The 45,530-nt window shown below is 68.4% G+C and carries 41 protein-coding genes and 1 pseudogene; 13 read left to right on the forward strand and 29 right to left on the reverse strand.

The genetic code is table 11. From position 1 onward, the window contains the following. Positions 1-539: pseudogene (gene aceE / locus ACN6PJ_RS26435) on the reverse strand (pyruvate dehydrogenase (acetyl-transferring), homodimeric type); the annotation flags it as partial. A gap of 360 nt (positions 540-899) precedes the next feature. Between aceE and ACN6PJ_RS26440 the strand changes: the two are divergent. The 6 genes from ACN6PJ_RS26440 (at position 900) to ACN6PJ_RS26465 (ending at position 7,639) form a co-directional block, all read left to right on the forward strand. Further along, the gene (locus ACN6PJ_RS26440) at positions 900-2,654 is read left to right on the forward strand and encodes a PAS domain-containing sensor histidine kinase (RefSeq protein WP_043545732.1); all 1,755 of its coding nucleotides are present in this window, start codon (positions 900-902) and stop codon (positions 2,652-2,654) included. Continuing rightward, on the forward strand, positions 2,651-3,277 hold the full coding sequence (locus tag ACN6PJ_RS26445; RefSeq protein ID WP_062684817.1) for a response regulator transcription factor: 627 nt from the start codon (positions 2,651-2,653) through the stop codon (positions 3,275-3,277). Before ACN6PJ_RS26440 ends, ACN6PJ_RS26445 begins: the two co-directional genes overlap by 4 nt. Positions 3,278-3,332: 55 nt before the next feature. Beyond that, positions 3,333-4,181, forward strand: coding sequence for a bifunctional methylenetetrahydrofolate dehydrogenase/methenyltetrahydrofolate cyclohydrolase FolD (gene folD / locus ACN6PJ_RS26450; protein WP_062684816.1), 849 nt, complete (start codon positions 3,333-3,335; stop codon positions 4,179-4,181). A 246-nt stretch (positions 4,182-4,427) separates the two neighbouring features. After that, positions 4,428-6,494, forward strand: coding sequence for a M3 family metallopeptidase (locus ACN6PJ_RS26455; protein WP_427998749.1), 2,067 nt, complete (start codon positions 4,428-4,430; stop codon positions 6,492-6,494). Positions 6,495-6,676: 182 nt separating this feature from the next. Beyond that, a complete protein-coding gene (locus ACN6PJ_RS26460) occupies positions 6,677-7,291 on the forward strand; it encodes an SCO family protein (RefSeq protein ID WP_427998750.1) in 615 nt (204 codons plus the stop codon). Between the two features lie 96 nt (positions 7,292-7,387). Continuing rightward, positions 7,388-7,639: a GlsB/YeaQ/YmgE family stress response membrane protein gene (locus ACN6PJ_RS26465; protein WP_043545727.1), complete on the forward strand. Its 252-nt coding sequence runs from the start codon at positions 7,388-7,390 to the stop codon at positions 7,637-7,639. A gap of 139 nt (positions 7,640-7,778) precedes the next feature. Here the strand turns inward: ACN6PJ_RS26465 and adeC are convergent, their stop codons facing one another. From adeC to ACN6PJ_RS26480, 3 genes are read right to left on the reverse strand one after another with little or no spacing between them, the layout of a single operon-like run. After that, positions 7,779-9,242 (reverse strand): AdeC/AdeK/OprM family multidrug efflux complex outer membrane factor, encoded by a 1,464-nt coding sequence (gene adeC, locus ACN6PJ_RS26470; RefSeq protein WP_427998751.1) that lies wholly within the window; start codon positions 9,240-9,242, stop codon positions 7,779-7,781. Continuing rightward, complete coding sequence (locus ACN6PJ_RS26475; RefSeq protein ID WP_427998752.1) at positions 9,239-12,421, reverse strand: efflux RND transporter permease subunit; 3,183 nt, start codon at positions 12,419-12,421, stop codon at positions 9,239-9,241. Before ACN6PJ_RS26475 ends, adeC begins: the two co-directional genes overlap by 4 nt. Before the next feature lie 14 nt (positions 12,422-12,435). Continuing rightward, positions 12,436-13,635 (reverse strand): efflux RND transporter periplasmic adaptor subunit, encoded by a 1,200-nt coding sequence (locus ACN6PJ_RS26480; protein ID WP_427998753.1) that lies wholly within the window; start codon positions 13,633-13,635, stop codon positions 12,436-12,438. A 295-nt stretch (positions 13,636-13,930) separates the two neighbouring features. On the opposite strand from ACN6PJ_RS26480, the gene ACN6PJ_RS26485 reads away from it, so the two are divergent. Then, entirely contained in the window at positions 13,931-14,836 is a 906-nt protein-coding gene (locus ACN6PJ_RS26485) for a LysR family transcriptional regulator (protein ID WP_043545715.1), read from the forward strand. Positions 14,837-14,922: 86 nt separating this feature from the next. Here ACN6PJ_RS26485 and ACN6PJ_RS26490 read toward each other — a convergent pair whose 3' ends face one another. Continuing rightward, positions 14,923-15,654 carry a pseudouridine synthase gene (locus ACN6PJ_RS26490; RefSeq protein ID WP_427998754.1) on the reverse strand — a complete coding sequence of 244 codons (732 nt, stop codon included), beginning with the start codon at positions 15,652-15,654 and terminating at the stop codon, positions 14,923-14,925. A gap of 141 nt (positions 15,655-15,795) precedes the next feature. On the opposite strand from ACN6PJ_RS26490, the gene ACN6PJ_RS26495 reads away from it, so the two are divergent. The 3 genes from ACN6PJ_RS26495 to ACN6PJ_RS26505 all read left to right on the forward strand — a co-directional run bounded on the left by ACN6PJ_RS26495 (position 15,796) and on the right by ACN6PJ_RS26505 (position 17,313). Further along, positions 15,796-16,422 (forward strand): chorismate--pyruvate lyase family protein, encoded by a 627-nt coding sequence (locus tag ACN6PJ_RS26495; RefSeq protein ID WP_427998755.1) that lies wholly within the window; start codon positions 15,796-15,798, stop codon positions 16,420-16,422. Between the two features lie 76 nt (positions 16,423-16,498). Next, entirely contained in the window at positions 16,499-16,843 is a 345-nt protein-coding gene (locus ACN6PJ_RS26500) for an ArsR/SmtB family transcription factor (RefSeq protein WP_427998756.1), read from the forward strand. Next, positions 16,840-17,313, forward strand: a complete 474-nt coding sequence (locus ACN6PJ_RS26505) for an SRPBCC family protein (protein ID WP_427998757.1) — start codon at positions 16,840-16,842, stop codon at positions 17,311-17,313. The genes ACN6PJ_RS26500 and ACN6PJ_RS26505 overlap by 4 nt, the downstream gene beginning before the upstream one ends. A gap of 32 nt (positions 17,314-17,345) precedes the next feature. On the opposite strand, the gene ACN6PJ_RS26510 is transcribed toward ACN6PJ_RS26505, so the two are convergent. From ACN6PJ_RS26510 to ACN6PJ_RS26575, 14 genes are all read right to left on the reverse strand, one after another. Beyond that, positions 17,346-18,209 (reverse strand): isocitrate lyase/PEP mutase family protein, encoded by an 864-nt coding sequence (locus ACN6PJ_RS26510; RefSeq protein WP_427998758.1) that lies wholly within the window; start codon positions 18,207-18,209, stop codon positions 17,346-17,348. A 60-nt stretch (positions 18,210-18,269) separates the two neighbouring features. After that, entirely contained in the window at positions 18,270-19,667 is a 1,398-nt protein-coding gene (locus ACN6PJ_RS26515; protein WP_427998759.1) for an FAD-dependent oxidoreductase, read from the reverse strand. After that, entirely contained in the window at positions 19,664-20,272 is a 609-nt protein-coding gene (locus ACN6PJ_RS26520) for a cysteine hydrolase family protein (protein WP_427998760.1), read from the reverse strand. The genes ACN6PJ_RS26515 and ACN6PJ_RS26520 overlap by 4 nt, the downstream gene beginning before the upstream one ends. A gap of 9 nt (positions 20,273-20,281) precedes the next feature. Beyond that, positions 20,282-22,330, reverse strand: a complete 2,049-nt coding sequence (locus ACN6PJ_RS26525) for a hydantoinase/oxoprolinase family protein (RefSeq protein ID WP_427998761.1) — start codon at positions 22,328-22,330, stop codon at positions 20,282-20,284. After that, positions 22,327-23,997: a hydantoinase B/oxoprolinase family protein gene (locus ACN6PJ_RS26530; protein ID WP_427998762.1), complete on the reverse strand. Its 1,671-nt coding sequence runs from the start codon at positions 23,995-23,997 to the stop codon at positions 22,327-22,329. The genes ACN6PJ_RS26525 and ACN6PJ_RS26530 overlap by 4 nt, the downstream gene beginning before the upstream one ends. Further along, positions 23,991-24,506: a 3-isopropylmalate dehydratase gene (locus ACN6PJ_RS26535; protein ID WP_427998763.1), complete on the reverse strand. Its 516-nt coding sequence runs from the start codon at positions 24,504-24,506 to the stop codon at positions 23,991-23,993. Before ACN6PJ_RS26535 ends, ACN6PJ_RS26530 begins: the two co-directional genes overlap by 7 nt. Continuing rightward, entirely contained in the window at positions 24,503-25,771 is a 1,269-nt protein-coding gene (locus ACN6PJ_RS26540; RefSeq protein ID WP_427998764.1) for a 3-isopropylmalate dehydratase large subunit, read from the reverse strand. Before ACN6PJ_RS26540 ends, ACN6PJ_RS26535 begins: the two co-directional genes overlap by 4 nt. 2 nt (positions 25,772-25,773) lie before the next feature. Then, positions 25,774-26,484, reverse strand: coding sequence for an ABC transporter ATP-binding protein (locus tag ACN6PJ_RS26545; RefSeq protein ID WP_427998765.1), 711 nt, complete (start codon positions 26,482-26,484; stop codon positions 25,774-25,776). Next, the gene (locus ACN6PJ_RS26550) at positions 26,481-27,236 is read right to left on the reverse strand and encodes an ABC transporter ATP-binding protein (RefSeq protein ID WP_427998766.1); all 756 of its coding nucleotides are present in this window, start codon (positions 27,234-27,236) and stop codon (positions 26,481-26,483) included. Before ACN6PJ_RS26550 ends, ACN6PJ_RS26545 begins: the two co-directional genes overlap by 4 nt. Then, positions 27,229-28,200 carry a branched-chain amino acid ABC transporter permease gene (locus ACN6PJ_RS26555; RefSeq protein ID WP_427998767.1) on the reverse strand — a complete coding sequence of 324 codons (972 nt, stop codon included), beginning with the start codon at positions 28,198-28,200 and terminating at the stop codon, positions 27,229-27,231. The genes ACN6PJ_RS26550 and ACN6PJ_RS26555 overlap by 8 nt, the downstream gene beginning before the upstream one ends. Before the next feature lie 2 nt (positions 28,201-28,202). Continuing rightward, the gene (locus ACN6PJ_RS26560; RefSeq protein WP_427998768.1) at positions 28,203-29,075 is read right to left on the reverse strand and encodes a branched-chain amino acid ABC transporter permease; all 873 of its coding nucleotides are present in this window, start codon (positions 29,073-29,075) and stop codon (positions 28,203-28,205) included. 8 nt (positions 29,076-29,083) lie between these two features. Then, the gene (locus ACN6PJ_RS26565) at positions 29,084-30,289 is read right to left on the reverse strand and encodes an ABC transporter substrate-binding protein (RefSeq protein ID WP_427998769.1); all 1,206 of its coding nucleotides are present in this window, start codon (positions 30,287-30,289) and stop codon (positions 29,084-29,086) included. A gap of 18 nt (positions 30,290-30,307) precedes the next feature. Beyond that, entirely contained in the window at positions 30,308-31,105 is a 798-nt protein-coding gene (locus tag ACN6PJ_RS26570) for a GntR family transcriptional regulator (protein WP_427998770.1), read from the reverse strand. A 62-nt stretch (positions 31,106-31,167) separates the two neighbouring features. Then, positions 31,168-32,811 carry a sensor domain-containing diguanylate cyclase gene (locus ACN6PJ_RS26575; RefSeq protein ID WP_427998771.1) on the reverse strand — a complete coding sequence of 548 codons (1,644 nt, stop codon included), beginning with the start codon at positions 32,809-32,811 and terminating at the stop codon, positions 31,168-31,170. 177 nt (positions 32,812-32,988) lie between these two features. Between ACN6PJ_RS26575 and ACN6PJ_RS26580 the strand changes: the two genes are divergently transcribed. After that, positions 32,989-33,630 (forward strand): hypothetical protein, encoded by a 642-nt coding sequence (locus tag ACN6PJ_RS26580; protein ID WP_427998772.1) that lies wholly within the window; start codon positions 32,989-32,991, stop codon positions 33,628-33,630. After that, the gene (locus ACN6PJ_RS26585) at positions 33,611-34,738 is read left to right on the forward strand and encodes a hypothetical protein (RefSeq protein ID WP_427998773.1); all 1,128 of its coding nucleotides are present in this window, start codon (positions 33,611-33,613) and stop codon (positions 34,736-34,738) included. The genes ACN6PJ_RS26580 and ACN6PJ_RS26585 overlap by 20 nt, the downstream gene beginning before the upstream one ends. 5 nt (positions 34,739-34,743) lie before the next feature. Here the strand turns inward: ACN6PJ_RS26585 and ACN6PJ_RS26590 are convergent, their stop codons facing one another. The 4 genes from ACN6PJ_RS26590 to ACN6PJ_RS26605 form a co-directional block, all read right to left on the reverse strand. Then, a complete protein-coding gene (locus ACN6PJ_RS26590; RefSeq protein ID WP_427998774.1) occupies positions 34,744-36,144 on the reverse strand; it encodes a DHA2 family efflux MFS transporter permease subunit in 1,401 nt (466 codons plus the stop codon). Between the two features lie 11 nt (positions 36,145-36,155). Next, on the reverse strand, positions 36,156-36,854 hold the full coding sequence (locus tag ACN6PJ_RS26595; RefSeq protein WP_427998775.1) for an SDR family oxidoreductase: 699 nt from the start codon (positions 36,852-36,854) through the stop codon (positions 36,156-36,158). Positions 36,855-36,973: 119 nt separating this feature from the next. Continuing rightward, a complete protein-coding gene (locus ACN6PJ_RS26600; RefSeq protein ID WP_427998776.1) occupies positions 36,974-37,570 on the reverse strand; it encodes a TetR/AcrR family transcriptional regulator in 597 nt (198 codons plus the stop codon). An 82-nt stretch (positions 37,571-37,652) separates the two neighbouring features. After that, on the reverse strand, positions 37,653-38,189 hold the full coding sequence (locus tag ACN6PJ_RS26605; protein WP_427998777.1) for a YaeQ family protein: 537 nt from the start codon (positions 38,187-38,189) through the stop codon (positions 37,653-37,655). Between the two features lie 137 nt (positions 38,190-38,326). On the opposite strand from ACN6PJ_RS26605, the gene ACN6PJ_RS26610 reads away from it, so the two are divergent. Beyond that, positions 38,327-38,968: a LysE family translocator gene (locus tag ACN6PJ_RS26610; protein ID WP_427998778.1), complete on the forward strand. Its 642-nt coding sequence runs from the start codon at positions 38,327-38,329 to the stop codon at positions 38,966-38,968. Between the two features lie 22 nt (positions 38,969-38,990). On the opposite strand, the gene ACN6PJ_RS26615 is transcribed toward ACN6PJ_RS26610, so the two are convergent. The 6 genes from ACN6PJ_RS26615 to ACN6PJ_RS26640 form a co-directional block, all read right to left on the reverse strand. Then, positions 38,991-39,800 (reverse strand): alpha/beta fold hydrolase, encoded by an 810-nt coding sequence (locus ACN6PJ_RS26615; protein WP_427998779.1) that lies wholly within the window; start codon positions 39,798-39,800, stop codon positions 38,991-38,993. Beyond that, positions 39,797-39,928, reverse strand: coding sequence for a hypothetical protein (locus ACN6PJ_RS26620; RefSeq protein WP_427998780.1), 132 nt, complete (start codon positions 39,926-39,928; stop codon positions 39,797-39,799). Before ACN6PJ_RS26620 ends, ACN6PJ_RS26615 begins: the two co-directional genes overlap by 4 nt. 83 nt (positions 39,929-40,011) lie before the next feature. Then, the gene (locus tag ACN6PJ_RS26625) at positions 40,012-41,868 is read right to left on the reverse strand and encodes a dipeptide ABC transporter ATP-binding protein (RefSeq protein WP_427998781.1); all 1,857 of its coding nucleotides are present in this window, start codon (positions 41,866-41,868) and stop codon (positions 40,012-40,014) included. 14 nt (positions 41,869-41,882) lie between these two features. Then, positions 41,883-42,761, reverse strand: a complete 879-nt coding sequence (locus ACN6PJ_RS26630; protein WP_427998782.1) for an ABC transporter permease — start codon at positions 42,759-42,761, stop codon at positions 41,883-41,885. Next, the gene (locus tag ACN6PJ_RS26635; protein ID WP_427998783.1) at positions 42,758-43,702 is read right to left on the reverse strand and encodes an ABC transporter permease; all 945 of its coding nucleotides are present in this window, start codon (positions 43,700-43,702) and stop codon (positions 42,758-42,760) included. The genes ACN6PJ_RS26630 and ACN6PJ_RS26635 overlap by 4 nt, the downstream gene beginning before the upstream one ends. Positions 43,703-43,825: 123 nt before the next feature. Further along, positions 43,826-45,337, reverse strand: coding sequence for an ABC transporter substrate-binding protein (locus tag ACN6PJ_RS26640; protein ID WP_427998784.1), 1,512 nt, complete (start codon positions 45,335-45,337; stop codon positions 43,826-43,828). Between the last annotated feature and the right edge of the window lie 193 nt (positions 45,338-45,530).

Here is a 45,530-nt window from a genome sequence, read left to right on the forward strand (position 1 = left end):
ACTTCCTGGCGGAAATGGTTCAGCTGGTCTTCGGTCAGGCGGCCTTCCAGGTAGGCGCGGCCGTACATGCCGGGCGAAGTGTGGCCCTGGAAGTAGACCAGGTCGCCGCCGTGGCTTTCGTCTTCCGCGTGCCAGAAGTGGTTCTGGCCGCAGCCGATCATGGTGGCCAGCGAGGCGAACGAGGCGATGTGGCCGCCCAGGTCGCCGCCATCGGGCGGGTTGTGCTTGTTGGCCTTGACCACCATGGCCATGGCGTTCCAGCGCACGTACGAACGGATGCGGGCTTCCAGCTCCAGGTTGCCCGGATGCGCCGGCTCCAGGCCGGGGGGAATCGTGTTGACGTACGCGGTGTTCGGCGAGAACGGAATGTGGGCGCCGGAACGACGGGCTTCGTCGATCAGGCGTTCGAGCAGATAGTGGGCGCGCTGAGGTCCTTCACGATCAAGGACTGCCGCCAGGGCTTCGAGCCACTCCTGGGTTTCAAGGGTGTCTTCGTCGTTGGCAGCCTGTACGGCGCCAGCCTGGGCGAAAGAGGACATCGTGTGTCTCCTGTTTGGGTTCGTTCGTGACCACACCCGCTTATTTCATCTACTCGCGGACACTGCATGGTAGCCGGGATCATCCGGGCTACCATGCATGCATGGGTCGGGGTGTTCTAGAGACCTGCTTGGGTCGGTTCCCTATCAGCCGGCATTCTAAGAAAGAAGAGTAACCGGTCGCAAGGAAAATTTCATGTTGCGGTACGGCATTTCATAATACGGAAAATTGACCAAAAGCTGAACGTTCGATCCTCATTCTTTTCCAATACTTTTAGAGGGCCTCTCTAAATGGAGGAGCCGATTCCCGGCAATTCCCTCCCAACACGCACTAAAATGCGCGGTCTATCCGGCCCGAATTCCATGTCCAGCGCGCCCAAGTCCAATATTCCTACGCCGTTCCACGATCACGCCCGCACTCGCCGGCGGGGGGTGTACTGGGTCACGCCCGCGATGGTGCTGATCCTCTACATCTGTGTGATGGCGGTGTTCTTCTGGTTGCAGCGCATCCATGACGACAGCGTCATGTTCGTGACGATCGACCAGGAAATGCGGCAGCAGCGCCTCATCTGGGTGGTGCTGGCCCTGTCCTGCGTGATCGTCATCAGCCTGCTGATGCTCTGGCGGTACACGCGCTTTCGGTCGTCGGCCGAGGCCGCGCTGATCGCCGAGACCGGTTTCCGCCGCGCGATGGAGAACTCCATGTCCACCGGCATGCGCGTGCTGGACATGGAAGGCCGCATTGCCTACGTGAACCCGGCTTTCTGCCGGATGATCGGCTGGAACGAGGCCGACCTGATCGGCCGCAGCCCGCCCTTCCCCTATTGGGTGCCCGGCCGCCACGAACAGCACCAGCACACGCTGGACGTGCTGATGTCCGGCAAGACGCCCAGCAGCGGCCTGGAAGTCGAGGCCCAGCGCCGCGACGGTTCGCGGTTCACGGCGCGCATGTACGTGTCCCCGCTGCTGGATCCCAACGGCAACCAGATCGGCTGGATGACCTCCATGACCGACATCACCGAGCCCAAGCGCATCCGCGAGGCCCTGACCGCCGCGCACGAGCGCTTCATGACGGTGCTGGAAGGCCTGGACGACGCCATTTCGGTCACCGCCGACACCCACGACGGCCTGGAACTGCTGTTCGCCAACCGCACCTACCGCCGCGTGTTCGGCGCGCAGACGGGCGGCCACGACGAACTGCTGGCCGGCCGCCGCGGCCGCTTCACCGACGAATCCGTGGAGGTCTTCGCGCCCTCCGTGCAGCGCTGGTTCGAAGTGCACCACCGCATGCTGGCCTGGACCGACGGCCGCCGCGTGCGCATGCAGGTGGCGCGCGACATCACCGAGCGCCGCGTGCACGAAGAAGCGTCGCGCGTGCAGCAGGAAAAGATCCAGCTCACCAGCCGCCTGACCACCATGGGCGAAATGGCCTCGTCGCTGGCGCACGAGCTGAACCAGCCGCTGACGGCCATCGCCAACTACAGCATGGGCGCCGTCGCCCTGGTCAAGGCCGGCCACACCAGCCCCAACATGCTGCTGCCCGCGCTGGAGAAGGCCGCCTCGCAGGCCGAGCGCGCCGGCAAGATCATCAGCCGCATCCGCGAATTCGTGAAGCGCAGCGAGCCCCGCCGCCAGCGCGTGGCCATCGGCCGCATTGTCGACAACGCCATCGGCTTCGCCGAGATCGACGCGCGCAAGCGCCGCATCCGCATCGACAGCTTCGTGCCGTCGAACGCCCCGGACGTCCTGGCCGACCCGATCCTGATCGAGCAGGTGCTCCTGAACCTGTTGAAAAACGGGCTGGAAGCCATGGAAAAGAGCGAATCCGACGAACTCAAGGTCGCCGTGATCCTGCACGACCAGCACATCGAAGTGGCGGTGGTCGACCGCGGCCACGGCCTGGCCGAACCCGAACGCCTGTTCGAACCTTTCTTCAGCACCAAGACCCAGGGCCTGGGCATGGGGCTGAATATCTGCCGTACCATTATCGAATCGCATCACGGCCGCCTGTGGGCAGACCCCAATCCCGCCGGCGGCACCATCTTCCGCTTTACCCTGCCCTGCGCTGCGACCCAGACGCAGGCCCAGAACGATCAGTCAGAGGAGTTGCACGCATGAACACGCCCCACCTGTCGAGCACGGTATTCATAGTTGACGACGACGAAGCGGTACGCGATTCGCTGCGCTGGCTATTGGAAGCCAATGGCTATCGCGTGCGCGCCTATGCCAGCGGCGAATCCTTCCTGGAAGACTACGACGCCGGCCAGATCGGCGTCCTGATCGCCGACGTGCGCATGCCCGGCATGAGCGGCCTGGAACTGCAGGAGCAGCTGATCGCCCGCAATGCCCCGCTGCCCATCGTGTTCATCACCGGCCACGGCGACGTGCCCATGGCCGTGTCGACCATGAAGAAGGGCGCGGTGGACTTCCTGGAAAAGCCGTTCAACGAATCCGACCTGCGCGAAATCGTGGCGCGCATGCTGGAGCAGGCGACGCAGCGCGTCAGCAAGCACCAGGCCCAGAAGGACCACGAAGCGATGCTGGCGCGCCTGACCGCGCGCGAGCAGCAGGTGCTGGAGCGCATCGTCGCCGGCCGCTTGAACAAGCAGATCGCCGACGACCTGGGCATCAGCATCAAGACCGTCGAGGCGCACCGCGCCAACATCATGGAGAAACTGGAAGTGACTACCGTAGCCGACCTGATGAAGGTCGCCTTGGCCAAACCGGAGGCGCATGCATGAGCCGCCGGGCAACCCCCAAGGCGAAGACCGAAGCGCGCAGCGCGGAGGTTTCCGTATGACAGCAAGGATTATCGATGGCGCCGCCCTGTCGCAGCGCATCCGCGAAGAAGTCGCCCAGCGCGTTTCCGCCCTGGCGGCGAAGGGAATCCGCCCCGGCCTGGCCGTGGTGCTGGTGGGTGAAGACCCCGCCTCCCAGGTTTACGTTCGCAACAAGGTCGCCGCCTGCGAAAAGGCCGGCCTGCATTCCGTGAAAGAGCAGTACCCCGCCGACATGACCGAGGCCGACCTGCTGGCCCGCATCGGCGAGCTGAACCGGGACCCGTCCATCCACGGCATCCTGGTGCAGTTGCCCCTGCCCAAGCACATGGACTCCCACAAGGTCATCGAGGCCATCGCGGCCGAGAAGGACGTGGACGGCTTCCATATCAGCAACGCCGGCCTGCTCATGACCGGCCAGCCGCTGTTCCGCCCCTGCACGCCCTACGGCGTGATGAAGATGCTGGAATCCGAGGGCGTGACCTTGCGCGGCGCCGAAGCCGTGATCGTGGGCGCCAGCAATATCGTCGGCAAGCCCATGGCGATGCTGCTGCTGCAGGCGGGCGCCACCATCACCATCTGCAACTCCAAGACGCGCGACCTGGCCGCCCAGACCCGGCGCGCCGACGTGCTGGTGGTCGCTACCGGCAAGCCCGGCATGATCGACGGTTCGATGATCAAGCCCGGCGCCGTCGTCATCGACGTCGGCATCAATCGCGGCGCCGACGGCAAGCTGTGCGGCGACGTGGACTTCGCCTCCGCCCGCGAAGTGGCCGGCGCCATCACGCCCGTGCCCGGCGGCGTGGGCCCCATGACCATCGCCATGCTGCTGGTCAACACCGTCGAAGCAGCCGAGCGCAAGGCATGACGTAGGATGGGTGAAGCGCGAGAGTTCCTAGGCAAGAACCCAGGTGCTCAACGCGCGAAACCCATGCGGCCGTGGGCAGACAGCGCCCCTGTGCAGGCCGAAAAAACAATCTGCCCACGGCCGCATGGGTTTCGCGCGCTGGAGGGCGGCGTTCTAGCTTAAGAACTCTCGCGCTCCGCCCATCCTACTTGCATTCGCCGGAATCGCCCTTATCTGGTTCCTGTACTCATTCCTGCCGCTACCGCCATGTCCCAAAATCCCCTGCTCGCTCCTGTTTCCGATCTGGTCGATTACGCGGCCGTCAAGCCCGCGCACATCGTGCCCGCCGTCGAGGAGCTGCTGGGCATCGCCCGCCAGGCCGTCGACGCCGCGGCCGATCCCGGGCTCGCCCCCACGTGGGAAGCCGTGGTGGAGCCGCTGGACACCGCCTCGGAGCGCCTGTGGCGCGCCTGGTCGGTGGCCGGCCACCTGAACGCCGTGGTCAACACGCCGGAGCTGCGCGAGGCGTACAACGCCGCCCTGCCCCTGGTCACCGAGTTCTCCACCTGGGTCGGCCTGCACGAAGGCCTGTACCAGCAGTACCAGCGCCTGGCCGCCGCCCCGGATTTCGCTTCCTGGACGCCGGTGCGCCGCCGCATCGTGGAAATGGCCTTGCGCGACTTCCGCCTGAGCGGCGTCGAACTGCAAGGCGCCGACCGCGAGCGCTACGCCGCCATTTCCGACCGCGAGGCCCAGGCTTCGCAGAAGTTTTCCGAAAACGTGCTGGATTCGATCGACGCGTGGTCGCTGCTGGTCGAGGACGAGGCCCGCCTGGCCGGCATACCCGCCGACGTGCGGGCCGCCGCCCGCGCCGCCGCGGAGGAAGACGGCAAGCCGGGGTGGAAGCTCACGCTGAAGATGCCCTGCTACCTGCCCGTCATGCAGTACGCCCAGGACCGCGCGTTGCGCGAGGCGCTGTATCGCGGCTACGGCACGGTGGCCTCCGAACAGGGCGACGCCAAGTTCGACAACTCGCCCCTGATCGAAGAACTGCTGGCCCTGCGCGCCGAAGAGTCCGGCCTGCTCGGCCTGGGCACCTTCGCGGCGTTGCGCCTCCAGACCCGCATGGCCCGCGACGCAAGGGAAGTCACGGTCTTCCTGCGCGACCTGGCCGCGCGCGCCAAGCCCTACGCCCAGCGCGACCTGGCTGAACTGAAAGCCTACGCCGCCGCCGAACTCGGCCTGGACGAACTCCAGCCCTGGGACGTGCCCTATGCCTCGGAGCGCCTGCGCGAGTCGCGCTACGCCTATTCCGAAGACGAAGTGAAGCAGTATTTCACCGAGCCGCGGGTGCTCGCGGGCCTGTTCGAAGTCATCGAGACCCTGTTCGACGTGCGCCTGGCGGAAACGCCGGTCTCGTCGTGGCACGGCGACGTGCGCGGCGTGCGCGTGGAAAGCCCCGACGGCAAGCTCATCGGCCACCTCTACCTGGACCTGTACGCCCGTTCCGGCAAGCAAAGCGGCGCCTGGGTCGACAGCGAACGCACGCGCCGCGTCGTGGGGGGCCAGCTGCAGACCCCCATCGCCTATCTCACCTGCAACTTCTCGCGTCCCAACGGCGACAAGGCTGCCGTGCTGACCCACGACGACGTCATCACGCTGTTCCACGAGACCGGCCATGCCTTGCATGCGCTGCTGTCCGAGGTGGACGAGCCCGGCGCCGCGGCCTTCGCCAGCGTCGAATGGGACGCCATCGAGCTGCCGTCGCAGTTCATGGAGAATTTCTGCTGGGAATGGGCCGTGGTGCAGAAGCTGTCCGCCCACGTCGACACGGGCGAACCGCTGCCGCGCGCGCTCTACGACCGCCTGCTGGCCGCGCGCAACTACCAGAGCGGCATGCAGACGGTGCGCCAGATCGAGTTCGCGCTGTTCGACATGCTGATGCACGACCGGGCCAAGGGCGCCTCCATCGGCGAAGTGCTGGACCTGCTGCAGGCGGTGCGCAAGGAAGTGGCCGTGCTGTTCCCCCCGGCCTGGCACCGCCTGCCGCACGCCTTCTCGCACCTGTTCGCGGGCGGCTACGGCGCCGGCTATTACAGCTACAAGTGGGCCGAGGTGCTGTCGGCCGACGCCTATGAAGCCTTTGAAGAGGCGGCCGCCCTGCAGGCCGGCAACGCGCTGGGAACGCTGGATCCGGCCACGGGGGCGCGCTTCCGCCGCGAGGTGCTGGCGGTGGGCGGTTCGCGCCCGGCGGCCGAGTCCTTCGCCGCCTTCCGCGGACGCGCCCCGCGCATCGACGCCTTGCTGCGCCATAGCGGCATGACGCCCGCCTGATCGTCCCGTTCCCTCGTGTCCTCCGACGGCCCGCCTCGCGCGGGCCGTCGCGCCTTCGGCGCCGCGCTTGCGCCAAAGCAAGGCGCCGCCACATCGCCGCGCGCCCGGGGGCCGTCCCGGGGCTTCGCCCGCGGCTTGCGGGTAGAATCGAAAGGTTTACCCCTTTACCCGCCCTTGGACTCATGCGACACCTCATTTCCGGCCGCGCCTGGCGCGGCCTGCTGCTGGCTCTGTGCGTGTTCCTTGCCGCCTGCGGCGACAGGAATGTCGATTGGACGCTTTACAACGTGAAGGGGCACCTGCCCGACCTGAAGTTTTCGCTGTCCGGCGCGGGCGGCAAGACGGTCAGCAGCGACGATCTGAAGGGCAAGACCGTGCTGCTGTTCTTCGGTTATGCCAGCTGCCCCGACATCTGCCCCACCACCATGGCGCAGCTGACGGCCGTGCTGCAGAACCTGGGCGACCAGTCCAAGAACGTGCGTATCCTGTTCGTCAGCGTGGATCCCCACCGCGACACGCCCGATATCCTGCAGGCCTACGTCAACGCCTTCAACAGCAATGCCATCGGCGTGACGGGCGACGAAAAGCAGATCGCGGACCTGGCGCGCCGCTACCGCGTGGCCTACCAGATCGAAAAACCCCGTCCCGGCGATGACGCCGACATGTACGAGGTCACCCATAGCCGCGGCGTGTACATTTTCGACAAGGACGGCAAGGCGCGCCTGCTGGCGTCCGATACCGACAGCATCGAGGCCCTGACCAAGGATGTGCGCCAGCTCATCGACCTGACCTCCTGAGGCCGTCCGCACACCAGTTGTTACAGCCGGCGCGGCCGGGGCATGGGTATCATCTGTGCACACTGCCCCCTTTTACTCTAGCCAAGGAGTACGCGCATGAGCATCATCATCATGATCATCGTCGGGTTCATCGTGGGCCTGATCGCCCGCGCGATCATGCCCGGAGACCAGAACATGGGAATCATCATGACCACCATCCTGGGTATCGTCGGCTCCGTCGTCGCCGGCTTCCTGGGCCAGTCCTTGGGCTGGTATGCCCCGGGCGAACCCGCAGGCTGGATCGGATCCGTCGTCGGCGCGATCGTCGTGCTGTTCGTGGTGGGTCTCATCGCCAAGAAACGCGCGTGACGCACCGATGAATAAAAAAAGCCGATCCTTCGATCGGCTTTTTTTTTGGCGGTCCGGATGCGCGGTTCTGATGGGTATCGCGCGAAACGATCAACGCAAGCATGCGCATGCCGAACGCGCGCAACCCATCACTCCCCCGTCAAGACCCCGCCTGCGCCGTCGCGGTGCGCTCGGTCCAGCCGCCGCCCAGCACCTTGTACAGGGTGACCAGGTTGGTCAGGCGCGCCAGGCGGGTATCCACCAGGGCCTGCTGCGAGCTATACAGCGAACGCTGCGAATCCAGCACGCTCAGGTAGTCGTCGATGCCTTGGCGGAAGCGCTGGTCGGATGCGTCGTAGGCCCGCTGGTTGGCCGCCACCAGCAGCTGCTGCGCCTGGATCTGCTCGTCCAGCGTGCCGCGCCCGGCCAGGGCGTCGGCCACCTCGCGAAAGCCTGCCTGGATGGCCTTTTCGTACTGCGCCACCTGTATGTTCTTCTGCACCTTCGCCAGATCCAGGCCCGCCAGCAGCGAGCCGCCGGCGAAGATCGGCACGGTGATCTGGGGCACGAAGCTCCAGGCGCCCGAACCGCCTTCGAACAGGCCGCCCAGGCTGGCGCTGGCCGTGCCTGCCGAGCCCGTCAGGCTGATGGTCGGGAAGAACGCGGCGCGCGCCGCGCCGATATTGGCGTTGGCGCCCTTCAGTTGGTGCTCCGCCGCCCGGATGTCGGGCCGGCGCGCCAGCAGGTCCGAAGGCAAGCCCGCGGGCAGCGTGGTCGGCAACATGCTGTCGTCCAGCTTGACCGCGCTGTCCAGCGCCGCCGTCATCTCGGGCGTCAGGGGCTGGCCCACCAGCAGCACCAGCGCGTTGCGGTCCTGCGCGGCCTGCCGCGTGTACTGCGACAGGTTGCGCTGCGCGGTGCGCAGCGACACTTCCGCCTGGCTCAGGTCCAGCGACGTGGACAGGCCCTGGTCATAGCTCTGCTGCGTGAGCTTGAAGGAATCCTCCTGGCTCTTGAGCGTGTCGCGGGTCAGCGCCAGGAGTTCCTGGTCCGCGCGCATCGTCAGGTAGGCGTTGGCCACCTCGGCGATGAGCGTGAGCTGGGTCGCCGTGCGCGTTTCGTCCAGCGCCAGATAGGACTCCAGCGCCTTGTCGCTCAGGCTGCGGATGCGGCCGAACAGATCCAGTTCCCAGGCGGACATGGCGGCGCCGACCTGGTAGCTGTGGCTGGTGGTGGCGCGTCCGCTGGCCGACAGGTCGGCCGGCGTGCGCTGGGCCGATTCCTGGCCCGCGATACCCACGCTGGGCATCAGGTCGGCGCGCTGGATGCGGTACTGCGCGCGCGCCGCCTCGACGTTCAGGGCCGCCACCCGCAGATCGCGGTTGTTCGCCAGCGACAGCTCGATAAGCTGTTGCAGCAGCGGATCGCCGAAGAAATCGCGCCAGCCGATATCGGCCGTGGCCAGGCCGCCCGGATCGGCGGGCTGCGCAGCCTTGTAGGCGGCGCCCGTGGGATAGGCCGCATCGACCGGCGCTTCCGGACGCTCGTAGGTGGGGGCCAGCGAGCAGCCCGCCAGGGCCGCCGCCAGGGAAACAGACAACAGGGTTCTCATCGGGAATTTCATTGCGATTGCCCTTCCGCGGACACGTCCTGCGAGCCATTGGCGCCGACGTCGTGCTTGTCGACGTTTTCGCTCATGCGCTTGACCTTGAACACGCGCAGCATGATCACGAAGAAGGCCGGAACGAAGAAGATGGCCAGGAAGGTGCCGGTCAGCATGCCGCCGATCACGCCCGTGCCGATGGCGTTCTGGCTGCCCGAACCGGCGCCGGACGAGATCGCGAGCGGGGTCACGCCCAGGATGAACGCCAGGGACGTCATCAGGATGGGACGCAGGCGCTGGCGGGCGGCATGGATGGCCGATTCCGTCAGGCTGGCGCCGGACTCGTAGTGCTCCTTGGCGAACTCCACGATCAGGATGGCGTTCTTGGCCGCCAGCCCGATGGTGGTGAGCAGGCCCACCTGGAAGTACACGTCGTTGGACAGGCCCCGCAGCATGGTGGCGAGCAAGGCCCCGATGATGCCCAGGGGCACCACCAGCATCACCGCCGAGGGAATCGTCCAGCTTTCGTACAGCGCCGCCAGGCACAGGAACACCACGATCAGCGAAATGGCGTACAGGGCGGGCGCCTGCGCGCCGGACAGGCGCTCCTCGAACGACAGGCCCGTCCATTCGAAGCCCACGCCCACCGGCAGCTTGGCCGCCAGCCGCTCCATTTCCTCCATCGCCGCGCCCGAGCTGTAGCCCGGCGCCGCCTGGCCCTGGATGTTGTAGGACGGCACGCCGTTATAGCGGTTCAGCTTCTGCGGGCCGAAGCTCCAGGTGGCCTTGGCGAAGGCCGAGAACGGCACCATGTCGCCCGCGTTGTTGCGCACGTACCACTTGTTCAGGTCTTCCGGCAGCATGCGCGAGGAAGCCTCGCCCTGCGCGAACACCTTCTTCACACGGCCGCGGTCGATGAAGTCGTTGACGTACGACGACCCCCACGCGGTGGCCAGCGTGCTGTTGATGTCCGACACGGCCACGCCCAATGCGCGGGCCTTTTCGCGGTCGATGTCGAGCTGGTACTGCGGCGCGTCCTCGATGCCGTTGGGGCGCACGCCGCGCAGGACGGGACTCTTGGCGGCTTCGCCCAGCAACTGGTTGCGGGCGGCAAGCAGCTTCTCGTGGCCCACGCCGGCGCGGTCCATCAGCTGGAAGTCGAAGCCGGTGACGTTGCCCAACTCCATCACGGAGGGCGGCGGCACCACGAACAGCTGGGCGCGGCGCTCGGTCTTGGCGAAGTGCGCGTTGGCGCGCGCCGCCACGGCCCCGGCCTTGAGCCGGGCGTCGCCACGCTCTTCCCAGTCGCGCAGCTTGATGAACAGGATGGACGCGTTCTGGCCGCGGCCGCCGAAGTTGAAGCCGTTGACCGCGAACACCGAGGTGACGGCGTCCTTCTCTTCGTTCAGCAGATACTTCGTGGCGTCGTCGATGACGGCCTTGGTGCTTTCCGCGGTCGCGCCCGCCGGCGTCTGGATCTGGGCAAACAGGATGCCCTGGTCCTCGTCGGGCAGGAAGGCGGTCGGGATGCGGGTGAACATCCAGCCCATGGCGATGACGAGCGCCAGGTAGATCACCATCAGGCGCTTGGTGCGGTTCAGGCCGCGCGCCACGGTGTTGGCGTAGCCATGGCTGCTGCGGTCGAACGCGCGGTTGAACCAGCCGAAGAAACCCCGCTTGGAACCGTGATGGCCCTTGGGGATCGGCTTGAGCAGCGTCGCGCACAGCGCCGGCGTGAACACGATGGCCACGAGCACAGACAGCACCATGGAAGACACGATGGTGATCGAGAACTGGCGATAGATCACGCCCGTGGAGCCGCCGAAGAACGCCATGGGGATGAACACTGCGGCCAGCACCATCGCGATGCCGATCAGCGCCCCCGTGATCTGCGACATGGACTTGCGGGTGGCCTGCTTGGGCGTCAGGCCCTCTTCCGCCATCACGCGTTCCACGTTCTCGACCACCACGATGGCGTCGTCCACCAGCAGGCCGATCGCCAGCACCATGCCGAACATGGTCAAGGTGTTGATGGAGTAGCCGAAGGCCGCCAGCACCGCGAACGTGCCCAGCAGCACCACCGGCACGGCGAGCGTGGGAATGATGGTGGCGCGGAAGTTCTGCAGGAACAGGTACATCACCAGGAAGACCAGGATGATGGCCTCGACCAGCGTCTTGAACACCTCATGGATCGACAGGCTGACGAACGGCGTGGTGTCGTACGGATAGACGACGTCCATGCCCGGCGGGAAATAGGGCTTGAGGTTGCTGATGGTGTCGCGCACCGCCTGCGCCGTATCCAGCGCGTTGGCGCCCGGCGCCAGCTTGATCGCCAGGCCCGAGGCGGGCTTGCCGTTGTAGAAGCTGTCGATGGCGTAGGTCTGCCCGCCCAGCTCGATGCGCGCGACGTCGCCCAGGCGCACCTGCGAGCCGTCGGCATTGACCTTGAGCAGGATGCGGCCGAAGTCTTCGGCCTTCTCCAGGCGGGACGGCCCGATGATGGTGGCGTTCAGCTGCTGGCCGCGCACGGACGGCAGGCCGCCCAGCTGCCCGGAGGACACCTGCACGTTCTGTTCCTTGATCGCCGCCACCACGTCGACCGTGGTCAGGCCGTAGTTGACGAGCTTGGCCGGGTCCAGCCAGATGCGCATCGCGTACTGCGAGCCGAAGAGCTGGAAGTCGCCCACGCCCTGCGTGCGGCTGATGGGATCCTGGACGTAGGACGCGACGTAGTCGGCCAGGTCGTCCTTGGTCATCGAGCCGTCGGTGGACACGAAGCCCGCCACGATCAGGAAGTTCTTCGTGGCCTTGGTGACGCGGATGCCCTGCTGCTGCACTTCCTGCGGCAAGAGCGGCTGCGCCAGCGCCAGCTTGTTCTGGACCTGCACCTGTGCGGTGTCGGGGTTGGTGCCCTGCTTGAAGGTCAGCGTGATGGACATGCTGCCGTCGGAGTTGCTTTCCGACGAGATGTACTGCAGGCCGTCAAGACCGTTCATCTGCTGCTCGATCACCTGCACCACGGTGTCCTGCACGGTCTGCGCGGACGCGCCCGGGTAGGTCACCGCGATGCCGATGGCCGGCGGCGCGATGTTGGGATATTGGGAGACCGGCAGCTTCAGGATGGACAGCGCACCGGCCATCATCAGCACGATTGCGATCACCCAGGCGAAAACCGGCCTATCGATGAAAAACTTTGCCATGCGAGGCTCCCTGACTACTGCTGCTTCGCCGCCGCGGCCGCTTGCGATTGTTGCGCTTGCGGCGCGTTGGCGCCGGCTTCGGTGGCGATCACTTCAACCCCCGGGCGCACCATCTGCACGCCTTCCACGATGACCTTGTCGCCGGCGGACAGGCCGTCGGTGACCAGCCACTTGTCGCCGATGGCGCGGTCCGTCTTGAGTTCGCGCAGTTCGACCTGGTTCTTGGCGTTGACCACCAGCGCCGTGGGCATGCCGCGCTGGTTGCGGGTGACGCCGCGCTGCGGCACCAGCAGGCCGTCGGCGGCCACGCCGTCGGCCAGGCGAGCGCGCACGAACATGCCCGGCAGCAGGCGGCGGTCCGGATTGGGGAATACCGCGCGCAAGGTGACCGAGCCCGTGCCCTGGTCGACCGTGATTTCCGAGAACTGGAGCTTGCCCTGCTGCGCGTACTGCGAGCCGTCTTCCAGCGTCAGCGTGACCAGCGCGGACTGCTCGCCATCGGCCTTCTTCAGCTGGCCGCTGGCCAGCGCGTTCTGCAGGCGCAGCAACTGGACGCTGGATTGGGTAACGTCGACGTAGATGGGATCGATCTGCTGCACCGAGGCCAGCGCCGAGCTCTGATTGGCGGTGACCAGCGCGCCCTCGGTCACGGCCGAGCGGCCGATGATGCCATCGATGGGCGACAGGACCTTGGTATAGACCAGATTGATGCGCGCCGTGTCGAGCGCGGCCTTGGCCGACAGCACGTCGGCGGCGGCCTGGTCGCGCGCGGCGACGGCGTTATCGTAGGTCTGCTGGCTGACGGCGCGGGTGGCCACCAGCGGCTTGTAGCGCTCGGCCAGCAGCGCGGCCGTTTTCTGCTGCGCCTGGGCGCGCGCCAGGGCGGCCTTCTGGCTGTCGAGGCTGGCCTGGTAGAGCGCGGGATCGATCTGGTAGAGCTGCTGCCCGGCCTTGACCTCGCCGCCTTCAGTGAAGAGCCGCTTCTGCACGATGCCGTTGACCTGGGGCCGGACCTCGGCCACACGGAACGGCGAGGTGCGGCCCGGCAATTCGGTGGTCAGGGAAACCGGTTGCGTGGCCAGCGTCACCACCGTTACCTGCGGCTTGCCCGCCTGGGGCGCTTCCTGCTTCTTGCCGCAGGCGGCCAGAGTGAGTGCCGATGCCGTCAGCGTGGCAATTGCCGCGCCGCGCCACATAGCGCTTTTCTTGTTCATAGATTGCATTCCCGATTTCCAAAAAAGTACCCATGCCGCTCCCGTTGCCCGGAAGCCGGCGCCCTGCGGCAAAAAAGTGCCCCGGACCGTGCGCATGCGGTCCGCGTGGATCGACGGGTGGATTTGCCTCGAACACGCAGGCTGGGCTTTGTTGCATTGCTGCATTGCAGAACCCGCATTCTGAGTTATCCCGCCCCAGAAACAAAGAGGCATGTTAAGAAAACATCATTCCATTTATGGGACAATTTCCAAGCCCTTGATATGACAGAATTCCGCCATGAAACGCTTGCAAGGCATGGAACTTTTCGTGGAAGTTGCGAAAACCCGCAGCTTCAGCCGCGCCGCGGCGGCGCTCGGCGTTCCGAAATCGACCCTTTCCCGCCAGGTAGCCGAACTGGAGCGGTCCGTCGGGCTGCGGCTGCTCAGCCGCACCACGCGCAAGGTCGAGCTGACCGACGCGGGCCGCCTGTATTTCGAACGCTGCCAACACATCGTGGCCGAGGCGCAGATCGCCCATGAAGAGCTGCAGAAGCTGGTGGATACGCCCGCCGGGCCGTTGCGGGTCAATATGCCCGCGGATTTCGGCACCGACTTCCTGGCTGAATCGTTCATGGAATTTTCCCGCCGCTATCCCGACGTCACGTTTTTCCTGGATCTGGCCAATCCGGACCACGCTTCACGAGTGTTCCAGACCTGCGATATTTCGATCGAGATCGGCGAACTGCCGGACTCGACACAGATTGCGAGGCTGCTGGGCATGCTGCCCGCCCATCTGTACGCCTCGCGCGACTACCTGGAGAAGCACGGCGAACCCCGGCATCCCAGCGACCTGACCCGGCACGAGTGCATAGAGTTCCGCGCGGAGGGCGCAGGACGCGTCACCCGCTGGCCATTGACCAATGGCAGCCAGCACATCGAATTCACGCCAGGGAACCGCTTTTCCGTCAACGGCGTCGCCATGGCCCGGCGCCTGGCCATGCTGGGCGCGGGTATCGCGGTGCTCGTGGGCGGCCAATTGGCCGAACAGCAATCCGGCCAATTGCAGCGGGTGCTGCCGGACTGGCAGCTGGGCCCGTTCCCGGTTTACGCGGTCACGGAGACGCGGCTTCTCCCCGCCAAGACCCGGATCTTCATCGAATTCCTGATGGAGCGCCTGGGCAGCAGCGGGCAGGCGAAGGATACTCCCGCTTTCATGACATAGCCCCGAATCGGAAACCGACTGAAAAATCTGGCGTTTCCCGACAACAGATGTCGGGACAGGCGATCAATCGGGCTCGATCCAGCGAGTCAGAACCTTTCGTCGTCGCGCAGGTAGCGCCACTGGCCCAGGGGCAGGTCGCCCAGGGAGACCCGGCCGATGCGCACGCGCTTCAGGCCCACCACTTTCAGCCCCACCAGCTCGCACATGCGGCGGATCTGGCGCTTCTTGCCCTCGCGCAGCACGAAGCGCAGCTGGTCGCTGTTCTGCCAGCGCACCTGCGCGGGCCGGAGCGCCTTGCCGTCCAGGGACAGGCCATGGTTCAGCAAGGCCAGACCGTTCTCGGACAGGCTGCCCTGCACCCGCACGAGATACTCCTTGTCGACGCTCGAATCCTCGCCGATCAGATGCTTGGCGACGCGGCCGTCCTGGGTCAGCACCAGCAGGCCTTGCGAATCGATGTCCAGCCTCCCGGCGACCGCCAGGCCGTCCAGGTGCCCGCGCTCGAACCGGCGCGGCTCGCGGTCGCCCGTGTAGCGCGAACGGGCGTCGATCAGCGCCACGGCCGGGGTGTAGCCTTTCTCGGCCTGGCCCGACACATAGCCGACCGGCTTGTTGATCAGGATGGTGACGCGCGAGGTCTGGCGGGCCTGCGCGGCGCGTTCCAGCGTAATGACCTGGTCGGGGAACGCCCGGGCGCCCAATTCGGACACCACGACGCCGTCCACGCGGACCCAGCCGCGTTCGATATAGGCGTCGGCCTCGCGGCGCGAACACAGCCCTCGCTCGGACATGAGCTTGGAGATACGTACTTTTTCCATGGGCGGTATTGTATGCGGACGCGTGTAACAGACGCGTGTGGCGGACGCGCGTGGCGGACGCGCGTGGCGGCCCGGCCTGCGGCATTGCGCCGCAGGCCGGGCGCCGCGCACCCCGCCACGCTCTTGGCATAATACGCAGCCATGACAAGCCAAGCAGTACTTCCCCCTCCCCTCGCCCCGGGCTGGCTGACGGCCGCCCCGCCCATCCTGCCCCCGGCCATGCGGCATTGGCTGTTCCGCCCCGGCGCGCTGACCGCCGGCCTGCGCCAGGTGGGCCACGTGCGCCTGCGCGTGGTGGCCGAATATTCCGACGGCGCGCCGCCGGACGAGGCGCAAGCCATGCGCATCGCCCCCGGCAGCCCGGTCTGGGTGCGCGAGGTGCTGATGTCGGTGGACGGCGTGGACAGCGTGCCCGCCCGCAGCCTCACGCCGCTCATGGCCTCGCACGGCGCCTGGCAAGGCATGCGGCGCCTGTCGACGCGGCCGCTGGCGGACATGCTCTACCACGACCGAACCGTCATCCGCTCGCCCTTCGCCTGCCGCCGCCTGGCATCGCCCGTGCCCTTCCACGCGACCGCGCTGCAGGCGCAGGGCGCGGCGCGCCAGGACCCCCAGGCCGCCCATATATGGGCGCGCCGCTCGGTGTTCTGGCGCATGGGCCAGCCGCTGCTGGTGGCTGAGTGCTTCCTGCCGGGCTTCTGGACGCTTACCGCCGGCCGGGAAGCGCCTCCCCTTCAAGCCCACCAGCGCACACCGGGCGCGCGCTGATTTTTTCGCGCCAACCCCTTGCGGGCCGCTTTGGGCGCGCGTATAGTTTCCGTCAACGGAAACTATTGGAAAGGCAATGGATCCCACGCAGCGCCCGCTCGATCTGCTGTTCACCGCCCTGGCCGACCCCAACCGGCGCGCCATGGTCGAACAGCTCAGCCGCGGCCCCGCCACCGTCAAGCAACTGGCCGAGCCGGCCAGGCTGAGGCTGCCTTCGGCGGTCAAGCACCTCCAGGTGCTGGAAAGCGGCGGCATCGTCATGTCGGAAAAGGCCGGACGCAGCCGGACCTACCGCATGCGGCCCGGCGCCTTCCGCCAGATCGACGACTGGGTGCGTCAACGGGAGGCCGCCATGGAGGCGGCCTTCGACCGCCTCGTGCAGGCCATGCACGATATCCCTCCTGAGGACGACACGCCATGACCTCCCCCGCCATCGAACACGCCACTTTCGTCATCGAGCGCGAGCTGCCCGCCTCGCCGCGCGACGCCTACCGTTTCTGGTCGGAACCCCGGCTGAAGCAGCGCTGGACCAGCTGCCATCCGGACTGGACGGTGCTGGAAGACCGCCACGATTTCCGCGCCGACGGATCCGAGTCCAAGCGCTGGCGCACCCCGGAAGGCGCGGAGCAGACCTATCGGGCCGCCTACCTCGACGTCGTCCCCGGGGAACGCATCATCTACGCTTATGAAATGGGCTTCCGCGGGCAGCGGATATCGGCTTCGCTGGTCACGGTGGAATTCGTGCCTTCCGGCGCGGGCACGCTGATGCGCTTCACCGAGCAGGCGGCGCTGCTCGACGGCAGCGGCGCGCAGGGCCGGCGGATGGGCACGGAGGCCGGCCTGGACCGGCTGGCCGAAATGGTCCGAGCCGGCGTGGCCGAATTGCATTGACGGCAGCGGGCCCTGCGCGGGCGCCCGCCGCCTCAGCCCTCGTAGGCCTTGCCGCGCGCCAGCAGCTCCGGCGTGCCGATGACGGCGTTCAGCCCGTCGAAGTCCAGCATCCCCTCGCGCCAGGGGGCGGTGGTGCCGTGGCGGCGCAGGCTGGCGTAGTAGCCTTGCAGGGTGTGCGCCACCGCGCGCGCCGTGCCGCCGGGAAAGATCACGATGCGGAACCCTTGCGCGATCAGGGCCTCGGCGCTTTGCACCGGCGTCTTGCCGCCCTCCACCATGTTGGCCAGCAGCGGCGCCCGGCGCGCATAGCGGCCGCAGGCCGCCCGCATCTGCTCGGGCGTGCGCAGCGCCTCGATGAAAAGCGCGTCGGCGCCGGCCTCCAGATACCGTTCGGCACGGTCCAGCGCGGCCTCAAGACCTTCCACCGCCACCGCGTCCGTGCGCGCCAGGATCAGGGTCGAGGGATTCACCCGCGCATCCGCCGCCGCCCGCAGCTTGCCGCACATTTCCGCGGCCGGGATTACCGTTTTGCCGTCCAGGTGGCCGCAGCGCTTGGGAAAGGTCTGGTCCTCGATCTGGATCATGGCCGCGCCCGCCCGCTCGAAGCCGCGCACCGTGCGCTGCGTGTTCAGGGCGTTGCCGAAGCCCGTGTCGGCATCCACGATGACCGGCGCCGACACCCGTTCCGTGATGCGGGCCAACGCATCCTCGACCTCGGTATAGGTGGTCAGTCCGACGTCCGAGCGGCCCAGCCGCGTATAGGCGATCGACGCGCCGGAGAGATACAGGGCGCCGAAGCCGGCCTGCTCGGCCAGCAAGGCCGACAAGGCGTCGTAGACGCCGGGGGCCAGCACCGCGCCGGCCTCCAGTTGCGCTTTCAGGTTGTGTTTCTGCATGGGGGTTTCCTAAAGGCCGGCGCCGGCCGGCTTCACGCTGAAAAGCAGGCCCGCGCGGCCTCAGGCGAGCTCGCGCTTGAGCAGCGCCGCCGCCGTCGCCGCGGCGATATGGCCGCCGGCCACCGCGCTGAGCAGGCCGTTGCCGGACAGGTAGCCCGATACGTCGTTTCCGGAGACGCCGCGGGCCGCCCCGCCCGCGGCCAGCAAATTGGGCAACGCCGCGCCGTTGCGATCCAGGACCCGGCAGTGCGCGTCGATGTCCAGCCCGCCCTGCGTATGGAACAACGCCCCGGTCACCTTGACGGCGTGGTACGGCGCCTGCAGGGCGCGCTCGAAGCGCCGGCCGTGCGGGTCGTCGGCGCCTGGGCGCGCGTCCGCCAGGGTCCGGCCCAGCGTGCCGGCGTCGCAGCCGATCAGCGCGGCCAGCGCCGGCAAGTCCGCGCAGGTCTTCAATGCCTGGCCGGCCTCGGCCTGGACGAAGTCGGGAAAGCCCCGCGCCAGCCCGAGCGTATGGTCGTCGAATACGTTCCAGGCCACGCCGCCGGGCTGCGCCAGCACGTGCACCGCCGCCTCGGAGTACCCCAGCGTTTCATTGTGGAAACGGCGCCCTGCGCGGTTGACCTGCACGCCGCCATCCATCATGACGGCCCATGAAATCAGCGCGCCCTGCGGCGTGGCCCAGGAGCCGTGGCCCTGGTAGCCGCCCATATCGGCCAGGCGCGCGTCCATCTGCAAGCCCCATTCGATGGCGCTGCCGTCGTTGCCCGCGTGGCCGCCATAGACGGCCCCGCGCATGGCGGGCAGGTGCTCGGCCACCATCGCCGCGTTGCCGCCGAAGCCATTGCACGCCAGGAGCAGCACGTCGCAGCCGATTACGTCCATCGATCCGTCGGGCCGTTCGCAGCCGACGGCCGAAACGCGGCCGCTCCCGTCCGCCCAGATCTGCCGCGCAAGGGCGCGGGTCAGCAGGTAGGCCCCTGCGCCGGTTGCGGCGCGCTCCAGCGCGGCCACCAGCGCTGCGCCGGTGCGCTGCGGCAAGGTGTGCATGCGGCGGGCGGTATGGCCGGGATAGAGAAAGCCGTCCAGCACCGCGAAGTCCAGTCCATGGCGCGCCAGATTGTCCACGGCGGCGGCCGCCGCGCCGGTGTAGGCGGCGACCAGGTGCGGCGCGGCCGTGCCGTGCGCCTTGGCCTGAATATCGGCGGCGTAGCGGGCCGCGTCGTCCTCGATGCCGGCCGCCCGCTGCGCCGCCGTTCCCGCCGCCGGGATGAAGCCGGACGACAAGGCGGTGGAGCCGCTGGGCACGGCGTCGCGCTCGATCAACACGGTTTCGATGCCCGCCTCGGCCAGGCGCAGCGCCGCAGTCAGGCCGCAGGCTCCCGCGCCGACGATCGCCACCGGCACGCGCATGGCGTCGGCGCCGGGCGCCGCGCCGCGGATGACCCGGGATGGGCTCATATTCCCAGCCTCCCCAGGAGTTCCCGGCACGACACCACGTCGGCGACCGTGCGCAGGTCCGCCAGGGCGGCATCGTGCATCGCCGGCGTGGGCGCGGCGCAGCCGTCGGCCAGCACCGTGACGTGGTAGTCGCGCATGTGGGCGTCGCGCGCCGTGCTGGCCACGCCGCCGTTGGTGACGATGCCGGCCACCACCACATTGGCGATGCCGGCCCGGCGCAGCACCCAGTCGAGCTGCGTATTGAAGAAGGCGGAATACGCGACCTTCCAGACGGACACGTCGACCAGCCCGTCCAACTCCGCCACATTGGCCTGGCCCGGCGAACCCGCGGCGAAATCGCCCCTGCGCAGGAACGGGCGCAATTGCCTCAGGTGCGGCGAGATCATCGGTTCGCCGTGCGCGTCCGGCCAGAGCGTGAACTGGCTTGCCGCGACGAAGCCGTCCCGCGCCTTGAGCGCGCGCGCCACGGGCGCCACCCGCGCGGGCAAGGCGCGCGCCTGCGCGCTGACCGCGCCGCCGCGGTCATAGGCGCCGCCCGGCGCCAGGAAATCGTTCTGCAGGTCGATGACGACCAGCGCGGTGCTGCGGGGATCGAAGCTGGACATGAGCCGCTCCTAGGAAGCCTGTCGGGCGATCAGCAGATTGCCCAGGAAATCGACGCTGCCGCGGAACCCCGGCTCGATCCAGATCGTGGTGTCCGGCTGTTCCAGGATCGCCGGCCCGGCGATCTCGGCGCCCACGGGCAGGTCCAGGCGCGCGTAGCGCACGGCGTCGCGCCATTGGCCCGCGTGGAACACCCGCTGCGTGCCCAGCGGCGCCGGCATGGCCTGGCCGGTCGGCGCCAGCAGCGTCAAGTCGAATTTGGGCCGCTGGCCGATGCGCGCATAGCGCAGATTCAGGATGCGGACGGGAATGCCGGCGAGGCTGCGGCCGAAGGCCGCCAGGTAGGCTCGGTCGAAGGCGGCGGCGATGCCGGCCCGGTCCAGTTCGCCTCGGCCGATCTCGACCCGCACGGTATGGCTCTGCCCTACGTACAGCATGTCCAGCTCGATGCTCTCGCGTATGCCCTCGAAGGCCACGCCGGCGGAATCCAGCCGCGCCTGGCAAGCCAGCGCCAGCCCGTCGATGCGGGCCAGCAGGTCGGCCGCGTCCAGCGCGTCCAGGGCGACGTTCAGGGTCTGCACGCCGTCGTGGCGCATATCCGCCATGACGCAACCCAGCGCCGAAGTCACGCCCGGATAGCGCGGCACGATGCCGCGGGCGGCGTCCACCTCGTTCATCATGGCGCACACGTGCAGCGCGCCGCCGCCGCCGAACGGCATGTAGGCGAACTTGCGCGGGTCGTGGCCGCGCTCGATGGACACGACCCGGATCGCGCCCGCCATCTTGGCGTTGGCCACGGTCAGTATGGCCTCGGCCGCCGCATGCACGTCCAGGCCCAAGGGTCTGGCGACATGCGCTTCGATTGCGGCGCGCGCCCGCTCCGCGTCCATCGTGGCCAGCAGGCCGCCGCCCAAGGGGCGCTCGGCCGCGATGCGGCCCAGCACCACGTTGGCATCGGTGACGGTGGGCCGCGTGTTGCCCCTGCCGTAGCAGGCCGGTCCCGGCACGCTGCCGGCGGACTCGGGGCCCACCTGCAGCAGGCCGCCCGCGTCCACGCTGGCGATCGAGCCGCCGCCCGCGCCTATGGTTTCGATCTGGATCATGGGCGCGCGCACTACCATGCCGAAATCGATGGAGGTCTGCGCCGACAGCGAGGCCTCGCCGCCCGCCACCAGCGACACGTCGAATGAAGTGCCGCCCATGTCGCCGCTGACCACGTCGGGAAATCCGGCGGCGCGCGCGATGGCGGCGCAGGCGATCACGCCCGCCGCGGGGCCGGACAGCGCCGTGCGCACCGGCACGTCGCAAGCCGTCTGGCGCGACATCACGCCGCCGTTGCTCTGCACCACCAGCAGCTCGCCGCCGAACCCGTTTGCCTGCAGGTCCGATTCCAGCCGCGTGAGATAGCTGCCGACCACCGGCTGCAGCGCCGCGTTGAGCGCCGCCGTCGAGCAACGCTCGAACTCGCGGATCTCCGGCAGCACCTCGGTGGCGGCCGTGACGTTGCCATTGGGCCAGACCGCGCGCACGCGCGCCGCCGCCTGCGCCTCGTTGGCCGGGTTGGCGTAGGCATTGACGAAGAACAGGCAGACCGCGTCACAGCCCTGCTCCAGCAGCGCGCGCGCCGCCGCTTCCACCTGGTCCAGGTCCACGGGGGTATGCAGGGTGCCATCCGCCAGCACCCGTTCGCGAACCTCCAGGCGCAGGTCGCGCGGCACCACCGGCTCGTAGTTGCCGCGCAGGCCCCAGGTCTGGGGCCGGTCGCGCCGGCGCATTTCGAGCACGTCCCGAAAGCCCTCCGTCGTGATGATGCCGGTGCGCGCCACCTTGCGTTCCAGCAGCGCATTGGTGCCCACGGTCGTGCCGTGCACGATGGTAGCGATGGCGTCCGCGCCGTCGGCGACGCGGGCGATGCCGTTCATGAAGCCGCGCGCTTCCTCGCCGCGCGTGGACGGCACCTTCACCACCCTTGCCGTGCCCGCCGCCTCGTCGAGCACGAAAATGTCCGTGAACGTGCCTCCCACGTCCACGCCTACGACCAAGCCTTGTGCCGCGTTCATGCCGCCTGCTCCTTCTGAATTCCGCTGACATACCCCATCTTGCGGTCATGCTCCCGCGCCGCTTCCGGCCGCGCGGCCGGCGAGCCATAGCCGCCTCCGCCCGGCGTCTCCAGCCGCACGCGGTCGCCGCGCCGCAGCGGGATGCCCAGCATCTTCGAGCGCATGGGCGGCGCGAGCCACTCGCCGTCCCGCTGGTAGCGGAACACGTTCAGCGCCGCCTCCCCGCCGCCCGCGATGCCCTTGGGCGCGCTGCGGCCGCGCTCGCCGAAGATGAACGCCTCGGCGCTGTCCTCCAGCAACTCGATTTCGTAGATGGCGCCCAGGCCGCCGCGGTGCGCGCCGTCGCCGGCCGAATCCGGGCGCAGCGCCCATTGCGTGAAGCGCACCGGATACGCGGCTTCCAGGATCTCCAGCGGCGGGATCGTGGCCGTGGAAATTGGCGCGTTGCCGTGGCTCAGGCCGTCGCCGTCCGAATGGCCGCCGTGGCCGCCGCCGAAGAAGCTGAACATGACCCAGCGCTGGCCGCGCCGGGCGGCATCGCTGCGGTAACCCGCGATCGACAGCGCGTTGATCGTGCCGTAGGCCTGCGCCATCGCCCTCGCCGGCTCGGCCTGGGCCATGGCGCAGAAGATCACGTCGATCATGCGCAGGATGGTCTCGGTATAACCGCCCACCGGGCGCGGCCGGTCCGCGGAGATCAGCAGGCCGTCCGGCAGCGCCACCTCCACCGCATCCAGCACGCCGGCGTTGGCGGGCACGTCCGGGAACAGGTGCTTCAGCGCCACGTAGCAGGCGGCGATGGCCGTGGCGCGGGAAATATTGACCGGGCCGGCGCAGGCGGGCGAAGTGCCATTGAAATCCAGCACCAGCCGCTCGCCCTCGATCTTGAGCTTCAGCGCGATGCGCAGCGGCTCGTCGCGCACGCCGTCGTTGTCCAGGATGTCCTCGAAGCGGTACTCGCCGTCGGGCAGGCGCGCGATATGGTCGCGCATCAGGCGGCGCGCGCGCTCGCGCAGCGTGTCCAGGGATTCCAGCACGGCGGCGTCGCCGTATTCGTCCAGCAGGCCATCAAGCCGGCCCGCGCCCAGTTCCAGCGCCGCCAGCTGCCCGTTCAGGTCGCCCCACAGGCTGTCGGGAAGGCGCGTGTTCGCCTTGAGGATGGCCAGCACGTCCTGATCCAGCACGCCGGCGCGCACGATGCGCACCGGCGGAATCTGCACGGCCTCCTGCCAGCATTCGGTGGCCGCCGGGTTGTAATTGCCGGGCACCGCCCCGCCCACGTCGTGCCAGTGCGCCGCCGACGCCAGGAAGCAGAACAGCGCGCCGCTGCGGAACACGGGCCGGACCAGCTTGAAATCGTTGGCGTGGGTGCCGCCCTCGTATGGATCGTTGAAGAGCCAGACGTCGCCGTCCACCATGCCGCCGCGCTCGGCGGCCGCCTTGGCCGCCGCCTTGACGGCGAAGGCCATTGCGCCCACGAACACCGGCAGCCCGGACTTGCCTTGCACCAGCGTCGCGCCCGTGGCCGCGTCGTACATGCCGTGGCACGCGTCATGGGCCTCGGCGATGATGGGATTGAACGCGCTGCGGTACAGCGTGGCGTCCATCTCGTCGGCAATCTGTTCCAGGCGGCCCTTCAGGACAGCGAGAGTGACCGGATCTAGCATGGGGTTCTTCCTCGGGGTTTGCGCTGTTTCAGCACATTCAACAGTCCGCCGGCCCGCACCATCTCGAGCAGGAAGGCGGGCACGGCATCGCAATGCAGTTCGGAAGGATCGCCATGGGCGCGGCCGATGCGCCCGCCAGCGGGATCCAGGGCAATGCGCTCGCCTTCGGCCAGGACCTCGGCCTGCGCGCAGGTCAGCAGCAGCAGGCCCACGTTGAACGCATTGCGGAAATACAGCCCATTGAAGGATGGCGCGATCACGGCGGCGATGCCCAGGCGCACCAGGGCGGCGGCGGCCTGCTCGCGGGACGAACCGATGCCGAAATTGGGGCCCGCCACCAGCACGTCTCCCGGCCGCGCCTGGGCGGCGAATTCCGGGCGCACCCGTTGCAGGCAATGGCGCGCGATCTCGTCGATGCCGAACTTCATGTAGGCGCCGGGCGCCAGCGCGTCGGTGTCGATGTCCGCGCCCACGCGCCAGACGCGATGCGTCGCAGCCTGATCGCTCATGCCATGAACTCCCGGGGATCGGCCACGCGGCCGGCGATGGCCGACGCCGCCACCGTGTAGGGCGAAGCCAGGTAGACCTGGGCCGTCTCCGAGCCCATGCGCCCCTTGAAATTCCGCGCGGTGGTGGAAATGACGCTGGCCCCGTCCGGAATCGACCCGCCATAGCCCGCGCAGGCCCCGCAAGTGGTGGGCAGCACCTCGGCCCCGGCCTCGCGCAGGGCCCGCATGACGCCCTCGCGCTCCGCCTGCTGCTGGTCCTGCCGGCTGGCCGGCGCGACCATCAGGCGCATGCCGGCGGCAAGCCGCCTACCCCGCAGCACGCTGGCCGCGGCGCGCAGGTCCTCCAGCTTGGCGCCGGTGCAGGCGCCGATGTACGCGACCTGCACGGACACGCCGCGGTACTCGTCCACGTCGCGCGCGTTGGCCGGACTGTGCGGCGCGGCCACCTGCGGCGCCAGCTCGGCCGCGTCGAAATCGTGCCATTCCGCCTGGGCGCCCGGGTCGCTGCGCCAACGCGCCAGCTCCAGTTCGCCGGTCACGCCGGCCTCCCTCAGGTAGGCCTCCGTGGTCTCGTCCGGCGCGATCAAGCCCACCTGCGAACCCAGCTCGGCGCTCATGTTCGACAGCGTCATGCGCGCTTGCATCGACAGCGCGCGCACCGCTTCGCCGCAGAACTCCACCGCCTGGTAGCGCCCGCCGTTCATGCCATAGCGGCCGATCATGCGCAGCATCATGTCCTTGGCGGTCACGCCGGCGGCAAGCCGGTTGCTCCAGCGCATCATCAGCGTCCGCGGCACCTTCACCCAGATCTCCCCGGTGACGGCCACGCCCAGCATTTCGGTGCTGCCGATGCCGAACATGTAGGCGCCGAACGCGCCGCCCGTGGGCGAATGCGAATCCCCGCCCACGCAGAACATCCCCGGACGGATGTGGCCGTGCTGCGGCACGACCACGTGGCAGATGCCGACCGAGTCGTACACATTGGGCAGCCGCTGCCCCTGCGCCCAGTCACGGGCGATGCGCACGATGCGGCGCGACTCGTCGTCGGATTCCGGCACGTAGTGATCGATGACCAGCACCACCTTGGACGGATCCCACAGCGTGGCGCCCAATTCCTGCAGCATGGGCTGCAGGCGGCGCGGGCCGCTGGAATCGTGGAACATCGCAAGGTCGACCGCGCAGGTGACGATTTCACCCTCGGCCACCGCGTCGCGGCCGCAGGCCGCCGCGATCAGCTTCTGGGCCAGCGTTTGGGGCTCGGCCATGGCTACATCCCGAGATAGGCCCGGCGCACATCGTCGCTGGCCATCAGTTCCGGGCAGGCGCCGCTGTAGCGCACCGCCCCGTTCTCCAGCACGTAGGCCCGTTGCCCCGTCTCCAGCGACTGGCCCACGTTCTGCTCCACGAGCAGGATCGCCAGCCCGTCCGCATGCAACCGCTGGATCAGGCCGAACAGTTCCTCGACCATCAGCGGCGAGAGGCCCAGCGAAGGTTCGTCCAGGATCAGCAGACGCGGCTCGGCCATCAGGCCGCGCCCGATGGCCAGCATCTGCTGTTCGCCTCCCGACATGGTGCCAGCCCGTTGCGCCAGGCGTTCCCGCAGCCGCGGGAAGATGGACAGCACCTTTTCCAGGTTGGCGGCCCGGCGTTCGCGTCCGCGGGCGAAGGAACCCAGCTCCAGGTTCTCGCGCACGCTCAGGTTGGGAAACACGCGGCGCCCCTCCGGCACCTGGATCAGGCCGGCCTGGACCACCTCGCGGTAGTGGCGGCCGGTCAGGTCGCGCCCATCGAAGCGCACCGTGCCGCCCCAGGGCCGGCACAGCCCGCAAACCGTGTTGTTCAGGGTGGACTTGCCCGCGCCGTTGCTGCCCAGCAGCACCACGATTTCGCCTTCGCCCACCCGCAGGTCCACCCCGCGCAGCACTTCCATGCGGCCGTAGCCGGCCCGCAGGCCTTTGACCTCCAGCAGCGCGCTCATCGCGGCGCTCCCTGCGCGGCCAGCCTGGCCGCCGCGCCATGGCCCAGATAGGCCTCCACCACGGCCGGATCGCGGGTCACCTCGCCGGGCGAGCCCGCCGCGATGAGCCGGCCCTGCACCAGTACCCACACGTGCTCGGCCAGGCTCATCACCGCGCGCATCACGTGCTCGATCATCAGCACCGTGACGCCATCGTCGGCCAGTTGCTTCACCACGGGGATCATTTCATCGATCTCGCTGGGGTTCAGCCCCGCCAGCACCTCGTCCAGCAGCAACAGGCGAGGCCGCGTGGCCAGCGCGCGCGCCAGCTCGAGCCGCTTGCGCCCCGCCACCGTCAGGTCGGCAGCGGGCCGGTCGAGCTGGGATTGGAGGTTGACGCGCGCCGCGACGGCCTCGGCCGCCTCCAACGCTTCGCGACGGCCGCCCAGGCGCAGGTGCGCGCCCACGGCGATGTTCTGCCGCACCGTCTGCGCGCCGAAGGGCTGCACGATCTGGAACGTGCGGGTGAGCCCCAGCCGGGCCGATTCGTGCGGCGGCCGGCCGGTGATGTCGCTGCCCGCGAAATGCACGGACCCTGCCCCCGGCCTGAGAAAGCCCGACAGCAGGCCGAACAGCGTCGTCTTGCCCGCGCCGTTGGGCCCCACCAGGGCGGTCAGCGAGCCCTGGGGCACGTCCAGGCTGACGTCCTGGACCGCCTTCAGTCCGCCGAACGTGATGGAAAGATTGCGCGCTTGCAGCAGGATCTCAGGCACGGGCGCGCTCCTTGGCCCCGACCAGGCGGCCCAGGGATTGGCCGCAGCCGGTGATGCCGCGGGGCATGAACATGACGATCAGGATCAGGACCGTGCCGTAGATGACCATGCTGATGCCCGGCAGTTCGCCGAACAGATTGCGGGTAACGTCGCTCAGGCCATGCAGGACCACTGCTCCGAGCACGGGTCCCCACAGGGTGCCCAGCCCGCCCACGATGGCGCCCACCAGCGCCTCCACCGAAACGGCCGGACCGAATGCGATGCCCGGGTCGATGTACTGGAATACCTGCACGTAAAAGGCTCCCGCGGCGCTCATGAACGCGGCCGACAGCGCGATGCCGCCCAGCTTGACCCGCAGCGGATTCACGCCGATGGCGCGCGCCGCGTCCTCGTTGTCGCGCACCGCCTGCAGATAGGCGCCGAACCGCGAATGGCGCAGCCATGCGGTGGCGGCGAGCGCCAGCAGCACGAAACCCAGCAGCAGGTAGATGTAGCCCCGGCGGGACCCGAACTGCATATTGGCCACGCCCTCCTGTAGCGGCACCATGAGCCCGACGCCGCCGCCCGTGAACGATGCCGACAGCGCCAGGATGCGGAACACTTCGGCGAACGCCAGCGTCACCAGCGCGAAGTACGACCCTTTCAGCCCGTAGCGGAAGGTCAGGCCGCCGACGGCAAGGCCGACCAGCGCGCCCAGCGCGATCGCGATGGGCAGGGCCAGCCATGGATTCAGGCCCAGGTTCAACTGCCCCAGCGCCTGGGCGTAGGCCCCGACGCCGAAGAACAGCGCATGGCCGAAGGACAATTGCCCGCCATAGCCGCCCAGTATGTTCCAGGCCTGCGACAGCAGGGCCGCGTACAGCGACATCATCACGAAGGTCAGCGCCACGCCCGACTGCGTCAGCGCGGCCGCGGCCGCCAGCGCCGCGCCGAACAGCGCGATTGCGAATAGATCCCTGCCCATGCTCAGCTCCTCGCCCCGAACAGCCCCTGCGGGCGAAACAGCAGCACCGCGATGAAGATCGCGAATATGCCCATCTGGCCCAGCGAGTCGCCCAGGAACAGGCCCCCGATGGACTCCACCACGCCGATAAGCAGGCCGCCGGCCAGCGCCCCCGCGAAGCTGCCCATGCCGCCCAGCACCACGATGGTGAACGCCACCAGCACGAAGCCGCCGCCCACCTGCGGATTCACGTAATACGCCGGCAGCAGGAAGCACGCCGCCGCGCCCAGGCAGGCCATGCCGATGCCGAACGACAGCGCGTACACCTTCTCCACGTCGATTCCCATCAGCCTGGCGCCCTGCTTTTCCTTGGCCACCGCGCGGATGGCGCGTCCCAGGTCCGTGCCGCGGATGATCCAGAACAGCGCCGCGGCCACGGCCAGCGCGCCGAAGAAGGCGATGACCTTGGGCAAGGCGATCATGGCCGGCCCGATCTCCACCGTGGACAGCGTGTAGGCGGTGTCGATGGTGCGCGTGTCGGACTTGAACCACACCAGCGCCAGGTTCTCCAGCACGATGGCCAGCCCCAGGGTCACCAGCAGGATGTTCTCGTCCTTGCCGTGGCTGGCGCGGTTGATCACGACGCGCTGCAGGGCGTAGCCCAGCGCGAACATGCCTGCCATCACCAGCGGCAGCGCCGCGTAGGGATCGATGCCCAGCCGCTCCTTCAGCAGATACACGGCGTACAGCGCCACCATCAGCGCCGCCCCGTGGGCAAAGTTGATGATGTGGAGCACGCCGTAGATCAGCGTCAGGCCCAGGGCGATCAGCGCGTATACCGCGCCCGTGGTCAGGCCGTTGAGCACCGAGGAAAAGAGGATGGCGGGATCGAGCATGCCAGCGCTCAGGCCTTGAGGGGGAAGACGGGATCGGCCTGGCGGTAGTCCGCGGGGATGACCACCTTGATGTCGCCGCCGATCACCTGCGTCAGCAGGGGCTGCGCGCCGGTGTTCTGGCCGTTCACGAACTTGGTCGGCCCGTAGGGCATGATGCTGTCCGAGAACGTGCTGGACGCCAGCGCGTCGATGATGGCCGCGCGGTCGGCGGACTTGGCTCGCTCCAGCGCGTCGGCCAGCAGCAGCACGGAGGTGTAGGTCATGAACACCTCGTAACTGAAGTAGGCGCCCTTCCCCTCCACGCGTGCTTTCAGCGGGGCCACCCGGGCGTCCTTGGGGTTGAACCAGTGGTTGCAATCGATGATGCCGTTGGCGATGTCGGGGAATTCCTTGAGGAACTTGTAGCTGGAGGCCGCGCCCCCGAGCACGGAATAGATCGCCTTGGGCTGCACCTTCTGCTGCTTCATGGCGCGCAGCAGCAAGGCGTATTCGTTGTAGTAGTTGGCCGGGATCACGATGTCCGGGTTGAGGGACTTCATGCGCAGCACGATGTTGTTGAAGTCGCGGGTAGGGTTCGGGTGCTTGACCACGTCCTTCACCTCGAAACCGTGCTGCGGCAGCGACTTGGAAAGCAGCGCCGCCGTGCCCGTGCCGAAGAGGGAATCCTCGTGCACGATCATCACCGTCTTGGCCGGTTTGCCCGCCGCGTCGTTCAGCGCGGCTAGGTCGGTGATGGCGCGCTCGCTACAGGCGCGGTAGCCGGGCCCGAAACGGAAGGTGTTCTTCAGGCCGCGCTCGACGATCTGATCCGCCACGCCCACGTCCACCACGTGCGGCAGGTTGTACTTGGCCGCGGTCTGGGTCGTGGCCAGGCAGATCGCCGAGGCATAGGCGCCGACGATGGCCGACACGCCGGCTTCATTCATTTTCTCGACTTCCGCCGACCCCGCCTCGGGGCGCGACTGCGCGTCGCCGAGCATGGCTTCCAAGGGCGCCCCGCCCAGCGACTTGATGCCGCCGGCCTTGTTGATGTCCTCGATCGCCAGCAAGGCGCCCAGACGGCATTGCTGGCCCGAATAGGCGAGCGCCCCGGTCACCGGGTGCAGGATTCCGACCTTCACGGGCTTGGCGCCCTGGGCCCGGGCCACCCACGGAGCCGACACCAGGGCTGCCGCGGCGGCGGATTGATAAAGAAAGGTGCGGCGCGAATTCATGGGCGATCTCCGGAGGGTTCAATGGAATTGGGCCGACAGCTCTTCGCTGACCCAGACCTTGGCGTCGATGCTGCCGACGCGCGACAGCTGCAATTGGTACTGATAGCGATCGGGCCGGTAGAGGCCCTGCAGGAGCTGCACCGGCCGGTCGTCCACGTCGCGCACGATCCGCGTCACGGCCAGCAGCGCCGACCCGACGGATACGTCGAGGTGGCGCGCCACCTGCGCGTCGGCCAGCCTGGCCGAAATGGCCTGCGTGGCGCCGCCGAACTCCACGCCCGCCGCTTCCAGCAGCATCAGCAGCGGTTCGCGTTCGAGATCCTCGCGCGTGAAATCGGCGACGGCCTGGGGCACGTAGGTGGTGATGTGGGACAGCGGCCCGGCCTCGGTGCTGCGCACGCGCAGACTCTTGTGCACCGGCGTGCCGGCCGGAACGTCCAGCGACTCGGCGACGAAGGGCGGCGCCGAGACCAGCGCGCTGTCCAGCACGCGCACGGAAGTGCGCAGGCCCATGTTGACGATGTTCTCCAGCAGGCCGGTCAGGTGCGCCTTCTGCTGCGGACTGGGCTTGGGCTGGCCGCCGGGCGTGGCGGCCGCGCGCAGAGGCCAGGTGCCGAGTCCGGGACGGCGCGAGACCAGCCCGTCGGCCACCAGCATTTCCATCGCCTTGCGGATGGTGATGCGGGCCACGTCGAACTGCGCGGCCAGCGCGTGTTCTCCCGGCACGCCCTCCTGATCGAAGCGCCCTTCCTGCAACTGCTCGCGCAGGACGAGGTAGATCTGGTGGTACTTCGGAAGCGGCAATGAGGTTCCCATGCAGGGAACTCTAGGGGTGTCCTAATGTACCGTCAATGGAACAAATGGGCCTGCCGGTTGTTCTATCGGGAAAACACTGAGGGCGCGGATTCGATGCGGTTGCGGCCAAGCTGCTTGGCGTTGTAGAGCGCCCGGTCGCTGCGGATCAGCGCCAGTTCGGCATCCGCGTCCATGGTGTGCATGGTGGAAATTCCGATGCTCACCGTCAGCGGTATGCGCCGGCCGCCCGAGGAGAATGGCGTGTCGGCGATGCGCTGCTGCACCCGCATCGCGAATGCGTGCGCGCGCTCCAGATCGGTATCCGGCAGCACGATGGCGAATTCCTCGCCGCCGATGCGCCCGGCCAGATCGACGGCGCGCAACTGCGCGCGCAGCGTATTGGCGAAATGCTGGAGCACGCCGTCGCCGATCGCGTGTCCCCACGTATCGTTGATGCGCTTGAAATGGTCCAGGTCGCACATCAGCACCGCGGCGCAATCGCTGCCATGCCGCTTGATCCGGGCCAGTTCCGCCGCGATGCGCGACATGAAATGGCGGCGGTTGGGCAAGGTGGTCAGCGCGTCGGTGGCAGCCAGTTCGTGCAGTTCGAAATCGGCGCGCTTGCGGTCCGTGATGTCGGTGACGAAACCATGCCAGACGACCGAGCCGTCGGGCCCTTTGCGCGGGCTGGCGTCGCCCTGGCGCCAGCGCAAGCCCTGCCCGGGCAGGCAGACGCGGAACTCCAGGTGCCAGGGAGTCTGGGCGGCGGCCGCGGCCTGCAGCGAGGTGTGATAGCTGACGAGGTCGTCGGGGTGGACACGCTGCTCTATCGCCGCGGCGCTGTCCCGGACGTCGTCCGGCGTCAGTTCGAACATGTCCCAGATGCCCGCGCTGACGTAGAGGAACCGGGAGCCGCCCTCGGTTCCCTGCCCGCACTGGAAGACCATGCCGGGCACCGCGTCCGTCAGGTTGACCAGCAGGTCCGCCGTGCGCTGCAGCCGTTCCGACATCGCGCGCATGGCGCTGATGTCGGTGGTGGTGCCCATCATGCGCAACGCCCGGCCCTGCGTGTCGCGGCTGACGACCTTGCCGCGGCTGCAGATCCATTTGTAGCTGCCGTCCTTGCAAAGGATCCGGTGCTCGACCTCGTAGCTTTCCGTCTTGCCCTCGAAGTGCGCCTGCATGGCCGAGCGCACGTATTCGGCGTCGTCGGGATGCAGCCGCTTGTACGCGTCTTCGATGCGATTGGAGATATCGAACTCGCCATAGCCCAGCAGCGCCTTCCAACCGGTGGAATAGGTGATTTCGCCGGTGACGACATTGCGGTCCCAGACGCCGGTGCCGCTGCCGGCAATCGCCATCGACAGGTTGCGGGCCTCGTCGCGCCAGCTGTCCTCGGCCGCGCGTTCGGCCGCCAGCGCCCGGCGCTTTTCCACCGCGGCGGCCGCCAGCCCGGCGTAGTCCTCCAGCGCGCGGCGGTCGTCTTCGCCGAAATCGCGCGGCTGCCCGTGCAGCAGCCGGAATGTGCCCAGCTGCCGGCCGTCGCTGGCGCGCAGCGGGCATTCGGCGGAAAAGGGAAGCGATTCGGCGGCGGCGGGCGGCGCCCCCGCCCTGGCCTGCCAGACGCCATCGGCGTCGCTGCAGGCCACCAGCACCATGTCCACCCCGAAATAACGCCTGGCCAGGCGGGCCAGCTTGTCCAGGGGGCCGTCCGGTTCAGCCTGCATGCGGCCCGCGCCCTCGGCGGGCGCAGGTGCAGGTGCGGAAGGAAAATCACCTGGAGCGGGCATTTCGGACCTGATCAACACGGGTTCATCGACGCGGTCATGCTACCAGTCGCGGATGACATTTTGTCACGTTACGCACCAAAATGGCATCATTTTGAACGATATGATCGTCCGCCTATGCGTCTTCCAATCTACATACCTTTTGCCTGGCCGCGGCCGCTTTGGCTGCTTGCGCTGACTGCCTTCCTGGCCCTGCATGGCGGCGCTGCCGGCGCCCAGGCTTTCGACCGCCAGGCGGAAAACCAGCGCTACCGCCAATGGCTGGTCGATTTCAAACAGGACCTGGAGCGGTTGCGCCAGTCGCCCGATCCCGGCAATGCCGACGTGGACAGCCTGTTCGCCAGGACGCTGGTGCCCGGCTCGCGCGCGACTCAACTGGCCCGGGAGCTTGCCACGGCTCCCGGCGGCACGACGAGCGGGGAAATCCATTTCGTGGGCATCCAGCGCATCTTCCTGGCCATTTTGTCCGACTCGGTGGTGGCGGGCGACGGCGGCATCTACCCCGAAACACAGGCCGCCTACCGCAAGGACGCGTTACGCGTGCGCTACCTGCACGTGGACGGCGGTGGCCGCCTGGAGCCCTATTTCAACGACCCGGAGGCTTTCAAGCCCTACCGGCTGCCCGAGACCGGCGCCCTGGAGCGCAACGCCTATCCTTTCCTGCTGTTCGAAGACCGCGATGGCACGCTGCGCCTGGGCGGCGTGTCCAAGGAGTTCTGGGAACTCGTGAGGTTCATGGATGCGCTGCAACCTGCTTAGGACGCTGGCGCTGGCCGCTGCCGTGCACGGCTCTCCGGCCTGGGCCGCCTGCGGGCCGGCCGACGCGGACTTCACGGCGCCGGCGGCGCTGACGGCGGTGCCGGTATCGGTCGACCTGTCCGACGAGCGCGTGCTGCTGGGCCGCAACGGGGAACGCGTCGCGACGCGCCCCGCCCCGGTCTGGACTGCCGAGAGCGGCGATCCGCTGCCGCAAACCTGGATGGACAAGGTCGACTGGTCCGCCTACCGGGAGGATGACGCCGCCGCCCCCACCCGCCTCTATTTCGATGCGGACGGCCGCCTGTGCCGCGTGCAGCGCTACGACGTCCCGGCACGCGGCGCCCGTGCCGCCGAGCCTTTTTTGCTGGGCGGGTTCGCGATGGAATACGACGCCACGGGCGCGCTTGCGCGCGTGGTCGAATACGACCAGACGGCGTACCGCAAGCCCGCGGTCTATTCGGCCGTCCGCCAGACCTGCCTGAAGCGCGACGCGCAAGGCGCGCTGACGGCGCTGATCGAAGGCCCTTGCGGCAACGCCCGCGGCCCCGCGGCGAGCCGCCATTTCCTGCGCGACGCCGGGGGCCGCCTGCTGCGCGTCATCGACACCGACGAGGAAGGCCGCGCCGTGTCGGTCCAGGCCTATGACGGCCAGGGCCGGCCGGGGCAGCGCTACCTCTATCCGCATTCCCGGTATGCGGCGCCGGGAGACGGCAACATCCCCTACCCCTACGCCGAGCCGCCGCGCAAGCACGATTCCCTTTACGTGCTGGAACGGGAGCGGTTGTCCCGCCTGGCCACCGAGGTTCCCGGAAGCGACTGGCGCATCGTGCGCATCCCCGACGACATACCGGTGGACGACGCCGACATGCAATCCTGGAACCCGCGGGCCCAGATTGTGCTGGCGCAGGGCGTGACCGATCGTCAGGGCCGCGCGCGGCTCGAACCCGAGGCCCGGGAAAAGGTGTGGCAGGCCATGCACGACAAACCGGGCCGGATCTTCTGGTACCAGGATCCGGCGAGCCGGGTGCTGCTCGTGCCGGCGATGGAACAGGCGCGCTGGCGGGCCTGCTCGGATCCCGCGAACCTGGCCGCCGATGCCTGCGACTGACGCGTTTAGGCCGCCCGCGGCCGGGTGTCCACGGCCAGGCACAGCACGGCGGTCAGCAGGGCCAGGCCCACGTGCCCCGCGTAGATCGGCGAAAAATCGTCATGGCGCGCCACGCCCTGGCCCAGCAGCAGCACCGTGACGGCCACGCCCAGCACCCCGCCGATCTGCCGGGTGGCCTGATTGACGGCGCTGCCCACGGCGTAGTGCTGCGCCGGCAGGCGGTTCACGGCGGCGCCCGACAAGGACGGCAGCACCATGCCCACCCCGATGCCGCTCAGCATCAATCCGGGCAGCCACTGGCTCAGATAGGCCGGCTCGGCGCCGGGCACCAGCAGGAACCACAGCCCGCTGGCCGCGTAGACCAGCGACCCGCCCACCAGGAACGGCCGGTGGCCCAGCCGCGCCGCCAGCCTTCCGGTCAGGATCGCGGTGGGCATGACCAGCAGCGGGCCGGGTGTCACGGCCAGGCCCGCGCGCGGCAGGCTGTAGTGCCACACGCCCGTCATGTAGAAGAAAAAGGCGAAGAACATCATCGCGAACGCAATGCCGAAACTGAGCGTGGCCAGGTTCACGTATCGGTAGGTGCGGTGGCGGAACAACGCCAGATCGACCAGGGGGTGGGGCGTGGCCCGCGCCCAGAGGACGAATGCGACGAGGCACACGAGCCCGATGCCGGCGGCCACGATCAGCTCGCTCCGCGCCCACGCCGGCGATTCGGACTGCACGATGGCCAGCGCCAGCGCGCCCACCCCGACGATCAGCAGCGCCATGCCCACGCCGTCCACCCGGCGCCGCGCGTCCGGCTTCACGGATTCCTTGAGCAGGCCGGCGCCGAACCACAGCGACAGCGCGCCCAGCGGCAGATTGATGTAGAAGGCCCAGGGCCAGCCCGCGACGTCCACGACGAAGGCGCCCAGGCTGGGCCCCACGGCCGCGGCCAAACCGCCCACCGCGCCCCACAGGCTGACGGCCACGGCCCGCTGCGACGCCGGGAAGGCGGCCAGGACGATGGACAGCGAAGCCGGGGTCAGCAGCGCGGCCCCCACGGCCTGCAGCACGCGCGCGGCGATCAGCCAGCCTTCGCTGCCGGCCAGGCCGCAGGCCGCCGACGCCGCCAGGAACAGCACCACGCCGCCCATGAACATGCGCTTGCGGCCGTGCGTGTCGGCCAGGCCGCCCGACGGAATCAGCATCGCGGCAAAGACCACCGTGTAGGCGTTGAGCACCCAGGACATGTCCGCGGCCGACGCCTCGGGAAAGCCCGCGCGCAAGGCGCCGAAGGCGGCGTAGAGCATGGTGCTGTCCAGCGACACCAGGAACACGGCGATGCTGGCGACCCAGAACACGGGCCACGGCGATGCCGCGGGCGCGGCGGAGGGTGCGGCGGGACTTGCGCTGGCATGCATGGCGAGGCCTCTCAGGCTTGCAGGTAGATGGAGGGGCTGGCGGACAGCCCTTGCTTGACCCGGAGGGTCGCCTCGTCGGCCAGCACCTCTTCGGCGCCTGCCTCCAGCCCGTCCAGCGCCAGGCGCACGATAGCCTCGGGAGCGGCCTTGGGCGCGTCGATGCCCCGCGTCAGGTCGGTATCCACGAAGCCCATGTGCAGGCCCAGCACCTGGGTGCCCTGTTCCCGCAGTTCGTGGCGCAGCCCGTTCGTCAGCGCCCAGGCGGCCGACTTGCTCATGCCGTAGACGCCCAGCAGCGGGCGGTTGATCCAGCTGGCGATCGACAGCACGTTCAGCAACGCGCCTCCGCCATTGGCCGCGAGCGCCGGCGCAAAGGCCTGCGCCATCAACAGCGGGCCGATCAGGTTGGTCTCCAGGTGGCGGCGGGCGGAATCCGCGCTGTCTGGTGCCAGGAAGCCGCCGGTCGCGGCGATGCCCGCGTTGTTGAGCAGCACCGTCACGTCGCCGGCGCGGGCCGCGGCCGCGATTACCTCGTGCGGGCGCGTGACGTCGAGCCTGACCGGCTCCACGCCCGCCAGCCGCACGGCCGACGGATCGCGGGCTGCCGCGTAGACCTTGCGGGCCCCCCGCTCGAGCGCCTCGCGCGCGAAGGCCAGGCCCAGGCCGCGATTGGCCCCGGTGATGAATACGACGGCATTCCTGAGTTCCATGATGGGGTTCCTCGTTGGCGGCGGCGCCGCGGGATCGGATGGATCGGCATGCCGTGAATATGATGATCATCATATTCACGACGGACTAAAAGGCCGCGCAATGCGGCCTTGGAAAATAATCAGCGGGCGGGCGGGACGCCGCGGTCGTACTGGTCCAGGATGGCCTTGCGCGCCGACGCCAGCACGTCCCGGCCGTGGGCGTTGTCGCCCAGCGCGCGCGCCAATTGCAGGGCGCCCACCAGGGTGCTGGTCACCGCGGCGGCCGCGTGCTCGTCCGCCGTATCCGGCAACACCTGCCTGACACCCTCCAGCAGACGCCGCACCCGGACGGCCCCGGCCTCGCGCACGTCGGGCGACTGGCGCGGGATCTCCGAGGCCAGCGCCGCGACCGGACAGCCCCGTTCGCAGCCGGCCAGGTGCGCGTCGCTCAGATAGGCATCCACCCAGGCGCGCAGCGGGCTCGCGCCTTGGGCGCGCCGCTGCGCCATGCCTTGCGACAGGCGGTCCGCGCCGTCGCGGCCCGCCCGTTCCATCGCCACCGCGAGCAGCGCGTCGCGCGAAGCGAAATGCGCATAGAAGCCGCCATGCGTCAGCCCGGCCTCTTTCATGACCTCGGCCACCCCTACCCCGGCGCAGCCCTCGCGCCGGATCGCGCGCGCGGCCGCGTCGACGATGCGCTCATGGGAGAGTTCCTTGCGGGTGGCGGGAAGATTCATGGCCTTGAATCAGAAATATGATGATCATCATATTAAGAGCCCGCCATCTTGCGCGCAACTGTTTTTTTAGGGGGACGGGACGCTAGCGCCAGACGTCCGGTTCGATGCTGACTTCGCCTTTATCCGCCGAGAAATACACCACGCCGTCGGAAATATTGGCGTTCAGCTGCATGGTCCGCTCGGCCAGCCTGGCCAGGGCCTTGGTCTGCTCCGAAGGCAGGTTGACGACCTTGAGGTTGCGGGTGCGCTCGAGCTTGTTCTTCACGCCGTCCCACCAGATCCTGCTGGCGGAGCCGCCGTAGCAATAGATGATGACTTCCTCGGCGCGGCCGCAGGCGCGCAGGATGCGGCGCTCTTCGGGCTGGCCGACCTCGATCCACTGCCTGACCGCGCCCGTCAGGTCCTTGGCCCACAGGTCCGGCTCGTCGGTGTCGCTCAGGCCCTTGGTGAAGGCCAGTTCCTCCTGCGCATGCAGGGCGAAAGCCACCAGGCGGACCATCATGCGCTCATCGGTTTCCGAGGGATGGCGGGCCACCGTCAGCGAATGGCTGCCGTAATAGTGGCGATCGGTGTCGGCGACGTTGAGTTCGGCCTTGTAGATGGTGGCGCGCAGGGCCATGGCGAGAATCCGTTGAATGAAGCTGATGATCGAAGGCCGCCATGATACCGCTTGCCGGCCCGCTGTCCGGCGGGTTTGCGGGCACAGGCGCCGGCGCTACACTGGCTGCCTGCCCGGTTCCTCCAGCCCGCTTCCCCATGACCGCCACCGCCGCCCTGCTCGCCTTCACCCTGGCCGCCGCCATCCTGACCGTCACGCCGGGCATGGATAGCGCCCTGGTGCTGCGCACCGCGGCCGTCGAGGGCGGCAGGCGGGCGTTCATGGCGGGCCTGGGTATCTGCGCCGGCTGCCTGGTGTGGGGCGCCATCGCCGCGTTCGGGCTGGGCTCCCTGCTGCTGGTGTCCACCCTGGCCTATGACGCGCTGCGCATCTGCGCGGCGCTGTATCTGTTCTACCTGGGAGTGACGCTGCTGTGGGGCAGCCTGAAGCGGGGGCAGCCCGCCGCCGGCCCGCAGGCGCCGCGCGCCCCGGCCGCGGCCGGCCCCGCCGGCTGGTTCGCCCGCGGCTGCCTGACCAACGTGCTCAATCCCAAGGTCGGCGTCTTCTACATCACCTTCCTGCCCCAGTTCATTCCGGCGGGCGCGGACGTGCTGCGCTTCAGCCTGCTGCTGGCCGCGATCCACGCCCTGCTGGGCGTGCTGTGGTTCGCGCTGCTGGTGGCCGCGACGCGCCCGCTGGCGCGCTGGCTGTCGCGGCCCGCCGTCATGCGCGGCCTGGACCGCATGACGGGCGCGGTCTTCATTGCGTTCGGATTGAAGCTGGCGCTGGAGAAGCGCTGAAGCCGGCAGAGCCGGCCGGACCTTACGCGCAACGCTCGACCAGATCCGCGATCAGGCTCGTTACCGCCTCGGGCTGGTCGAGATTGGGCAAATGGGCGGCATCCGGCAATTCCCGCCCCTGCGCATCGGGCAGCTCGAGGGCGACCGCCCGACTGCGCTCCTGGATGTGCGGAAAGTCGAGCGCGCCCCACACGACCCGCGACGGGACGGCGATCTCTCCCAGGCGGCCGTAGATCGGCCAGTCGTCGCGATTGACGCTTCCGGGCGTGGAACGCAGCGCAATCGCGTTCATGTCCAGGAACAGGCGCCGGGTTGCTCCCTGCACCCGCCCTTCCGGGGCCAGCGGGCCGTCCAGGAAGAGGCGCGCCTTGATTTCGTTCAGGCGATCCAGATCTCCAGCCGCTTCCGCGCGCCCCTGCTGCGCGACCATCTCCAGCAGATCCGCCGGGTAGGCCGGCGCGGGCGCTCCCGCCACGGTCGGAGAGATCAACGCCAGGCCGCATACCCGCGAGGGATGCCTGAGCGTGGCGCCTAGCGCGATATTCGCGCCTTGCGAGCATCCGACGAGGATGGCCGGCGAATTGCCGGCGACCGCATCGAGCACCGCGATCAGATCCGCCACGGCGGAATGGTCCCCCGTTGCCCGGCTCGATTCCCCGAACCCGCGCCGGTCATAGGCGACGGCCCGGCAGGTCGCGCCGAGGGCATCCAATTGCGCCCGCCACATGCGTCTGTCGCAGACGTTCGCATGGAGAAAGACCACGACGGGACCGCTGCCGGCGATTTCGGCGGCCAGGGCGGCCCCGCCTGGGACGACGATGTGGGAGTTCATACGGCCTCTTGAGCGTTCGGGATCCGGCCGCGGAACCGCAGTCCGACCCTGAGGCCGCCCATGACCGCGCTGTAGAAGCCCAGCGCGCGTTCGAACGCGGTGACGCCGATGAAAACGTGGGAAAACACGGTTCAGCTCCTCGTCGTGCAAGCCAGCGGGAAATGCCGGTGTCGGATGCCTGCCCCGCGGGGCGTCCGACACCTGTGCCCGCTCAATATACGCCGACGGCGTGCCGCGCCACGAAGTGGCCGTCGCCCACGGCGACCAGGGGCTGGACCAGCGGGTCGTCGCCCACCTTGCGCACCGGGCTGGGGATTTCGTCGACCAGCAGCGAGCGCTCGCGGTGGCGGCGCTGCGGATCGGCGATGGGCACCGCCGCCATCAGCTTCTTCGTGTAGGGGTGCTGGGGATTCTCGAAGATCGCCCGGCGCGGCCCGATCTCGACGATCTGGCCCAGGTACATCACCGCCACCCGGTGGCTCACGCGTTCGACCACCGCCATGTCGTGCGAGATGAACAGGAACGACACGCCCAGCTCGCGCTGCAGGTCCAGCAGCAGGTTCACGATCTGCGCCTGGATCGATACGTCCAGCGCCGACACGGATTCGTCGGCGATCACCACCTTGGGATTGAGCGCCAGGGCCCGAGCGATGCAGATGCGCTGACGCTGGCCGCCGGAGAATTCGTGCGGATAGCGGTCGATCATTTCAGGCAGCAGCCCGCACTTGTCCATCAGCCAGCGGACCCGGTCCTGCGCCGCCTTGCCGCGCGCCACGCCGTGGATCAGCAGCGGCTCCATGATGGAATAGCCTACCGTCATGCGCGGATCCAGCGAGGCGAACGGGTCCTGGAAGATGAACTGGATGTGGCGGCGCAGCGTCTGCATGGCGCTGCCGCGCAATGCGCCGATATTCTTGCCATCGAATTCGATGGTGCCGCTTTTGCTCTTGACCAGTTGCAGCAGCGAGCGGCCGGTGGTCGTCTTGCCGCAGCCCGACTCGCCCACCAGAGACAGGGTCTCGCCCGGGTAGAGGTCGAAGCTGACTTTCTCCACCGCGTGCACGCGTTTCTGCACGCGGCCGAGGATACCGCCCGTGATGTCGAAACTGGTGGTGAGGTCTCGCACCTTCAGCACTGGCCCGTTCTCGCGGCGCACCGTGGACGCAACGGCGGCGGGCGCTTCGGCCGGCCGTTGCGCGGGCGCCTCGTCCACCCGCAGCAGCGGGAACGGCGCGGGCTGGTCGGTGCCCTGCATGGCGCCCAGCCGCGGCACGGCGGACAGCAGGGCCCGCGTATAGGGATGGCGCGGGCGGGCGAAGACCTCATCCGAGCCGCCCTCTTCCACCTTGTCGCCGCGGTACATGACCAGCACGCGGTCGGCCACTTCGGCCACCACGCCCATATCGTGCGTGATGAAGATCACGCCCATGTCCATCTCTTCCTGGAGCTGGCGGATCAGCTGCAGGATCTGCGCCTGGATGGTGACGTCCAGCGCCGTGGTCGGCTCGTCCGCGATCAGCAACTGCGGCTTGCACGACAGCGCCATGGCGATCATGACCCGCTGGCGCATGCCGCCCGACAGTTGGTGAGGATAGCGGTCCAGGATGGCACGGGCCTCGGGGATGCGCACGCGCTCCAGCATGCGCAGCGTCTCGGCGCGCGCCGCGGCCGCGTCCAGCCCCTGGTGCAGCTGCAAGGCCTCGGCGATCTGGTTGCCGGCCGTGAAGCTCGGGTTCAGCGAGGTCATCGGCTCTTGGAAGATCATCGCCACGTCCGCGCCGCGCACGCGCTGCAGCAGGGAGTCCGGCGCGTTCCCCAGGTCCAGGACTTCGCCATTGCGCCGGCGCAGCAGCATGCCGCCATTGACGATCCTGCCGCCGCCGTACTCCACCAGGCGCATCAGCGCCAGCGAAGTCACGGACTTGCCGGAACCGGACTCGCCCACGATCGCCAGGGTTTCGCCTCGATCGACGTGGAAAGAGACGCCGCGCACCGCTTCCACGGTGCGCTCGGGAGTCTTGAAGCGCACGGTCAGGTCATTGACCTGGACGACGCGTTTGGGATCCATTGTTGCCATATCGATTACTTGTCCTGACGCGGATCGAGCGCATCGCGCAGCCCGTCGCCCAGCAGATTGAAGCCCAGCACCGCAAGGAAAATAGCCGATCCGGGGAAGATGGACATCCAGGGCGCCTGGGTCATGAAGTTCTTGGCGGTGTTCAGCATCGAGCCCCACGACGGATTGGGCGGCTGCAGCCCCAGGCCGAGGAAAGACAGGCTGGCCTCCGCAATGATGGCGGTCGCGATCGTGATGGTGGCCTGCACGATCAGCGGCGGCATGACATTGGGGAACACGTGCCGGCCGATGATGCGCAGGTCCGACGCGCCCAGCGCGCGGGCGCTCTGCACGTAGTCCTCGTTCTTGACCGCCAGCACCTGCCCCCGCGTCAAGCGGATGAACTTGGGCGCGGCGGACACGCCGATGGCGATCATGGCATTGGTCAGGCTGGGGCCCAGGAAGGCGGCCAGCGCGATGGCCAGGATCAGGAAGGGAATCGCCAGCAGGGCCTCGGTGGCGCGCGAGATGACGCTGTCCGTCCAGCCGCCGAAATAACCGGCGGCCAGACCGAACGGCACCCCCGCCACCAGGGCGATCAGGACGGATACGAGCCCCGCCATCAGCGAAGCGCGGGCGCCGTAGACCATGCGGCTGAAAATGTCGCGGCCGAGTTCGTCCGTGCCCAGCCAATACGAGGCCGACGGCGCCTTGCGGATGGTGGTGAAGCTGGTCTGGAAAGGATCGTGGCTGGCGATCAGCGGCGCCAGCACGGCCAGCAGGACGAACAGCAGCACGATCCCCAGGCCCAGCATGGCGATCCGGTTGCGTTTGAATTTCGCCCAGGCGCGATTGCGGCTGCGGGGCGGCGTGACGGCCGCGGCCGTTGCGGGAAGAGCGCTCATGAATGCCTCAGGCGGGGATTGACCAGGATGTAGAGGATGTCGGCCAGCAGGTTCATCACGATGAAGCCCACCGCGACGCAGAGCACCACGCCCTGCACCACCGCGTAGTCGCGCGTGAAGACGGCGTCGACCACCAGCTTGCCGAACCCCGGGATCGTGAAGACCTGCTCGGTCAGCACGGCGCCCGCCAACAGCTCGCCGAACAGCAAGGTCACCAGCGTGACGATGGGCATCAGCGCATTGCGCAAGGCATGGCGCAGCACCACTTTGCGCGGCGACACGCCCTTGGCGCGCGCGGTGCGCACATAGTCCGCGGACAGGGCCTCCAGCATGGCGGAGCGGGTATGCCGCATCAGGTAGGCCGCGATCGCCGTGGACAGCACCAGGGACGGCATCAGCATGGTCTTGATCGACAGCCAGAAATCCTCGGACGGCGACACGTAGCCCGACGCCGGCAACAGCCTCCACTGCACCGAGACCACCATGATCAGGATGATGCCCAGCCAGAAGTTGGGAATCGACATGCCGGACAAGGCGGCGATGTTCGCGCCCATTTCGACGGGCTTGCCCTTGCGCACGGCGGCCACGATGCCCATGGGGATGCCGATCAGCAACGCGAAGAACATGGCCATGGCGGCCAGCTGCAGCGTGACCGGCAGCTTCTGGCCGATCAACGTGGTGACGGGCACGTCGGTGCGCAGCGACTTGCCCAGGTCGCCCTGCAGGACCTGCCCGGCCCATGCGGCGTATTGAACGGGCAGCGGATCGTTCAGGCGGTATTTTTCGCGCAGGTAGTCGAGCACGGCCGGATCGCGCTCTTCGCCGGCCAGGGTCAGCACCGGGTCGCCGGGCAGGATTTTTTGCAGCATGAAGACGATCATCGACACCAGTATCAATGTCGGTATCGCGACGATCACGCGGCGCAAGATGAGTTTAAGCATATGGAAACCGTGAAACAGGAGCGGCGGAAGGCGCCAGCCGGACTGGCCTTGCGGCCGCCGCAAAGAATAACCGGACGCGCAAGGCGCGTCCGGCAGAGGCGGCCGGAAACAGCCGCCCCGTGGTCACTTCTGCGCGAAAGTCATGCCTTTGAGCCGGATCATGCCATCCGGATAGGGCGTGAAGCCCTGCACCTTCTTGGCCAGCGCGAAGGGCCAGGGCTGGTAATAGTTATACACCCCGGGCAGTTCGTCCTGCAGGATGGTCTGCGCCTGGTCGTAGATGGCACGGCGCTTGGCCTCGTCGGGCACGGTGCGCGCTTCGTTCAGCAGTTTGTCGACTTCCGGGTTGCAATAGTGGCCGTCGTTCAGCGCGCCCTTGCAGGTGACGAAGGCGTGGATGTTGCCGTCCGGATCGACCCGGCCGGACCACCCCAGCATCACCACCTGGAAATTGCCGCCGGCGGATTCCTTCTGCAGCGCCGCGTATTCCGTGGGCCGCAGCGACAGGTCGAAGCCCGCCTCGGACGCCATGGCCTGGACGATCTCGGCGATCGACGAGGTGGTGGTGTTGTTGCCGAACATGACCTCCGCCTTCACGCGGTCGAAGCCGGCCTGCTTGAGCAGCGCCTTCGCCTTGGCGACGTCGCGCTTGGTCGGCGGGAATTTGTCGCTGTGGTAGGGGCTGGCGGGCGGGAACGGCTGCTGGGCCGGATCGAAAATGCCGCCCCCCGCCACTTCGCTGATCGCGTTGCGGTCGATGGCGTACTGGAACGCCTGGCGCACCAGCTTGTTCTTGAACGGGTTGTCCTCGGCGCGCTTGCCGTTGGCCACGTTGAACATGAACTGCTGGAAGCCCAGCCCCGCCACGGGCGCGAAGGTCAGGCTGGTATCGCCCTTGACCTGCGGCACGTCGGAGGGATTCAGGCGCTCCAGCATGTCCAGGTCGCCCGCGCGCAGGTTGGACAGGCGCACGGTGGTGTCCGGGATGGGCAGGAAGGTCACGCGCTTGAACGCGAAATCCTTGGCGTCGTAGTACTGGTCGAACTTCTCCAGCACGATGCGGTCGTTCTGGATGCGCTCGACGAACTTGTACGGACCGGAACAGATAGGCTTGCGCCCCACGGCCGCCACGTCGTCGGTGAAGGTCTTGGGCGACAGCATCATGCCGGCGCGGTCGGACAGCTGGGCCAGCAAGGTGGCGTCCGGCTTCTTCAGCGTCAGCACGAGCGTGGCGGCGTCCGGGGCCTCGACCTTGTCCACCGAGGCCAGCTCGCCCTTGCGCAGGCTGTCAGGCAGGGTCATGGCGCGTTCGAGGTTGGCCTTGGCCGCGGCGGCGTCGAACTTCGTGCCGTCGTGGAACAGCGCGTCCTCGCGCAGCTTGAAGGTCAGCACCTTGTTGTCGGCGCTGAACGACCACGACGTGGCCAGTTGCGGCACGAAGTGCAGCTTGGGGTCGATGTCGATCAGCTTGTCGCACAGCGACGTGAAGACGATGCGGCCCACGTAGGTGCGCGCCCGGTGCGGATCCAGGACGTCGGGATCTTCCTGCAGCCCGATCCGCATGTTCTGGGCGGACGCCGCGCCCGCGGCCAGCGCCAGCAGGCCGGCGCCGAAGGTCAAGGTCAAGCGTTTCATTGTGTTTATTCCCCTTGTGGTTGCAGTGCGTACCTATTTTGCCGCCGGGCCGTCCCAAGGCAAAATGCGCCCCCTCGGGGGGCAGCAAGCCGAAGGCGCGGCGTGGGGGCATTTTCTGCCGCCGGGCCGTCCCAAGGCAAAATGCGCCCCCTCGGGGGGCAGCAAGCCGAAGGCGCGGCGTGGGGGCATTTTC

The sequence above is a fragment of the Achromobacter sp. genome, assembly GCF_050285585.1.
GTDB lineage: Bacteria > Pseudomonadota > Gammaproteobacteria > Burkholderiales > Burkholderiaceae_B > Achromobacter.

Bases quoted from the DNA above. Each gene is read 5' to 3' on its own strand.
- ACN6PJ_RS26575 (WP_427998771.1), bottom strand. From the start codon at position 32,811: ATGCAGGCTGAACCGGACGGCCCCCTGGACAAGCTGGCCCGCCTGGCC.
- ACN6PJ_RS26445 (WP_062684817.1), top strand. From the start codon at position 2,651: ATGAACACGCCCCACCTGTCGAGCACGGTATTCATAGTTGACGACGAC.
- ACN6PJ_RS26500 (WP_427998756.1), top strand. From the start codon at position 16,499: ATGGATCCCACGCAGCGCCCGCTCGATCTGCTGTTCACCGCCCTGGCC.
- ACN6PJ_RS26565 (WP_427998769.1), bottom strand. From the start codon at position 30,289: ATGAATTCGCGCCGCACCTTTCTTTATCAATCCGCCGCCGCGGCAGCC.
- ACN6PJ_RS26590 (WP_427998774.1), bottom strand. From the start codon at position 36,144: ATGCATGCCAGCGCAAGTCCCGCCGCACCCTCCGCCGCGCCCGCGGCA.
- ACN6PJ_RS26615 (WP_427998779.1), bottom strand. From the start codon at position 39,800: ATGAACTCCCACATCGTCGTCCCAGGCGGGGCCGCCCTGGCCGCCGAA.
- ACN6PJ_RS26545 (WP_427998765.1), bottom strand. From the start codon at position 26,484: ATGAGCGCGCTGCTGGAGGTCAAAGGCCTGCGGGCCGGCTACGGCCGC.
- ACN6PJ_RS26570 (WP_427998770.1), bottom strand. From the start codon at position 31,105: ATGGGAACCTCATTGCCGCTTCCGAAGTACCACCAGATCTACCTCGTC.
- ACN6PJ_RS26600 (WP_427998776.1), bottom strand. From the start codon at position 37,570: ATGAATCTTCCCGCCACCCGCAAGGAACTCTCCCATGAGCGCATCGTC.
- ACN6PJ_RS26580 (WP_427998772.1), top strand. From the start codon at position 32,989: ATGCGTCTTCCAATCTACATACCTTTTGCCTGGCCGCGGCCGCTTTGG.
- ACN6PJ_RS26540 (WP_427998764.1), bottom strand. From the start codon at position 25,771: ATGGCCGAGCCCCAAACGCTGGCCCAGAAGCTGATCGCGGCGGCCTGC.
- ACN6PJ_RS26480 (WP_427998753.1), bottom strand. From the start codon at position 13,635: ATGAACAAGAAAAGCGCTATGTGGCGCGGCGCGGCAATTGCCACGCTG.
- ACN6PJ_RS26610 (WP_427998778.1), top strand. From the start codon at position 38,327: ATGACCGCCACCGCCGCCCTGCTCGCCTTCACCCTGGCCGCCGCCATC.
- ACN6PJ_RS26630 (WP_427998782.1), bottom strand. From the start codon at position 42,761: ATGAGCGCTCTTCCCGCAACGGCCGCGGCCGTCACGCCGCCCCGCAGC.
- ACN6PJ_RS26455 (WP_427998749.1), top strand. From the start codon at position 4,428: ATGTCCCAAAATCCCCTGCTCGCTCCTGTTTCCGATCTGGTCGATTAC.
- ACN6PJ_RS26625 (WP_427998781.1), bottom strand. From the start codon at position 41,868: ATGGATCCCAAACGCGTCGTCCAGGTCAATGACCTGACCGTGCGCTTC.
- ACN6PJ_RS26465 (WP_043545727.1), top strand. From the start codon at position 7,388: ATGAGCATCATCATCATGATCATCGTCGGGTTCATCGTGGGCCTGATC.
- ACN6PJ_RS26515 (WP_427998759.1), bottom strand. From the start codon at position 19,667: ATGAGCCCATCCCGGGTCATCCGCGGCGCGGCGCCCGGCGCCGACGCC.
- ACN6PJ_RS26535 (WP_427998763.1), bottom strand. From the start codon at position 24,506: ATGAGCGATCAGGCTGCGACGCATCGCGTCTGGCGCGTGGGCGCGGAC.
- ACN6PJ_RS26635 (WP_427998783.1), bottom strand. From the start codon at position 43,702: ATGCTTAAACTCATCTTGCGCCGCGTGATCGTCGCGATACCGACATTG.
- folD (WP_062684816.1), top strand. From the start codon at position 3,333: ATGACAGCAAGGATTATCGATGGCGCCGCCCTGTCGCAGCGCATCCGC.
- ACN6PJ_RS26485 (WP_043545715.1), top strand. From the start codon at position 13,931: ATGGAACTTTTCGTGGAAGTTGCGAAAACCCGCAGCTTCAGCCGCGCC.
- adeC (WP_427998751.1), bottom strand. From the start codon at position 9,242: ATGAAATTCCCGATGAGAACCCTGTTGTCTGTTTCCCTGGCGGCGGCC.
- ACN6PJ_RS26555 (WP_427998767.1), bottom strand. From the start codon at position 28,200: ATGGGCAGGGATCTATTCGCAATCGCGCTGTTCGGCGCGGCGCTGGCG.
- ACN6PJ_RS26525 (WP_427998761.1), bottom strand. From the start codon at position 22,330: ATGAACGCGGCACAAGGCTTGGTCGTAGGCGTGGACGTGGGAGGCACG.
- ACN6PJ_RS26520 (WP_427998760.1), bottom strand. From the start codon at position 20,272: ATGTCCAGCTTCGATCCCCGCAGCACCGCGCTGGTCGTCATCGACCTG.
- ACN6PJ_RS26560 (WP_427998768.1), bottom strand. From the start codon at position 29,075: ATGCTCGATCCCGCCATCCTCTTTTCCTCGGTGCTCAACGGCCTGACC.
- ACN6PJ_RS26510 (WP_427998758.1), bottom strand. From the start codon at position 18,209: ATGCAGAAACACAACCTGAAAGCGCAACTGGAGGCCGGCGCGGTGCTG.
- ACN6PJ_RS26495 (WP_427998755.1), top strand. From the start codon at position 15,796: ATGACAAGCCAAGCAGTACTTCCCCCTCCCCTCGCCCCGGGCTGGCTG.
- ACN6PJ_RS26505 (WP_427998757.1), top strand. From the start codon at position 16,840: ATGACCTCCCCCGCCATCGAACACGCCACTTTCGTCATCGAGCGCGAG.
- ACN6PJ_RS26460 (WP_427998750.1), top strand. From the start codon at position 6,677: ATGCGACACCTCATTTCCGGCCGCGCCTGGCGCGGCCTGCTGCTGGCT.
- ACN6PJ_RS26530 (WP_427998762.1), bottom strand. From the start codon at position 23,997: ATGCTAGATCCGGTCACTCTCGCTGTCCTGAAGGGCCGCCTGGAACAG.
- ACN6PJ_RS26605 (WP_427998777.1), bottom strand. From the start codon at position 38,189: ATGGCCCTGCGCGCCACCATCTACAAGGCCGAACTCAACGTCGCCGAC.
- ACN6PJ_RS26585 (WP_427998773.1), top strand. From the start codon at position 33,611: ATGCGCTGCAACCTGCTTAGGACGCTGGCGCTGGCCGCTGCCGTGCAC.
- ACN6PJ_RS26595 (WP_427998775.1), bottom strand. From the start codon at position 36,854: ATGGAACTCAGGAATGCCGTCGTATTCATCACCGGGGCCAATCGCGGC.
- ACN6PJ_RS26640 (WP_427998784.1), bottom strand. From the start codon at position 45,337: ATGAAACGCTTGACCTTGACCTTCGGCGCCGGCCTGCTGGCGCTGGCC.
- ACN6PJ_RS26475 (WP_427998752.1), bottom strand. From the start codon at position 12,421: ATGGCAAAGTTTTTCATCGATAGGCCGGTTTTCGCCTGGGTGATCGCA.
- ACN6PJ_RS26490 (WP_427998754.1), bottom strand. From the start codon at position 15,654: ATGGAAAAAGTACGTATCTCCAAGCTCATGTCCGAGCGAGGGCTGTGT.
- ACN6PJ_RS26440 (WP_043545732.1), top strand. From the start codon at position 900: ATGTCCAGCGCGCCCAAGTCCAATATTCCTACGCCGTTCCACGATCAC.